37 protein-coding genes (1 of these 37 running past the window's edge) are annotated in these 57671 nt (G+C 41.8%); 5 read left to right on the top strand and 32 right to left on the bottom strand.

The features are described from left to right. From H509_RS0113370 to H509_RS0113290, 17 genes are all read right to left on the bottom strand, one after another. Positions 1 to 5480 carry the 5' portion of a non-ribosomal peptide synthetase gene (locus H509_RS0113370; RefSeq protein WP_028545533.1) on the bottom strand. The gene continues 4219 nt to the left of window position 1, outside the view, so only the first 5480 of its 9699 coding nucleotides appear in the window; it begins with the start codon at positions 5478 to 5480; its stop codon lies off the left edge, out of view. Further along, a complete protein-coding gene (locus H509_RS0113365) occupies positions 5471 to 12631 on the bottom strand; it encodes a type I polyketide synthase (RefSeq protein WP_028545532.1) in 7161 nt (2386 codons plus the stop codon). Before H509_RS0113365 ends, H509_RS0113370 begins: the two co-directional genes overlap by 10 nt. A gap of 26 nt (positions 12632 to 12657) precedes the next feature. Next, positions 12658 to 13908 carry an MFS transporter gene (locus tag H509_RS0113360; protein WP_028545531.1) on the bottom strand — a complete coding sequence of 417 codons (1251 nt, stop codon included), beginning with the start codon at positions 13906 to 13908 and terminating at the stop codon, positions 12658 to 12660. Between the two features lie 167 nt (positions 13909 to 14075). Continuing rightward, complete coding sequence (locus H509_RS0113355; RefSeq protein WP_028545530.1) at positions 14076 to 14951, bottom strand: 3-hydroxyacyl-CoA dehydrogenase family protein; 876 nt, start codon at positions 14949 to 14951, stop codon at positions 14076 to 14078. Between the two features lie 47 nt (positions 14952 to 14998). Further along, positions 14999 to 15247 (bottom strand): acyl carrier protein, encoded by a 249-nt coding sequence (locus tag H509_RS0113350; RefSeq protein WP_028545529.1) that lies wholly within the window; start codon positions 15245 to 15247, stop codon positions 14999 to 15001. A gap of 25 nt (positions 15248 to 15272) precedes the next feature. Continuing rightward, complete coding sequence (locus H509_RS0113345; RefSeq protein ID WP_051287073.1) at positions 15273 to 16226, bottom strand: ACP S-malonyltransferase; 954 nt, start codon at positions 16224 to 16226, stop codon at positions 15273 to 15275. An 11-nt stretch (positions 16227 to 16237) separates the two neighbouring features. Beyond that, complete coding sequence (locus tag H509_RS0113340; RefSeq protein ID WP_028545527.1) at positions 16238 to 16933, bottom strand: thioesterase II family protein; 696 nt, start codon at positions 16931 to 16933, stop codon at positions 16238 to 16240. Between the two features lie 45 nt (positions 16934 to 16978). After that, positions 16979 to 22807: a type I polyketide synthase gene (locus H509_RS0113335; protein ID WP_028545526.1), complete on the bottom strand. Its 5829-nt coding sequence runs from the start codon at positions 22805 to 22807 to the stop codon at positions 16979 to 16981. 119 nt (positions 22808 to 22926) lie between these two features. Beyond that, the gene (locus H509_RS0113330; RefSeq protein ID WP_028545525.1) at positions 22927 to 25251 is read right to left on the bottom strand and encodes an ABC transporter permease; all 2325 of its coding nucleotides are present in this window, start codon (positions 25249 to 25251) and stop codon (positions 22927 to 22929) included. A gap of 2 nt (positions 25252 to 25253) precedes the next feature. Further along, positions 25254 to 25958 carry an ABC transporter ATP-binding protein gene (locus H509_RS0113325; protein WP_028545524.1) on the bottom strand — a complete coding sequence of 235 codons (705 nt, stop codon included), beginning with the start codon at positions 25956 to 25958 and terminating at the stop codon, positions 25254 to 25256. Between the two features lie 355 nt (positions 25959 to 26313). Continuing rightward, the gene (locus tag H509_RS26805) at positions 26314 to 27366 is read right to left on the bottom strand and encodes a dihydrolipoamide acetyltransferase family protein (RefSeq protein ID WP_028545523.1); all 1053 of its coding nucleotides are present in this window, start codon (positions 27364 to 27366) and stop codon (positions 26314 to 26316) included. A 6-nt stretch (positions 27367 to 27372) separates the two neighbouring features. Beyond that, on the bottom strand, positions 27373 to 28365 hold the full coding sequence (locus tag H509_RS0113315; RefSeq protein ID WP_028545522.1) for an alpha-ketoacid dehydrogenase subunit beta: 993 nt from the start codon (positions 28363 to 28365) through the stop codon (positions 27373 to 27375). A 20-nt stretch (positions 28366 to 28385) separates the two neighbouring features. Continuing rightward, positions 28386 to 29447, bottom strand: coding sequence for a pyruvate dehydrogenase (acetyl-transferring) E1 component subunit alpha (gene pdhA / locus H509_RS25245; RefSeq protein WP_051287071.1), 1062 nt, complete (start codon positions 29445 to 29447; stop codon positions 28386 to 28388). A 22-nt stretch (positions 29448 to 29469) separates the two neighbouring features. Further along, positions 29470 to 30681 carry a class-II aminoacyl-tRNA synthetase family protein gene (locus H509_RS0113305; protein WP_028545521.1) on the bottom strand — a complete coding sequence of 404 codons (1212 nt, stop codon included), beginning with the start codon at positions 30679 to 30681 and terminating at the stop codon, positions 29470 to 29472. Positions 30682 to 30728: 47 nt separating this feature from the next. Continuing rightward, entirely contained in the window at positions 30729 to 31877 is a 1149-nt protein-coding gene (locus H509_RS0113300; protein ID WP_028545520.1) for an acyl-CoA dehydrogenase family protein, read from the bottom strand. Positions 31878 to 31926: 49 nt separating this feature from the next. Then, on the bottom strand, positions 31927 to 32556 hold the full coding sequence (loaP, locus tag H509_RS25240; protein WP_051287069.1) for an antiterminator LoaP: 630 nt from the start codon (positions 32554 to 32556) through the stop codon (positions 31927 to 31929). Between the two features lie 970 nt (positions 32557 to 33526). After that, on the bottom strand, positions 33527 to 34216 hold the full coding sequence (locus H509_RS0113290; protein WP_245596039.1) for a class I SAM-dependent methyltransferase: 690 nt from the start codon (positions 34214 to 34216) through the stop codon (positions 33527 to 33529). 190 nt (positions 34217 to 34406) lie between these two features. On the opposite strand from H509_RS0113290, the gene H509_RS0113285 reads away from it, so the two are divergent. Then, a complete protein-coding gene (locus H509_RS0113285; protein WP_028545518.1) occupies positions 34407 to 34961 on the top strand; it encodes an SMI1/KNR4 family protein in 555 nt (184 codons plus the stop codon). A gap of 132 nt (positions 34962 to 35093) precedes the next feature. Here the strand turns inward: H509_RS0113285 and H509_RS0113280 are convergent, their stop codons facing one another. From H509_RS0113280 to H509_RS0113255, 6 genes are all read right to left on the bottom strand, one after another. Then, complete coding sequence (locus tag H509_RS0113280; RefSeq protein ID WP_028545517.1) at positions 35094 to 36761, bottom strand: DUF6138 family protein; 1668 nt, start codon at positions 36759 to 36761, stop codon at positions 35094 to 35096. A gap of 42 nt (positions 36762 to 36803) precedes the next feature. After that, complete coding sequence (locus tag H509_RS0113275) at positions 36804 to 38096, bottom strand: YwqG family protein (RefSeq protein ID WP_028545516.1); 1293 nt, start codon at positions 38094 to 38096, stop codon at positions 36804 to 36806. 29 nt (positions 38097 to 38125) lie between these two features. Further along, the gene (locus tag H509_RS0113270; RefSeq protein ID WP_245596038.1) at positions 38126 to 38530 is read right to left on the bottom strand and encodes a hypothetical protein; all 405 of its coding nucleotides are present in this window, start codon (positions 38528 to 38530) and stop codon (positions 38126 to 38128) included. A 234-nt stretch (positions 38531 to 38764) separates the two neighbouring features. Continuing rightward, complete coding sequence (locus H509_RS0113265) at positions 38765 to 39562, bottom strand: hypothetical protein (protein ID WP_028545514.1); 798 nt, start codon at positions 39560 to 39562, stop codon at positions 38765 to 38767. Positions 39563 to 39642: 80 nt separating this feature from the next. Further along, on the bottom strand, positions 39643 to 40494 hold the full coding sequence (locus H509_RS0113260; protein WP_051287067.1) for a metallophosphoesterase family protein: 852 nt from the start codon (positions 40492 to 40494) through the stop codon (positions 39643 to 39645). Positions 40495 to 40749: 255 nt separating this feature from the next. After that, positions 40750 to 42066 (bottom strand): WD40 repeat domain-containing protein, encoded by a 1317-nt coding sequence (locus H509_RS0113255; protein WP_028545512.1) that lies wholly within the window; start codon positions 42064 to 42066, stop codon positions 40750 to 40752. Positions 42067 to 42618: 552 nt separating this feature from the next. Here H509_RS0113255 and H509_RS28590 point away from each other — a divergent pair. Continuing rightward, on the top strand, positions 42619 to 42750 hold the full coding sequence (locus tag H509_RS28590) for a hypothetical protein (RefSeq protein WP_281169734.1): 132 nt from the start codon (positions 42619 to 42621) through the stop codon (positions 42748 to 42750). Here the strand turns inward: H509_RS28590 and H509_RS0113245 are convergent. Then, positions 42742 to 43770 (bottom strand): AraC family transcriptional regulator, encoded by a 1029-nt coding sequence (locus tag H509_RS0113245; RefSeq protein ID WP_028545511.1) that lies wholly within the window; start codon positions 43768 to 43770, stop codon positions 42742 to 42744. The two genes, H509_RS28590 and H509_RS0113245, sit on opposite strands and share 9 nt — an antisense overlap. Before the next feature lie 148 nt (positions 43771 to 43918). Between H509_RS0113245 and H509_RS0113240 the strand changes: the two genes are divergently transcribed. Beyond that, the gene (locus H509_RS0113240; protein ID WP_028545510.1) at positions 43919 to 44500 is read left to right on the top strand and encodes an NAD(P)H-dependent oxidoreductase; all 582 of its coding nucleotides are present in this window, start codon (positions 43919 to 43921) and stop codon (positions 44498 to 44500) included. A 572-nt stretch (positions 44501 to 45072) separates the two neighbouring features. Continuing rightward, positions 45073 to 46080: an alpha/beta hydrolase family protein gene (locus tag H509_RS0113235; protein ID WP_028545509.1), complete on the top strand. Its 1008-nt coding sequence runs from the start codon at positions 45073 to 45075 to the stop codon at positions 46078 to 46080. A gap of 135 nt (positions 46081 to 46215) precedes the next feature. Here the strand turns inward: H509_RS0113235 and H509_RS0113230 are convergent, their stop codons facing one another. The 6 genes from H509_RS0113230 to H509_RS0113205 form a co-directional block, all read right to left on the bottom strand. After that, the gene (locus H509_RS0113230; protein ID WP_028545508.1) at positions 46216 to 48807 is read right to left on the bottom strand and encodes an ABC transporter permease; all 2592 of its coding nucleotides are present in this window, start codon (positions 48805 to 48807) and stop codon (positions 46216 to 46218) included. Continuing rightward, entirely contained in the window at positions 48804 to 49487 is a 684-nt protein-coding gene (locus H509_RS0113225; RefSeq protein WP_028545507.1) for an ABC transporter ATP-binding protein, read from the bottom strand. Before H509_RS0113225 ends, H509_RS0113230 begins: the two co-directional genes overlap by 4 nt. Before the next feature lie 94 nt (positions 49488 to 49581). After that, entirely contained in the window at positions 49582 to 50583 is a 1002-nt protein-coding gene (locus H509_RS0113220) for a sensor histidine kinase (RefSeq protein ID WP_028545506.1), read from the bottom strand. Further along, complete coding sequence (locus tag H509_RS0113215; RefSeq protein ID WP_028545505.1) at positions 50584 to 51267, bottom strand: response regulator transcription factor; 684 nt, start codon at positions 51265 to 51267, stop codon at positions 50584 to 50586. A gap of 141 nt (positions 51268 to 51408) precedes the next feature. Further along, the gene (locus tag H509_RS0113210; RefSeq protein WP_028545504.1) at positions 51409 to 52446 is read right to left on the bottom strand and encodes a YdcF family protein; all 1038 of its coding nucleotides are present in this window, start codon (positions 52444 to 52446) and stop codon (positions 51409 to 51411) included. A 67-nt stretch (positions 52447 to 52513) separates the two neighbouring features. Then, positions 52514 to 53641, bottom strand: a complete 1128-nt coding sequence (locus H509_RS0113205; protein ID WP_028545503.1) for an NAD(P)/FAD-dependent oxidoreductase — start codon at positions 53639 to 53641, stop codon at positions 52514 to 52516. A gap of 592 nt (positions 53642 to 54233) precedes the next feature. On the opposite strand from H509_RS0113205, the gene H509_RS0113200 reads away from it, so the two are divergent. After that, positions 54234 to 55574 (top strand): lytic polysaccharide monooxygenase, encoded by a 1341-nt coding sequence (locus H509_RS0113200; RefSeq protein WP_036697386.1) that lies wholly within the window; start codon positions 54234 to 54236, stop codon positions 55572 to 55574. A gap of 109 nt (positions 55575 to 55683) precedes the next feature. On the opposite strand, the gene H509_RS0113195 is transcribed toward H509_RS0113200, so the two are convergent. Next, on the bottom strand, positions 55684 to 56574 hold the full coding sequence (locus tag H509_RS0113195; protein WP_028545501.1) for a GNAT family N-acetyltransferase: 891 nt from the start codon (positions 56572 to 56574) through the stop codon (positions 55684 to 55686). A gap of 50 nt (positions 56575 to 56624) precedes the next feature. After that, a complete protein-coding gene (locus tag H509_RS0113190) occupies positions 56625 to 57143 on the bottom strand; it encodes a hypothetical protein (RefSeq protein WP_028545500.1) in 519 nt (172 codons plus the stop codon). Positions 57144 to 57671 lie beyond the last annotated feature (528 nt).

Below are 57671 nucleotides of genomic sequence, written 5' to 3'. Positions count from 1 at the left end.
ATTGATTTATAGACGATCTGCATATTTTCTTTAAAATGTTGGCTATCAAAAGTAGTTCTAAAAACATCATAACGGTCAATAAGGTCCTTGAAGCTTTGCCTGAATAATTCCTCGTTCAGATCTCCGATCACTCTAAGTTCCATATTCAAATGGTAAAACTCACCTTTATCGGCCAACGAATGGTATAGCAAACCCTCCTGCATCGGAGTTAACGGATAGATTCGTTTTATCGTATCAAGCTGTTTTAAATAGGGATCAAGTTCATCCCATGTGATGTCCTCATCGGTAATGTCCGAAGCTGTTATTACTACATGATCCTTAGATAGACAGTGATCGATAATTTGTTTAAGGTTATCGATATAACGTTGCAATAACCCGTCAATCGTTTCATCCTGATATTCTTCTCTGATGTAGCTGATCGTCAACGTAAATTGCTGCTGAAGTACGCTGGCTATAATATTTAGCGGGTACAGTCTGACACTATCTTGACTCACCTCTTCACCTGGTGAAATATCAGATAAAGAGAACCATTCACCTGAAATCAGCTCATCAAGCTGGCCCACATATTTAAAACAGACGTCCGGTTTACGTATAGACTTTAATTCAAAAGGAGATACATATTTCAACATTCCATAACCGATCCCATTACGAGGGACTCGACGTAATGTATCCTTCGTACTTATTATTAAGTCGGACACAGAAGCTTTGCTGTGCAGAGCGACAGGATACTGACTCGTGAACCAGCCAACTGTCCGCGAAATGTCGACATCATCTAGGAGCGGCTCTCTGCCGTTTGATTCCAATTGAACTTGGATTCGTTCGGCCTGGTTGAAGTTAGCCAGCGTGCAAGTTAAGGCTGATAGCAAGATCTCATGTAGTTCCGTACTATACGCCGTATTTACTTTCGTTAATAACGAATCCGTATACAACTTATCTAGTACAATTGACTTTTTGATAACTTTAGCGCCTAATACATTAGGAGAATGATAATCCTTGTTAAGCTCTTTTATGTCTAATTGGCTGAACCGATTCCAATAGTTCAGTTCATTTTTTAACTCCACTTTGCTCGCATAATGTGTTAGCTTGCTGGCCCATTCTTGGAAGGAGGTCGTCTTTAACGGTAATGATTGTTCTTTGCCCTCATAAAGCCGCTCGAAATCCGCCATAATAATTCGCCATGAGACCGTATCAACGACCATTTGATGAATCGTTACAAGTAAATGATCACCCTTGTCTGTTTTAAACAATCCTAATTTAACTAAAGGACCTTTTGTTAATTTCATGCTTGCTTGGAGTTCCGTGCACAAGTTTGTTATATACTCATTCGTAACTTCTTCTCCACGAAAATCATAAATCCGAAAATCGTACAGCTTGTTGCTCACTTGTTTATTGATCCATTTCTCGTCAACAAATACAGCTCTTAACACATCATGATGCTGCACAATTTGATCAAAGGCGCGACCGATCTTATCTTCTCTGAAGCCGTGCTTACTAAACAACATCAACGACTGATTAAAATGATCTGTGCATAAATGCTCTTGCTCCAAAAACCAGAGTTGAATGGGTGTTAGTTCCAACTCGCCTGATATTTCACGCTGATCGATCGTAAGTTTGGTCTGCTTCTGCTTTACATGTACGATCAAATCTTTAATGCGCGGGCTATTCAACAAATGCTTAATGTCAAACGAATATCCTTTTTTGTTCATTTGTGCGATTGCTTGAATCGCTTTAATGGAATCTCCGCCTAGTATAAAAAAGTCGTCATGAATGCCAACTTGCTTTACTCCTAGTATGTTTGCCCACACCTCAGCAATGGAACGCTCCATCTCATTACGTGGCGCCACAAATTCGATCCCCGTGTGGCGATCACCGTCGGGTACTGGCAGTGCCTTACGGTCTATTTTGCCGTTAGGGGTTAGCGGCAAGCGCTCCAGCTGTACGAAGTAAGCTGGAATCATGTAACTTGGCAGCGATGCAGCCATATACTCCCGCAATGCTGAAGCGGACTGCTCCGTTTTGCTGACAACATAGGCACACAAGTATGCCTGCCCGTCGTCTTCCGTTCGGGCTAGGACGACCGCATCTTGAATTTCCTCATGCAGCATTAATTGTAGAGCGATTTCATTTGGCTCTATGCGGAAGCCCCTAATTTTAACCTGCTCATCGATTCGTCCCAAATATTCGATATTCCCATCAGGCAGCCAGCGGGCCAAATCTCCTGTCTTATACATTCGTGTCCCTGGAACAAATGGGTTCGGCACAAACGTGGCGGCCGTTAATTCCTCGTTGTTCAAATAACCACGGGCTAGACCGTCACCGCCAACACATAATTCACCTGCCACTCCAATAGGCTGCAAATGGTTGTGCCGATCAACGATATATACGTTTGAATTGCTGATCGCTTGGCCAATCGGGATCGCACTGTTAAACACTTTCTCAATGACATAATAAGTCGAGAAAGTCGTATTTTCAGTCGGTCCATAACCATTAATTAACTTTAAGTTCGGATGAGCCCTTCTTGCTTGATTCGTATGTTCCCACGATAACGCGTCTCCGCCCACAATTAAGGTGTGCAGCCCTTCGAATATCATGACATCTTGTTGTACCAATTGGTTAAATAAAGGAGCTGTTAACCACATCGTTGTAATGTGGTGTTGCTTTATTTCTTGTCCGAGCCGCTCCGCGTGAAGGAGTGTGTGCTCATCCACTAGCACCAAGCTGATACCGTTCAGCAAAGCCCCCCACAGTTCAAATGTGGATGCATCAAATACGATTGCTCCTGTTTGTAATATGCGGTCACCTTCAGAGAAAGTAACGTAATTGGTATTTTTGACGAGTCTTACAACGCTTTGATGCTCAATCATCACTCCTTTTGGTTTTCCCGTAGAACCTGATGTATACATGACGTAGGCTAGATCAGAAGAGCTATTCCGCCACATCGGATTTTCGGCACTTTCCGACGCCAACTCCTCGGCGGCTAAGTCCATCAGGACGATATCGATCTGGCGATCAATGTGATGCTGTAACGCTTCTCGATGCGTGGATGAAGTGAGCAGCACTTCCGCCTTAGAATCTTCAAGCAGCCTATTTATACGTTCTGCCGGATATTTCGGATCAATCGGCAAATAAGCACCGCCAGCTTTGAGAATGCCCAAAATACCGATAACTGTAAGCGCCGAACGATCCCCCAATATACCTACACATGTATCGCTCCCTACACCTTTTTGTCTCAAGTGATGGGCTAGACGGTTAGCTCTCATGTTCAGTTCTTCATAAGTCATGTATACATCCTGATAGATGAGTGCTGTATGATGTGGTGCACGGTCTACTTGCTCCTCAAACAGCTGAACGATAGTCTTATCTTTCGGGTACTCGCTTTGTGTGCAATTAAACGTGTACAAAATCTGATGCTTGTCTTCATCATCAACGATATCAATATCAACCGTGCTTATATGTCGATTTTCAATAATCTGATCAACAATAGCACCGAAGCCTCCCATTATTTTGGATATCCCCGCTTCGGAGTAAGCATGTCCATTATAAATGAAATTGACCGCGATGCTGTCGTCTTGAGTCACAACGAGTGTTAAGTTGTAATTTGTTCCTTCAATAAGCTGTTGGGGTAATACAAAAACAGAATTAAGTATTTTCAAATCGTTGTTTTTCAAAATTTCTTCATTTAATTGCTTTTCATCAATCGGATAATTTTCAAATATAAGGAGGCTGCTAATTAAATCATTTTTGAGCTCGCTTAGATTTTGAATTTCCGCTAGACTTACGTAGTCATATTTGTTGTTTTGCAGCGTGAGGCTGCTGATGTGTTGTATTAAATCTGGATACAGCGTATGCTCTTGGAACATAACCCGCAGTGGGATCGTGTTAATAAACAGTCCTGGAATAACCTCTACACCTTCAATTTCAGCATTTCGGCCAGAGACGACATAGCCGTAAACGATATCATCCCTGTTGTTGTATTTGTGCAGCAGAATGGCCCAAATGCTTTGTATAATCGTATTCACCGTCACTTTGCTTTCCTGCGCCATCCGAATTAAGCTTGCTGTCTTCTCCTCGTCTATAACCAATACCATCTCTTTATTCACAAATTCATTCGATCTGTGTTCTTTTTCAAATGGAATTTGGGTCACTTCTTTGCATCCGTGCAAATAATGTTGCCAGTAGGCTTTTGCTTCATCTATGTCTTTGTTTTTCAGCCAATCGATATACGTCACATAAGGAACAACCTCATTCAAACTCGCTTGAATTCCATGCTTTAACTCATTATAAATTTTAAACAGCTCAATTAATATTAAGCTATTACACCATCCATCCATCAAAATATGATGGAGATGAAAAATTAAGCTATACGTATTCTCATTCATCCGCACAAGGACAATTCGCAGCAATTCATCTTTGTTTAAGTCAAAGCTTCTTTGGCGATATTGTTTAAGTAAATCCTCTAAATGAGCATTGTGATCAATAGTTTGATCTGAAAGGTCGATGTATGTGACCGCAGTGTTGCGGCTGCGATAAACCACCTGCATATTTTGTTTAAAGGATGTATAATCAAATATCGTTCTTAAAATATCATGTCTTTCGACAACGATATTAAGTGCTTGATTCAGCGCCTCTAAATCTATGTGCCCTTCGACCTGAAAACACGATAGCTTAATATACGTGTCCAATTCATCCGTCAAGGCATGATAAAGCATACCCTCTTGCATCGGAGCAAGAGGGTAGATGTGTTTAATATTGGGAAGCTCATCCTTGTAGGCTGACAATTGTTCCATCGATATATCTTCGAGTGTAATGTCAGTTACAGTCAGTTCGGCTTCATTTTTAGTTGTACAATGATCCATTAAACGTAACCAATGTTCTTGATAGGTGGCGAGAAGCTTTTCAATGGTACCCTGTTGCAAGTCTGCTTCCTGGTAAAACACCGAAATGGATAGCTGGTCTTTAGTCAGAATAGCCTCCATATGAAGTAAATGAGTAGTTACTTCATGTTCGGGGGCTTGAAGAAGGATACTTGGACTCGTCACGTCCATTACATGGTCCGTTGTATTCCAATCGGGCCTGCCTAAGTAATTAAAGCTAATTTCAGGTTCTACCTGATACATATTCTCGGCGGACATTGTCTTTACCATTTCATAAAATCTACCCTGATCCGGTATGCGTCGCATCATATCTTTGGTATGTTTAATCGTAGCCCCAAGATCATCATAAGCTTTTAAGCGAACGGGAAATTGTGTGCTGAAGCACCCCACGGTTCTGCTCATATCCATCGTGCTAATTTGTTGTTCCCTGCTATGGCTGAACAACGTGATGAGAGTCGTATCTTCTTTTGTCCAATCACGGATCGTTAAGGCTAAGGCAGATAACAACATATCAAGGATGTTGGTATGATAAACTTTATTGATTTGTTCCATTGCAGCTTGGGTAACTCGTTCATCAAGCACTAGAACTTTATTCTTTAACTCCATGCCAGCTTACCTCTCTCCCTTGGCAATTTTTTATTCGCTGTGTCATATAAGCCGTTCCAATAGTCCTTCTGTCGCTTTACACGATAAGAGTCCGCGAATCCATTCATTTTATGTGACCAATCCTTAAAGGAACTGGTTTTCTCAGCCCAAACGATTGGCAGTCCTTGTTCCGACTGCATGTAAGCATTCGAGAAATCTTCTAGCACAATTTTCCATGACTGCTCATCAATAACAAGACCATGAATGACGATAACTAACTGATCTCCTGTACTCATTTTAAACAAGCCCACTTTGACTAAAGGTCCTTTTTCGATATCCATGCTCCCTCGAAGCTCATCACATTTCGTGATGACATCTTGCGCTGATATATGCTCATACATATGAAAGTCATACAACTTCTCACTGTGACCACGATTAACTTGTATGACTTCGCCACTATCCATTTTATATACCATTCTTAACGCATCATGATACAGAACTAATTGATCTAATACTTTCTTTACGAGGTCAGCTCTAAAGCCCGTTTCCTTATACAACATGCGGGCTTGGCTCCAAGCAGAGTGATTCTGGGCTTCTTGCTCAAAGAACCGTTTCTGAAGAGGAGTTAATTTGATTTCACCCGCTAAGGTTCCTTGATCAGCTTTGCTAGGCTGCTCCTCTACAAGTGACACAAGCTGCTTTATCGTTGGATTTTTGTATAAATGATCAACTTCAAAGTGGTAGCCCTTTGCCCTCGCCCGCGAAATAAGCTGAATCGCTTTTATTGAGTCTCCGCCCATTTTAAAAAAATCATCGTTAATGCCGATTGGCTTTGTGCCCAACGTAGCTTCCCATACTTTAGCGATTACGTCTTCTACTTCATTACGTGGCGCCTCGTAACCAGCAGTTGCGCCAACATCTATAAGAACTGGTAATGCCTCACGATCTGGCTGTTCATGGGCAGAAAGAAGCTGATCTATTTCTTCAAAACCAATAGTTTCAAAATCCTTGAGCTTCAAAGTATCGTTATCATCATGATCGTGATGGGTAATAAACTCTAAAATACGCTTATAGTATTGTCCCCATCTTTCAATCGTGGCTTCTTTAAATAGACTTGTTTTGTAGGTCATGCCAATATGGAATAAGCCATTTTCCTCCAAAATTTCAATAACAAAGTCAAAGTCAGATAACTTGATTTTATAGTCATACAGGGTGAGCTCCAAGTTATCTATCGTAAGCACTCTTTCATCCGTTTTTTCATAAACAAACCGCACATTAAGCGAATTGGCTCTACTGCTTCTATCTTTTTTCAGAAGGTTGACGAGCAAATGAAACGGATAATACATATGGGAATATGCTTCCAAGCAATTTTGCTTGACTTCATTTAAAAACGTTAAAAACGTTTTATTCGCGGACAAATTATTTTGCAGGACCATCGTGTTTGTAAACATGCCAATACTTTCATTAAAAGATCCATCTGCCCGATTCGTCACTGGAGTACCTATACAAATTTCTTCCTTACCCGTTACCTGTTTCAGTAAAAGGTTAAATGCTGCTGCTAACAACATAAACAATGAACATTTATTACGCTTAGACACTAATTTCAAATCTTGTACCAATTCGGAACCTAGCTTCATATGGACTGTATTTGCCGCAAAATCTGATTCTGCCCCTACTGGAAAATCCGTTGGCAGCTTCAGCGCGTTCAAACCTCCCGCGAGCTTGTTCAGCCAATACTGCTCACTTTGTTTTTTCTCATTTGACATCATATACTGCGCTTCCCATTGAACGAACTCACGATACTGCTTCGTTACAGGCAAAAGACGCTCGTTTGCATACAGCTGCATAAATTCTTTCACAAATATGTTCATTGAAATTCCATCAGCTATCGTATGATGAAAGTTAAAAATGAGCGTACCTTCATGGTCTCCCTCCTCGATCAGGATGACCTTAAACAACGGAGTTTCCGATAGATTAAAAGGTGTCACTAATTTTTCAATGAGCGCATCTAATTCCTCTTGGAAGTCTCTTTGGATGACTTCGATCTTAAACGCCACATGCTCCACAATTTCCTGCTTAAATTCCCCATCTTCCACATACAGACGTGTTCTTAAACTTTCATGACGCATCACGATCTCATAAAAGACACGCTCAAATTTGTGACGATCCAGCTTTCCTTTCACCTTTAATACGTTCACCATATTGTAGGGATCATTTTTGCCGATCGCGCTTAGTGTATATAAGCGCTGCTGGATCAAGGACATAGGTATTACAGGCTGCTTGATTTCATTATCGCTAGAGCGAAATGGCTGATCTGCATGCTGAACAATTAGGGACTCGCCCATATAGCCAGCTTGACTCATCTCTTCAATGGTCTGTTTGATCGCGTTAAATATAAACTCGATATCGTCATCTGTATGTTCAGTAGAGAAGAAGCAATTTCTTCCTTCCCAAACATATACACCTTTCTCCAATAAACCGAAGAAGAAAATTTCAAAGTCACCCCGAAATACAAAGCGGAATAAGGAACCAAAATGCACTACTTTTATAGGCACATGATGAGCTTCGAAATAGTTGTTTACACGACGCACAAAATTAGCCGTTTTTTGATTCAGCTTGTCATAAAGCGTATCTTTATGCTCCGTTATATAAGTTAAGGACGCGTTAGCCGCAGCCATAGCTAGCGGGTGATGGGAAAAGGTTCCCGCAACAAATGTTCGCTTATCCTCACATGGTGGAACTGACGTGTCGCCAAAGCTCCACATACCTCCATCGATGCAATCCATAAACTCCGACTTTCCAGATACGACCCCGATCGGCATTCCACCACCAATAACTTTTCCATAGGTGACGATATCCGCCTTAATACCAAAATGCTGCTGGGCTCCTCCTGCACATATTCTAAAGCCCGTGATGATCTCATCGAATATAAGGGCAATGTGATTGGCTGCTGTAATTTCTCTTAATTTACTAAGGAACTCTTTTGGCTGTACATCCGGTTTTCTACTTTGAACCGTCTCCACTAATACACCCGCGATTTCATGTGCATGCTCACTTATATACGCTAGTGAAGACTCTTGATTATAATTAAGCACCACCAAGTCACTGACAGCACTCTCCATAATGCCTGGCGCTAGCGGGATCGTTGTCAGACTGCCATCATCTTCAAAGAAAGGTAAGCCAAGCACGCCATCAAAAGTACCATGATAGGAACCTGCAAACGAAACAATCTTTTTCTTACCCGTGCTTGCACGTGCGATACGTAAAGCCACCATATTAGCTTCTGTTCCAGAGTTATAGAAAGCAACCCTTTCTACGCCTGTTAGCTGACAAATTTGTTCTGCGACGGTACCCGCTAACCTGCCCATTGGGCCTAACGGCATTCCTCTGTCTAGTTCATCTCGTATTGCCTGCTGAATAAAGCTTGGGTTGTGGCCAAGTAAGTTAACACCAAAACCCATCGTTAAATCCACAATCGTATTTCCATCTATATCATACAGCTTCGCGCCCTGTCCGGCTTCAGCCACAATCTGATACACCATTTCCTTTAATACAGGTCTAAATCCCGCGACATTTCGATTGTTCGCATACACTTTCCGGTACTTTTGAATGTTCTCTTTCGATTTTTGGGAGAACTTTGTATACTTTTTTTCAATATTATGAATATAAGTTAGTTGCAGCTCATTAAAGTTTTCATTATCGATCAAATCCAGCTTTTTGTAGGGAACATAGTAGTTTTTAGCATCTGTGGGTATTGGCGCACGCTTCTTGCTGCTAATACTAGCCTGGTTAGGCGTTACAGTCGCAGGCTTGTCAGCTGTAGGAGCAGGTCTATGGTTAGGCTTGGTTAAATCTTTTAAAATGCCCAGTTGCTCTTCCATAATTTTCATCTGAGTCGAAAAAATATGCTGAATCGCACCGAGATCATGATTAACAACTCCCAAGGAACTTGGCTCCTGCCCTACTGCTGCAACAGTAGAAACGTGCTCTACTGCTGGTGTAGTATTCGTCAACTCCAGGGATATATGGTCTGAATTTGCTTCAAGTTCGTGTTCTTCAACCGACCAATCAACATGGTTGCTTATATGCTCGGTTATTTTTTCGACCGTATCCAGATGAATAAAAAATTCATTAAGTGTGATCGAAATGTTGAATTTGTTCGTAATTTGTTTATTGAGCTGGATTAGCACTAATGAATCAAAACCAAGCGTAAGCAGGTTAAGGTCATCCTCAATTTCTTCACTTTTTAGCCCCGTCAAAACCTGTATAATTTCGATTAGTTCTGATTTAATTTTCGCTTTACCGTTCGTTTTCACGTCATTTACACGAACTTGAGGTGTTATAGGAAGTGCGGTCTTTGATGAAGGCGACGTTTGAGGAACTTCTTTGATTTCCAGGACTGCTTCTGTTGCCTTCGCTTTCGCACCAGTAGTAAGCTCCATTCTTCTTACCTCTTTCCAAAGTTCCTTCTTTTGAAATGGATAATTTGGAAGCATAACTTTTCTTTTACTGTAGCCTTGATAGAAGGAATGCCAATCCATATCCATTCCGTTCTTATATAATTCAGCAACAGAATTAAAAAATTGTGTGTAGCATTCCGTTTCTCTTCTCATGGATGTAACAAACAAGGTGTCGCCGTCATCCCCGAGACATTGATTCGCTAAACCTCTTAAAGTTGCGTCTCCACCAATTTCGATAAAAATATTTACGCCAAGCTGCTTCGCTTCTAACACGGCACTCTGAAAATCAACCGTCTTGGATAAATGTTCAACCCAATATTTTCGATTTCCTAGCAGTTCCTCATGTTCCAATTTACCTGTAATACTAGAGATCATCGATAGCTGTAACTTTGAAAATGCAATGTCGCCAATACTATTTTCATACCTGCCTTCATAATTGTTCATGAGCGAGGAATGATAGGGATGCGGAATATTAAGCTTATTATAAAAAACTCTATGTTTCGCAAGCAAAGTTTCAATCACGAGATCCACTTCAGCGCTGCTGCCCGATATCGTCACATTGTCTGGGGCGTTTATAGCAGCAAGGGATACATGTTGACAACCGCTTTCCTCTATAGCTGCTTTGACGTCGTTCACATTGGTCAGCAAGACGACCATCTTGCCTTCGACGTCAATCGACTCCATCATTTTGCCACGTTCAGCGATCATCAAGATGACATCATCCAAACTGATTAAACCTGCATAACAGGCCGCAGCATATTCCCCTATACTGTGTCCTATTACAATACTTGGCCTAACACCTAACGCATCCCACAATTTAGTTAGTGCATACTCAATGGAAAAGATAGCCGCTTGTGAGTATATCGGTCTACTGAGCAGCGTTGGATCATTGCCGTAAATTCCTTCAAGGATGGACAAGCCAAGTATCGCTTCAAACTTTTCATTACATAAATTCATCGTTTCTCTGAACGTACGTGATGTAGTATAAAACTCTTTTGCAATACCTTCGTAAATCGAGCCTTGTCCAGTAAATAAAAACGCTATTTTTTTATTGCTGTTTTTACACTTTTGAATATGCAGCTCGTTGTTTGTATCAAGTAAGACTTGATCCATAGTGGCCAACAAATCCTCTTTGCTTTTGCCAACGGCTGAAAATCTGTAGTTCAAGTAGGAGCGGCTAATATTGGAGGTATACGTAATATCACTGATAGAACTGTTATTCTGTTGCAACAATTGCTTGATAGAGCTTACATATTCTTTTAACGCCTTTTCACTTTTTGCTGATAAGGTCAAGAGATGGGCCGGTAATTCGTCTACATGCAATTGTTCGTTTTTGTCTTGAGGTGCCTCTTCAAGAATGACATGCGCTAAAGTTCCACTAAACCCAAACGAGCTTAGACCTGCTCTTCTGACCCCGTTAGGTTTATGCCAGTCCATAAACTGGTCAGCAATTTTAATTTTATCCCAATCTATATGCTTATTTGGATTTTGGTGATACCTATTAGGTATCACTTTTCGATGTTCAAGCGAAGCAATAACTTTAATTAATCCGGCCATCCCCGCAGCAGCTTCCAAATGTCCAACATTAGGTTTTACAGATCCAATTAGTAGCGGTTCCTTTTTGTTTTTGAACACTTCGGAAAGAGATTGCACCTCGATCAGATCCCCTAATGACGTTCCCGTGCCATGTGTCTCAATGTAATCGATATCATCAACTGATAATTTAGCATGATGCAGTGCCTGCTTCACGACACTTTGCTGTGACAATCCATTCGGAGCAGTGAAGCCGTTTGATTTGCCGTCTTGTCCGATCGCGATACTTTTTATAAGTGCTGCAACTTCATTCCCTGCATGTTTAGCGTCCTGTAACTTTTGCAAAATAATGACACCGCAGCCCTCGCCTCTTCCAAAACCATCTGCCTCATCATCAAATGCCCTGCATCTGCCATCCTTAGACAACCCATTAAATTTAGAAAGTCCAATAAATGTTTCTGGTGTCAAAATCAGATTTGAACCCCCGACAATGGCTATGTCACACTGGTTGTTGCGCAAACTATCCACAGCCATATTTAAGGCAGCAATGGATGACGAGCATGCCGTATCACAAGTAACAGCAGGCCCTTTGAAATCATAAAAGTAAGATAATCTTCCAGCTGCCGAGCCAAGCGAAGCTCCCACCATCGAATACGGGGTTATATCCGTTGCATCGCCCGAATACAACTCTGCGTTCGCATATTCGCAAGAACTAATTCCTATAAATACACCTGTCTTGCTGCCTTTCAGCTGTTCAATATTAAGGGCGGCATTTTCCATAGCCTCCCAGCTCACTTCTAATAAAAGCCTATGCTGCGGATCAATTGAGGCCGCTTCAATAGCTGATAAACCAAAATGAATGTTATCAAATTCTTTTATATTATCACGCAAAAATGATGCGTTTTTAGTAATCATTTTTCCTTCTTCGTCAGGGTTCTCACTGTAATAAGGTCGATAATCAAATCGATCAGCTTTAATTTCAGTAACCGTTTCAGCACCCGTAGCCAACACATTCCAAAACCCTGTTGGATTGTGAGCATCGCCTGGAAAACGGCATGAATATCCGATGACTGCGATGTCTTCAGCACTGTGCTGATCTTTTAACATGGCAGAAAGCTCTTCTATTTTTACTGCTGCTTTTTTAAGAGCAGCTTTATACTTATCAATCTCCTGATCCATATGTCCACTCCCTTTTCCACTAGTCATTACAACCCTACTTTTTGGTGTTCGGGATTGTATTGAATAAACGTTTTAAACGATTTTAAGAAAAACAACGGAATAAACAACACAGATATTGCCAAGAAACCTGCATATACAATGTACTTGATCGGGAAAAATTCACCTAACAAGCCGCCAATAAACATCGCCAACGGTGCAAGCCCCATTGTGAGCGTTCCCTTAAGCGAGGATACTTTGCCCCTCATTTCCTGACTCACCGTCAGTTGTATCGTTGATTCGATCAGTACATTTACAATTGCATTAAAAGTGCCGCCGATAAATAACAACAAAGCCATAATGATAAAGTTGTTCATTAAAACAGCGGTTGAAAAAATAACTCCTGCTAACAGCCCTGAAACCGTAAGAACGATACTTTTGTGTTCAGGCTTAATCCGATATATGGACGTAAAAATCATACCTGCAAGCATGCCTAACGTAAAAATAGCCATCGCTATGCCGTATTTCACTTCTCCCAAATTGGGTGTATTTTTAAACATCGGCGCCAACAGCACAATACTGACCGTTGCAAAAAAATTTAAAAAGCCTGCCAAGACGATCAAGTCTCTTAGCCCTTTCATCCTCCATACGTAAGCAAATCCATCCTTCATATCCTGCCAAAAATTATATTTTTGGTCCTGGCTCATTGATTTTGGAATTTTCATAAAAAAGGAAAAAATAAATGAAATCATATAAGATATCCCGTTACATAAAAATAAGATGGGCGGGCCTACAAGATGATACAATACACCGCCAGATGATGGCCCAACAATTTGAGACACGGCACGTAACATACTTAAATTAGCACTAGCTTGGACAATTTGCGACGAAGGAACAATATCCGGAATTGTTGATGTAACTGCGGGATTAAAAAATGCAGCACATATGCCAAGAATAATACCTGCTACAAATGCCATCCAAATTTCAAGAAACCCAAAAATAGCTGCAATCCCTACAAAAATAATACATATGCCTCGAATAAAATCCATATATAAAATCATTTTTCTTCTGTCGGTTCGATCTACAATGACACCTGCAAAAGGAGAAATAAGCACTTTCGGAAGCATAGATGATGCTAATAGGGCACCCATCAACCCGGGTGAGCCTGTTTCATAAAGAATCCAAAACGTTAAGGCGATTTCATAGATGGAATCACCTAGAGTGGAAACTAGCTGTCCTTGCCAGAGCAAAAAGAAATTCATCGACCATAGCCGCTTTTTAGGTTCGCTTGTGTTCTCCATTTTTCCTCCTGTCGAGAGCAAAAACAAAAAGAATCGCGTTCAGTCTGGAGCGACGATTCCGCTCACTCACCGTTCACGATTCCTTTGTTTAAGTCCTATTCATTCCTGGGTTGCATGCAACACTGCGAATGGAACGTATTTCACAAACAATACATAGTCATCCTATATTACACTTGCACAACACTGCGCTCGTACGTCGGATAACAATAAAACCCTTGTCCGGTTTTCCTTCCGTGTGTGCCTGCTTCCACCATTTTCCGCAGCAGCGGACAGCAACGAAACTTCGTATCCTGATAACTTTCGTATAAAATATCAAGTGAATGCACAACTGTATCGAGACCGATCAAGTCCGCCGTTTCAAGCGGGCCCATTTTATGCCCAAAGCACTTTTTGAAAATATCATCTACATCTTTTGGTTCTGCAACTTGATCCTGTACGACAAATGCAGCCTCATTCATCATCAGATGAGAAATCCGATTGGATACAAACCCGGGCAGGTCGTTAACGACGATTGCTTCTTTTTTCAAAGTCGCAAGCAGACTAATCGTAGCTGCAATCGTTTCCTCCGATGTATGGTACCCTTTGATCACTTCGACCACCGGTTTCATAAATACCGGATTCATATAATGGGAGCCGATAACCTTGTCAGGTCTATTGGTGAGCGAAGCCACTTTTGTAATCGAAATACAAGAAGTGTTCACTGCAAAAATACAGTGCTCAGGACAAATGCGATCAAGTGTCAAATAGACGTCTCTTTTAATGTCCCATTTCTCGGGTACGTTTTCAATGACATAGTCTGCCTCTTTTAAAATTTCATAATTGACGGTGAAAGTTATTCGATTTAGAATCGTCTCCGGCTTTTCTACAATGTGATCTTTACTGTACAACCCTTGAAAACGGATGTTACTGGCAATTTGTTCTTTGGCCTTCGAAAGAATTTGTTCTGACAGGTCAACGAGAATTACGTCGTAACCGGCTAATGCAAATTGATGTGCAACACCAGTCCCCATCACGCCTGCACCAATGACTCCAATTACCTTCATGTTTTTGCTCCCCTTATCTCAGATTGGATTACTTCTCGTCCGTAATATTATTGGCTTACCGCAGCACGTTTGCTCGCTATGAGTGTAGCAATCGCTTGAATGGATCTGAAATTATTTAAGTCCAAATCATCGTTATCAATCTCAATTCCGAACTCCTTTTCAATAAACATAACCAACTGCATAGCAAAAAGAGAATTAACGTCCCCAATTGCAAAAATATCATCGTTATCTTTTAAAGGCTGACTTTTAATATAGTTACTTAAAAAAGCTCTTGTTTGATTTCTGATTTCTTCCATCGTTATACACCTCTATTTATTATTTTTATGATAGGACACGCCGAGCGCTTGTTTGACGTTTAAACTTTTTGTAAGTCATAAATTCGTACTCTAAATGAATCATTTTTGATATTTTCGTTAATGAATCGTCCAAGCTCACTTCAACAAAGTTTTCGATTCCCATTTTACCTAATGCCAGAATGGAGGCATTCCAGTTCATAGGACTTGCCATATTTTTAATTAGCTCTTGTTTTAAATGAGAAGCGTTTTGCAGCAAAGTTTGCGTAAAAACAGATAAAATGGGCACCTCCCCATCTGAAATCGAGGTTTCCTCAACCAGTTTTACAAACCTGTCAATTCCTCTTGCGGCAAAAGGCGAATGAAACGCATAGGGAGTGTTGATCGTTGAGGCCTTTATCGCTCCTTCTTGTTCAGCAATTGTTAACACCTGACTCACGCTGTTCTGAATACCTGAAATGACAAGACATGTATCATTATTTTCGCTTGCGATATACACGTCCTTCTCCGCTGCACACTGCGCAATAAGAGCACGGATCTCGTCATTTGTCTTGCCTACGATAACCCCCATACTATATGAAACAGCAGCACCTTTAGGATAATCGTAAATCACCCGAAGCATATGCAGTCCCGCAGCAAACGAAATGGACTTGCTGCACGCCATAGCCGTAATCAAACCCATACTATACCCCACCATAATGGCGGGTTTTATACCGGCATCGACATATTGCTGATACACGATATAATCACACGTATAAATGGCAATCCAATCACAAAACATCTTGTCGTATTCCATCTGATTCATTTCTGAAGCTGGAAATAGATGTGCAAGCAAATCTATTTCCAGTTCCTCCTTCACTGTGCAGCAGTAGTGTCTCAAAGTATTAAGCTGCGCTTCTTCAAACTTGTCCAAAAAATGCTGATAGTTTGCACCAACGCCCTGAAATAGAAACGCTAGCTGTTTATGGCTTAAATGATCCATGATCAACCTCATTATTCTGGCATTAATTCGCCTTCAATTAAATTTACGATCTTCTTGACATGATCATTAATAAAGAAGTGACTGCCTGTGAAATAATAGGATTTGCTTTTTTGTTCACATAAATAATCCCATGTGATTTCCTGCGTTGCATCAATTTTATCTTCTAGTCCATTCAACACCGTTATATTACAATTTAATTTTTCTGCTCTTTCCTTAAACTTATAGCTCTCCATGATTCGAATATCATTTTTGAAAATGGGCAAATAAAACTCCATTAATTCGGAACTTTGAGATATTTCCTCGGGAATACCTCCTAATGCAATAATTTTTTCAATAAATTCATCATCAGACATGTCGGTGCTAACATACATATTATTTTTGACAATAGGCGATTGTCGTCCTGAGAAAAAAAGATGCCGTGGCAGTTGATGTCCTTCTGTCTTGACTTTGTAATAAAGCTCATAGGCCAACAACGTCCCCATACTATGTCCGAACAGGGCATAAGGTTCCTCTTGAATTTTATTTTTGATCATCGCATAAATATCTTCTACAGCTTCTGTCATATCCGCATAGAAGCCCTGACCAAGTCGCTCCCCCCTTCCTTTAATCTCAATCGGTTCAATCTCAAGCGGACAATTGGTTAATTTGCTCCAATTCGCATACGCACGTTTCGAACCACCGGCAAACGGTAAACAAAACAAGATCATTGGTAAGTTCTCCTCCGCAGTAACAAATAAACGTACTCTTTGTAGCTAGTTTAGTAAGGAGTTGATTTCAGACAAAATATCATCTACTGATTGTCCATCACTCACAGCGCTCGCATTCTCTTCTGTATCTTCAAAGCTCATCGCCTCTGTTAATATATAGTCATTTAATTTTCTTAGAGACGGATAGTTAAAAAATATAGAAATATCAACTTGCAGCTGTAACAGCGCCTTGATTTCGTTTCTTAAAGAGAAGATCATTAATGAATCTACTCCTTGCTCAATAAAGGAACTATCAACCGATAGTTGGCTTACATCATTAAACCCAATAATTTTAGCAGCCGCTCCATGTAATAAGGTTAATAAATACTCAGCCCGCTCTGTCTTGTTTAAACTTTGCAGCTTGGCCACTACATCTTCCTTCACAGCTGTATATTCATTTTGTACCCCGAGCGTATTGCTGCTCGTTATGAAATTTGTCAAAAACGCAGTTACTTCGTCTACACCGGTTCTTTGACTAAACAATTCCCAATTCGCATCCACAACTACGATCGAAGCAACATCTTTTTGGAATACTCGGTCAATCATTTTGGTTCCCAGCTCTTTAGACATCCCGTAAATTCCTTTATTACCGATGTTTCTCAAAATATCGTTGTTGCTTGTTGCCATACCGGCTTCTTCCCAAGGTCCCCAGCATATCGACATCGCTGGTAATGCTAGACTTCTTCTGTAATCGGCCAGCACGTTCATAAAATAATTAGCTGCTGCGTAATTGGCCTGCCCCATATTCCCGACAACCGAAGATATAGATGACATCATTACAAAGAAATCAAGGGGCTCATCCTTTAAAGCCTCATGTAAGTAATAGCTGCCTCCAACTTTAGTTTTGAATACATTTTCAAAGCTGCTCCAGGATTGATCCTTAATCATCTTGTCTTCAATTATTCCGGCAGCATGAACGACACCTTTAATTTGCATATTGTTCTGTTTCAATCTTTGTACGACTGCGATTACGTCAGCCTCGTTACTTACATCTGCCTGTTCAACACTGATTTGGACGCCCTTTTCTGCCCACAATTTCACGGTTTCAAGCAACGAAGCGGAAGCCTTGCTTCTACTTAATAAAATAATATTTTTAGCACCTTGCTCGATCAAATATGCTGTATAAACTTGACCGATCGTTCCGGTCCCGCCCGTAATTATATAAGCGGCGTCAGCATCAAGCCTAATCGCAAGTTCCTCTTTACTAGCCAAGCTTTTAGAATGCCTGATCAGCCTCGGAATGTATCGTTTATGCCCATTTCTCAGCACAACCTGCTTATCTTCCCCTTGCAAAATTTCGTTCATAATTTCATCGAGATCGTGATGGAGCATATGAAGCTCCGAATCAATAATGCCATCCCACAGCGGCGTGTGCTCAAGCCGAATGACCTCGGAAAATCCCCAAATCGGAGCTTGATAGAGCGATACCTCTGCCCCATCTACTTGATGCACATTGTTTGTTATCACCTTGATTGCCATTTTATGCGTGTAATTTAGTTCAGTAATCGCTTGTACAAGGTATAATAAGCCACTGCACTGCTGTTCTACCGTCCCTAGCAATGTTTTGGCATCCAGTTGATCTAGTAAAGTCCGATTGGCTGTACTTAAATAAACAAGCTTGCATTTTTCTTTTTCAAATCGACTTGCGACACTTTCCAGAAGTTGTTTCACCTCGTGCTTATTCGTAAAAGACATAAAATATACGTCATGTTCATGCTCAACATATTTATCACCTTGTATAACCCTTATCGATGATATCCCACGTTGATTCAATTTTTCGTGGAAATGGTCTACGAGATCCGGATCATCGCCGAGTAATACGATGTTCTCAGCCTGCATCGTTTTTGACTCTTTGTTTACTCTTGCTGTTTCTAACCATTCCACGTTGTAAAGCAGACGATCACCATTACTGTTCAACTCTTTAAGTAAAGTGTCTCGCTCTGTTACTTTCGCCATGATGCGCTCAATTTCGAATACAATTTCTCCCTTTTCATTGTACACATCAATATCGCCCGCTGCCCCAGATTGTTGAAAATCGTTCACCTTAATATGGCACCAGTAGCTTTCGGCGGCTCTGTAATGATACGTTAATTTGCCTAACGAAATTGGAATCGTTGTTTTTAAAGCATATTCCTCACTTTGCGTGGCCATCCGTACACTTAATTCAGACACAAAAAATACAGATTGGAAGATAGAGTCGATAATACCCGGGTAAACGATATAGTCTTGTGCATCCGGAATATCCTTTTTAGGATCGATAAAGCAAACCCCTTCAGATTCACCCTTCCACACTCTCGAAATGCGAGTAAAACCATCGCCTAAATTAAAGCCAAACCTTTTCATAACTTCATACGTATCAAAGCTTACTTCTGGGAACTTTGCTTGTAATTCCTCAATCGATACACGCTTCTCCTGCACCTGCCCCTTCGCTTGGGACATAACGATGTTGCCTTGACAATGTTTCATCCAATGCTCCTGCTCCTGCTGCGCTTGCTTCTCTGTACTTATAAGCTCAAATTTCATTTGCTCTAAATGAGTATCCTCGATTACAAATTGAGCTACCCGCTTATCGTCTTGAATGGCCGTTAATGGGGCATGAAATTCGACATTAGATATCGTACAGTTGGATGCGGTGCGATAATCTTTAGCAATGGATAACAGCATCGACATATGTGCCGCTGCCGGCGCGATGGCCGTATCAAAAATGATATGCTCCTTCATAAAATAAGGATGCTCGGCGGTATAAGTGCTCTGATACAAGATGCCATTTTTAAAAAACGGGGTACTTATACGCTGTCCAATTAGCGGATGATAATCTGCACCGCCAATAGCTGGCGTACGATCTTCATGAGAGCAAACCAGATCCATCCAATACGATTCTTTATCAAATACGTACGTAGGCAGCGCTACACGATTGAAGTCGCGCGCAAAGCTTGTCTCAAGTCCGTCCCACTGAATGGAGATCCCATGACAATACAGTTGTCCCAAGCAATCCGTAATTTGCTCCCATGCATTTTTCTTCATCGCAAGCGAACTTAACAGCATTTGTTCTCCGCTAAGGATAAGCTTACCCAGTGTACATAACGTGTTGTTTGCTCCAATTTCGAGGAATATCGTATTTTTGACTTCTTTTAATTGAGATAATGCTTGATAAAAATCTACTTTGTCTTTGATATGATTGGTCCAGTAGTCGGCGTCTAGCAATTCATCATTTTGAATAGCTCGCCCAAGCGTAGCCGATATATAAGACAGCTTCGCAGGTTTGTACTCCACCTCGTGCTTGGCAACCTCTCTGAATGGCTCCAATATCGGAATCATAAGATGGGAATGGAAAGCATGGGATACACGCAGTCGAATTACATTAATGTTTCTATTTTCTGCTTCTTTACAAACTTGCTCCACAGCATCCCGTTCGCCAGATATAACCATACTTTCTTCCGCATTATGCAGTGCAATAGACAATTTGTCCTCGTAACCCTTTAGTATAGCTTCAATTGTTACTTTATTCGCATAAATAGCGGCCATCGCGCCTTCGCCTGGAGCTGAATCCATGAGTAGGCCGCGCATCGCAACTAGCTTAATCGCATGTTCAAGATTTAATATCCCCGCTGCAACTGCTGCCGCATATTCCCCGATACTATGACCAAGCACAGTATCTGGCGTAACGCCTACACTTTCCCAAAACGTTAACAATGCGTATTCAATTGAGAAAATTAACGGTTGAGCATAAACTGTTCTTTCAATATCCTTGCTCGTAAATTTATCGCTATAAATTAATTCAACTAGGGATTGATTTATATACGGCTCAAACAATTGATCACACGTGTCAAACGCCGCTCTAAACGAAGGATTATGATCGTATAATTCTTTTCCCATCCCCAAATATTGAGAACCTTGCCCTGTAAACAGAAATACCAGCTTTGTTTCCTGATACATATCCAGCTTTTCATGATGTCTCGTCGTGATCCCAACTTTGCTGTTCGTATCCAGATAGGCTTGTAATCTGTTCATCAATTCATCTCGATTTTTGCCCGTAGCAGTAAACCGGTATGCAAAGTCTGCCTTAGCTTGGTTATTGCTATAAGCATAATCTTTGAGCGTAACGTGAGGATTGCGCTTTAAATATTCAAGATTAGCTTTAATATTTTCGTGTAAGGACTTCTCACTTTTGGCAGCAATTTTTACGATTGAGATCGGGTCCGCATCTGTTGTCTGCACCTTCTTTTGCTTCGGCGGCTCCTCCAAAATGACATGGGCATTGGACCCTCCAAAACCAAATCCGTTAACACCCACTCTTCTTAATTTGCCATCGCTTTTCCACGCTGTATTTTGTGCAATAACGGATATCGGTGATTTATCCCACGGAATAAACGGATTAGGCTCGTTAAAGTTTAAGTTCGCAGGTATGAGTTCATTTTTGAACGCTAATAGTACCTTTATAATACTTGCCATCCCCGCTGCGGCTTCCAAATGTCCGATGTTAGATTTCACAGAGCCTACTTGCAGAGGATTATCGATAGCTCTATTTTTACCATATGTTTGAACAACTGCCTTTACCTCAATCGGATCACCTAGCTTCGTCCCTGTTCCATGCATTTCCATATAATCAATATCCGAATAATCCAAGCGAGCGTCGTTTAGTGCCTTCGTAATTACTTTTTCTTGGGCTAAGCCATTCGGTGCGGTTAAGCCGTTGCTTTTGCCATCCTGATTGATGGCACTGCCCTTAATAATTCCGAGTATATTATCGTTATTCTCAACAGCGTCGCGCAGGCGCTTTAATAACAACACGCCGCCACCTTCACCACGTCCATATCCATTTGCTGCCGCATCAAAGCTTTTGCTTTGCCCATCACTGGATATAGCCTCCAGCTTGGAGAAACATACATGAACTGCTGGTGACATCATCAAATTCACCGCACCCACAACTGCGGTATCTACCTCACCAGATTTAATGGCCCCACAGGCTAAATGAAGTGCCGTGAGCGAAGAAGAGCATGCAGTATCCACACAAAAAGAGGGTCCTTCAAACCCAAACGTATACGATATTCTGCCACAAGCTGTACTAAACGTTGTCCCTGTAAGCGAATAAGCGTCTACTTTACTTAAATCCCCTGATTTGTAATGGGCGAACGAGTATTCTTCGCCTGAAATCCCGATGTATACACCTGTGTTGCTTCCATAATGTTTGGCAATGTTGATGCCTCCATTTTCAAAAGCCTCCCATGTCAACTCAAGCAGCAAGCGCTGCTGTGGATCTAATGACTTGGCTTCTTTAGGTGATATATTAAAAAATTTCTGGTCAAAACGATCAATAGGCACATTCAAAAAACCGCCCTTCCTGGAATACATCTTCCCAGGTTCTTCTTTGTCATCACTGTAATAATGATCTACATCCCATCGATCCGCAGGCATTTCACAAATGCCGTTTACCCCTTTAATTAGAACATCCCAAAACTCCTCTGGACTGTTGGCACCTCCAGGAAAACGACAGCTAATTCCTACAATGGCCACGTCATCACGAGCAGGTTGATCCTCTTGGTCATTACCTGTATCCACGTTAGATTGTGCGTCTGGTTCAAATTTGTTTAACGTGTTATATACAAAGTTGGCATACATGTGTATATTGGAATGTTCAAATATCGATGCGACTTCGATATCAATTCCAAATTGTTTGGAGATTTTCTTCGTAAACAACGGTATATTTACCGATACTAAGCCTAAGTTAATAAATGGCTCATTATAATCCACAACTTGCTCATCCAAAATATCTTCCACTACTTCTGCTATAAAGTCGATAATTTCCTGCTTTGTGAACGTTATCTCTGCATTCATCTTTTCTCATCTCCTTAAAGTAACGATTCCTTATAATGCTGTTTCGTGTGTCATCCCTTGTTACTCTTTCATTTATAAAAACAACCTTAAGTTCAAAAGAACTTAAGGTTGTTTTTCCATTACTCTATGCTTTTCAAAGATTCAATCATATTAATTTGTGACACTTTTCTCCGAAGCAGTAAGTTAGAAAGGATCGTGAGTAAAAATGCAATCGCAACAGATAGCAGCATAACCGAAAAATTAATTTGATTCGGGATTTGCTGATGGGCACTTGCCATTGCCTTGCCCGCCACGGTAAACATATAAACACCAAGTGGTAACGCTACAATGACCGCAAATGTGGTCAATATAATATTTTCAAAAAAGATGAGCCGGTTTATTTTATTTTTCGGATAGCCTAATACTTTCAAAGTTGCCAGCTCACGGTTTCTTTCATAAATGTTAATGGACGAAATCGTGTAAATGGTACCAAAGGAAAGCACCACGGCACAAACGATAAACATAATAAACACAAAACTATTTTGCTTTAACGTGTATTCAGCTGATTTTTTTAAATCTTTTCTATCTTCAACCTTTTCTACTTGTTTGTCTTGTTCAAACATACTGCGAATGGTTGAAGCATCGTTTGTATTATCAACTTTCACTAATAGTGTTGAAGGTGTGTAATCAATGCCAAAGCTCTTTAGATATGTTGGTGTACTATAAAACAATGGGTTTGAATATTGGGTGGAAATGTGCAGTACTTTCATTTCGACCGTTTTATTAGCTAACACCGGATCGGTGAACTTGAGCGTAATGTTATCTCCTTCAACGATTTTATATTGGTCTGCATACGATTTAGGGACGAGCACACCATTGTCATCCAACGCAATTTGCTTCTCATTTTCATCCATAAACAAAATGAGATCATTGTCTTTCTCTGTCACGACTAACGATGCATTTTTGTTAGTGTCTCCTTTAATAAATTCCACCGGCAAGGTGGATAAATAATAACTGTTGCTAATGCCAGCAGGTAGTTGTGTGGCATCCGGTGCTGATCCTGCCTTATAGTCAACTTTTAAGTCGTAAGTGTTTACCTTCTCAATTTGCTCTGCTACTTGAACCAATCCCATTTGAGTACCAAAAGCGGTAATTAACAAAGCAGTGCTTAACACCACACCTACAGAGCTTGCTAGCGCTTTTGATTTATTTAAAAATATATTTTTCAAAATGATTTTGTAGCTGTAAGAAATACGACTCCAAAATCCAGGGATTCTCTCTAAAAGTAACTTCTTTATTTTTTTAGGTGGTTTAGGACGCATCGCCATAGCTGCACGTTCCTGTAAAATAGGTCTGGCACTTAAATAACAAGCTATGATGCCGAACACACTTGAGAAAAAGATGGATATTAACACAGAAGGTATAGATAGTGGGTAAGTAATGTCAGGTAACGAGGAGGATTTTGCACCCCGGGCAACGATCATTGGAATAAAGACACTAGCGGCTATAATGTAACCTAGAACAGAACCTGCAATGCCTGCTAGCACAGGGTATCCCATGTAATGAAACATGATACTTCTATTTTTGACACCTAATGCCTTCATGGTGCCTACTTGACTTCTTTGTGAATCAATGATGCGGGACATCGTTAGGAATAAAATAATGGCTTCGATTATAAAAAGAACGAGTGGAATAATCGTGCTCATCATTTTATTGTTGTAGATGGTTTGTTGCGTTTGGGAATAGCTAAATGAACGCTCCTTACTAACTTGGTTTAAATAGGAGAGTCCTTTCGATTGGGCTTCAACCGCTTGACCCACTTGGTCAATGTCATAACCATCTTTAGCATCAATCAAAATTTCATTGTAATACAGACCACCTACAATTTCAGGCAGTGCTGCTTCCAATATATAAGCAAATCCGGACGATTTATGGTTTTGAGTTACGTTCTTTTTGACATATTCCACGTTCATCGCCAAACCACGGATCACAAACGTCTTGTTTCTGTCATTTACAGTTAATTCGATTTGATCTCCAACTTTGAAGTTATGCTCTTGGGCATAATTAAAATCGAGCAGGATTTCATCTTTTTGAGTCGGAAGCTGACCTGCCATAATCGCTGGCGTATTAATTTGATTATTTTCAGGGATCGAATGTAGCTTTAAGGCAGCCTTCATGTCCGTAAAAATTTGCGTTGCATCCAAGGTATACCGTTCTTCGATTTTATTAATACCTTGGATCTGGCTTAGTTTAGCAACATCCTGCTTCGAAATTTGAGTGTAATACACATTCAGGTCACTCAAATTGTGTTCTTTATAATACGTTTTCGTATAAGCGCTAAGATTATCGCTTAACGTGATTAGCCCTGCGTAGAAAAATGCGCCTACTGCGATAACCAACACAAACGCGATAAATTGTCCGATCGATAGTTTAATATCTCTTAGCAACTTTAAAAATAACTTCATAATTACCACTCGATCCCTTCAACATTCTGTTTGTTATGGTTGATGGTCACACTTTCGATCACTCCGCTTTTCACCTTTATAACTTTATCAGCCATAAGCGCAATCGCAGTGTTGTGTGTGACCAACACAACGCATTTTTTCGTTTCCTTGTTCAAATCTTGAAGCAGCTTTAAGACGGCCTTCCCTGTTACATAATCTAACGCCCCCGTGGGCTCATCACATAGTAAAAGCAGCGGATTTTTGGCAACTGCTCTTGCGATCGCAACACGTTGCTGCTCACCACCAGACAGCTGGGAAGGGAAGTTTTTGATACGTTCCTTTAATCCAACCTTATACAAAATGTCTTTAGCGTCCAAATGATTTTTACAAACTTCTGTCGCAAACTCAACATTTTCGAGTGCATTTAAATTAGGAATCAAGTTGTAAAATTGAAATACAAAGCCGATCTTTTCGCCGCGATATTCGGTTAGCTTTTTTTCATTAAACTTTGTAATTTCTTGATCACCAACGATCACTTGCCCTGTACTAGCTGTATCCATACCACCAAGTATATTCAAAATCGTACTTTTACCAGCACCACTAGCACCCAATACGACGACAAATTCTCCTTCAGAAATGGAAAAATCAACTCCGGCAAGCGCTTTGATTGTCACTTCCCCTACTTTGTATTCTTTTGTTACGTTTTTAAATTCGATCAGCTTTTTCACTGCTTACATCTCCTCGTTGTGTATTATAAACTTGCGCTTCTTTCGATTCCTCTTATTAAACCTATCATTACATTCGAATCGAACTTGTACGCTTTTGTTTATGAAGTGCCAACTGCATCGTTGAACCCGCACAGCAACAATCCCTTTCCGGTCTCATGTGCGAAGGAGTAAGTCCGATAGGTTCAATTTATACAGTAGGTTGCTAGTATGATTCCAGAAGTTCGTAATATCAGGTAGGCTGCCCGAGGGAGGTACACCCTCAGGCTTTCTTAGAAGGGAAATGAATTCATCGTATTGTTATCTATCAATAATATTCACTTATCGAGGATTTAGACTTCAAGCTGTGATTGCGGCGTTAAGCAAAATATTGTTCATAATGAAGCTCCAGATTACTTTTAAACGTATTTATAAACCGTAACCCGTCCGCCCCATCAAAAAAACGATGATCAAAAGTTAACGTGATAGGCAGCATTTTTCTAATGACAAGCTCGTCGTGTTCCGTAACGACAACTTTCTTATCTGCACGATATAAGGCAACAATAGCAACTTGGGGATAAAAAATAATAGGTGTAGCAAAGCCTCCCCCAATGGCACCTACATTACTTATCGTAATGGTCCCCTCACGTGTATCGGTAAATAACAGTTTCTTTAATCTGGCTCTTTCGATAAGTTCGTTAATCTCATCTGCTAATTGATCAACCGTTTTCTCATTGACCTGTTTAACATTCGGAATAACGACACCATCGTTCGTATCGACTGCAATTCCGATATTATGAGAGGTGAATCGTTTTAAGGCGCCATTGAACTCATTGGAGTTAAATAACGGGTGCTCGTTCAGTGCCTGCGATAGTGCTTTAACAAAGATGGGTGTCAAGGTCACGTTTAAGCCCTGTTCCTGCTTTAATTGTGCCTTGTGCAGCAGTAAATTTGTGATGTCCGCTTCTGCATAAGCGGTGACATGAGGAATGGTTTGAAACGACTTTGTTACGATGTTTGCTATTTCTTTACGCATGGAGGTTAATGTTACAATCGTATCATCGTTATTATGGTCCGATTCTACACTCGGATAAGCACCGAGATTAATACCAAAATCATTCCATGAATGCTTCTTCTCTTTAGGCGTATCCAGATTCAGCCAGTCCTGATTCCACCCGTCTGATGCTTCCCCCTTCCCCTGATCAATGACGATGATCACATCGTTAATGGTGACGATATCCCCCGGACTATAAGGCAGTTTTCCAATTATCCCTGCTACCGGCGAAGGGAGCACAGTGGTTACCTTATCCGTCTGAACTTCGACAAGCGGTTGATCTTCAACTACATGCTCTCCTTCTTTGACCATATACGCAACGATAAACCCTTCAATTAATCCTTCACCAAGCTCAGGAAAAAAGAATTCATATTTCATATCCGCTCACCTCTTTATAGAAACTAACATTTGATTGATTTCGTGGATAATTCTGTCTGATGAAGGGAGGTAGTAATCTTCGATGGAAAATTGCGGAACGGGCACATCAAATCCCGTAATACGTTTTACAGGTGATTTTAATTCACCAAACATACGATCATGAATTACAGCAGCAAGTTCAGCGCCTACACCACCCGTTAATGGGGCCTCATGAACGATGACAGCCCGCTGCGTCTTACGAATCGATTCCTTGATTGTGTCCATATCAAACGGATACAGCGTACGCAAATCTATAATTTCCACAGAAATACCTTGAGTATTCTCCAACTGGTCAGCAGCTTTGATTACATTCCATACCATAGCGCCCCAGCAAATGATCGAAATATCTTTCCCTTCCTTGATCACGTTTGCCTTCCCAAGGGGAACCGTATACCGATGTTGTGGAACGGGGTGACGCATGCTGCGATAAATTCTCATAGGCTCCAGGAAAATGACAGGATCATGGCCCTCTGACGCCGCGATGAGCAAACCTTTAGCATCATAGGGGTTGCTAGGTATAACCACTTTCACCCCTGGGGATTGAAAAAACAAGGATTCAATACTTTCCGAATGCAGCTCAGGTGCACGAACACCAGCACCATAAGGGGCTCGTATAATTAACGGAACTTCATATTTGCCTTGTGTTCGCATACGTAGTCTGGACAGATGAGACAAAATTTGTTCTAGGGCTGGATAAATAAATCCAAAAAATTCGATTTCGACAATAGGTTTAAGTCCGTTCAACGCCAAGCCAATGGCACAACCTACAATACCTGCCTCAGACAAGGGCGTGTCCACTACTCGATGATCGCCAAACTTATTAAACAAGTTCTCGGTAACGCGGAACACCCCGCCATTTTTACCGATGTCCTGCCCCAATAAAAGAATCTTATCATCCTCAGTTAATAACAAATCCAAGGCTTCATTTAACGCCTGAACGACGGTTAAATCTCTTTGCATACCAAGCCCCTCCGTAACATCTATTGGTGATGATAACGTTCCATAAAGCTATTAAAGCTGCTCTCCTGTTCTTGAATGTTCCACGGTTTTTCAGAGAGCACATGCTTAAACATGATGCTGGGATCAGGCTTTGGAACATTAAGCGCATATTGAATGCCATCATTCACTAATCGATCTGCTTCTATATGAATCATTTCTTGCGTGTCCTGATCCAATACGTTTTGTTTGCGTAAATAAGCTTCTAACCGTAATAGAGGGTCTCGTAGTTTCCATGTTTCACTTTCCTCCGCACTCCGGTAGCGGCTTGGGTCATCAGCAGTTGTATGGGGCCCATAACGATAAGTTACCGCCTCAATTAAAGTCGGCCCTTTGCCGCTTCTGGCGGCTTCCAGAGCGTTTTTGGTCGTTACATAGACAGCAAACACATCATTGCCATCAACACGAACACAATTCATATTGTAAGCAATCGCCTTTTGAGCAACAGTCTCACTTGCCGTTTGGCGTGAAAACGGTACACTAATGGCATAACCATTATTTTGACAGAAAAATACTACGGGTGCCTTAAATACAGAGGCCATATTTAACCCCTCATGAAAATCCCCTTCAGAGGTAGCCCCGTCACCAAAGTAAGCGATGGAGCAAGCACCTTCATTCTTATATTTGCTAGCCCATGCCGCCCCTGCTGCTTGCGGAATTTGCGTAGCAATCGGCACGTAAGGAGGAAGAATGTTGCGGTTATTCGGTGGCATGCAGCCCTCGATTCTCCCCATCCAATACCATATAATTTTGACCATCTCATAACCAAACGTTAGCATCGCTGCATGATCCCGATAGGTAGGAAACATCCAATCCTGCGGCAAAAGCGCCATCGCACTTCCAACTTGACTGGCCTCCTGCCCCTCGAAGGAAGCATACGTACCAATTTGGCCTTTTCTTTGCATGTTCACTAGCTTACGATCAAAAACTCGATTTAACACAAGCAGCTTGTACATCTCCACGGCCAGCTTTTCGCTTATAACCATACTGTTATCACTTAAAGTACCGTCAAGTTCTAAAATTTGAAATAAGCGCTGTTGTTCCATCTAGTCCCCCATATTATTGGATTTAGTCCGCCAAAACGGCTTCTTTATATCCATTTGATAAAATGCTTGTCCATGTTTGTTCATCCAACCCATGCTGACTAATAAAGGCATACGCTAACCTTTCAATTCCAAAACCGACACACCCCGTTGACATCCAGTCAGATTCACCACGTCTTATATTAAATTGCTCACCAAAGAAGTGATCATGAAAATTAAAGGAAGCTGCTGCAATAGTTCTTTCGTCTGCCACCTTTAACCGAAGCTCGTATTTGAGCTCTTGCATTCTTTGATTAAATATTTTAGCCGCCGTATCCTCGCTGCAAAAAAACGGATCACTAGCAACTTCGCAATGCCCTTCCAATCCCAACTTTTGAAAAAGAGCAAAGGAGGCTTCCATAAATTTGTGACGACTATCAAGCACAAAATCTTTTGACCCCATAAACACAATTTCTCGAATAGAAAAGTCCCATAGTCTTTCCAGCGTGCGATAATATTTGGATTCATAACGAAATGATTTTCCTTTGGAGGTGATGACACGATTTTGTGTTTCCCCGTGTTGGGTATTTTGGAATTGATGGTAGGTGTGGTAGCACATGGTGGGAGGCAAGCAGTAGTCAACATTTTGACAGGAAGACAACAAATAAGAACCGATTCCGTTATTCGTTTTATAATCGTCCAGAAATTCACGGTACGTATCAATATCATTATGAAGCCTCGTCACAAACATTAAAAAGTGAGGGAACGATTTAAAATATCCACATTTCTCTAATGCCTTGGTAGAAATTAAGGTAGGATATCGATATTCCGTCGCTCCAAAATGGGTTATTGTCATCTCTTTGATGAACTGATCCAAGGTGTCCATTAAGAAAATTAGCTTGTCTCCAAAACAAATTTGGCCCTCGCCCATTTCAAACACCATTTCTTTTTCGAGCAGCTTATCAAAGAGATCCTCTTGATACGTTGTTTCATGTTCATCAGATTTCCAAATGACGCGTGGAGGTAACACCTTTTGCAGCGCAATCTCATTGTCGATTACCGTTGTTAGTTTCGTTTTAATTTCGAGAGGATCGGTTCCTGGTAATAGACTCACCTCTACTCCCTTAATGCTAGTGTCATCGGTTATTAATTTAAAATGATTTATGTTGGCCGATATAAAATAGATTCTTTTTTCGAGTTCCTCGGCATGTTTGATAGATAGTGGCTTATCAAGCACAATGTAATGATTAGCGTCCATAGTTATAAGCATCCTTTCGCTTCAGCAAAATGGGGAGTAAACACCGATCAATTTTGGTATAGGTTAAAGGCATCCTGCGCAATTAACATCTGTTGAATCTGTGTGCTGCCTTCTACAATTTCCATCACTTTGGCGTCTCTCATATGTCTTTCAACCGGGTATTCGCTGCTGCAACCGTTAGCGCCATGAATTTGAACGGCATCTTTTGCCGCTTTAAAAGCATGAACGGTAGAGAAATATTTTGCCAATGAAGTCGCAAACGTAGCATTCACTTCATTTTTGTCCCATAACTGGCCTGCACGGAAACATAATTGCCTCGCAGCGATTGTCTCGGTTACCATATTAGCAATCATCTGCTGGATTAATTGATGCTCTTTTAAACGATGGTCAAATTGCTTTCTTTCGTTCACATATTTTAAGCTGGCATTCAAGCATCCCTGTGCCAAACCTACGGCTCCCCAAGCTGTACTGTACCGTCCATGCGTCAAGCCGTGATTAGCGACGAGTGCTAGTCCGAAGCCGACTTTACCAATCAAATGATCGACCGGCACTTTGCATTCTTCAAAAATAAGCTCAGCTAACAACGACCCTTTAAAGCCCATTAAGCCCGTTATCGGACGAACGGTTAGACCTGGTGTATTTCGGTCTACTAACAAAGCTACAGCCTGACCCTCACATTGAGCAAACACCAAGAACACGTCCGCTTTTTGTGCAAACGTTATCCATTTTTTTTGACCATTAATGATGTACTCAGCACCTACTCGTTTCGCCTTCGTTTGCAAGTTTTTGATATCACTGCCAACTTGTGATTCCGTAATCGCAAAGGCTACCTTAAGTTCCCCCGAACTCATTCTTGGGAGCCATTGCTGCTTTTGGTCTTGTGATCCCCACCGCATAATAGACGACGTGACCATGCCTTGCACACCAATAATATTCCGTAAACTTGCACACCCACGACCAATTTCTTCATTCCACAAACCATAAGTAATGTAGTCCATATTAGCCCCGCCATATTTAGCAGGCAAAGCTGCTCCCCAGTTTCCTTGGTCAATAACTTTTTGCAGAACAGAATCGGGCATCATTTCTTCTTGATCAATCTGTCCTGCCACAGGGACGATTTCTGAATCAACAAAAGCTTTAAATTCCGCTTGCTGTTCGATTTGTTCGTTTGTCAGTTCAAGGTTATGAATAAACAAAAGTAGGACCTCTTTTCTTTTCGTAGATTTTAACGATTTAAGATTTAAGTTAACCCATCTTCTCATAAAACTGCATCATACCTTGGCTATCTGGCACAATTAATTCAATCCCTACATCAATTAATTTTTCTCCACCAAAAAAACTGACCGCAATCTGAGCTCTTCTCTTTCTTTTGTCAATTTTTTTGATCATTCCTTCCAACCCATATAAAGGCCCCGATTGAACACATACTTTCGAATTTTCAACAATAACATTTGAATACTCTATAATGTTTTTGTCATTTATAAGCTGTAAAATCTGTCTAATTTCTGCTTCTTCGATTTGATTAAAAAAATCATCGTAATTATAAAGCTCGCTTCCGTCTTCTTTCGTTGGATCAAGCAATGATTGCGGTTTTCGATTTATTTTGTCTAACATAAAAGCTGAATTACGAAGCAGACGATAGTATTTGGGTAATTTCTTTAGTTCATAATAGATGGACGGAGTCATCCTTGTGTTGATGAACAAATACCCTGGAAATAATGTTTTAACGACACTATAAAACTTCCCTCCTCTTTTTTCAGGAAGTAGTCGTTTCGGAACACAGGAATATACCTCTTTTGGGCAATATTGTAGCTTCAAACACTTCTGAACTATGTCTTCACTGCCTGTTTCAACAAAAAGTGCATACCAGCCCATACTACAGCTCCTTTAACCTGAAATAAGTTCAGCAGTTAGAACAGTAAAAAAGAGAAGGAACTGATTCATCATCCCTCCTCTTCCTTATGTAAAGGTTCCATATTGTGCTAAAAAGACAAAGCTTCGCCACTGCGCTATCTTCCTAAAAAAATAGCCCTGTTGTGAATGAGATATGTTCACCCAGAAAAATTAACGTGCCTAAACAACGATTAATTGTTACAAAGTGATTGAAAGTTAGAAGGGGCTGTCAAATAATGTGGTCATCCATTCATTCTGCGTGGTTTCTATAACCTAGATGTAACTCGTTCCATACCTTGCTCGGAGGAACGAAAGAGGAATAAATTCCGATAGTTGCCATGTCTGGCTTTCTTTAGCGATTATATCGTTATACCGACATGATGTAAATATCCTGCTGTCGAACGAAAGGAGATGCTAGTCGAATGAAAAGAGCATTTGTTGTCCTGAAAAAAACGCGTTCGCAACGACTATCTACCCTATACGATGCAGCTAATTCCATTGTTCTAGCCTTGATATGTTACGAGCACTCCATCTACCGGCCTTATTAGACAAGAAGAAATGATACTATTATTTCGTAAGCTCCTTAGCCCAGATGAGCGCATTCATTTGATTATTATGTAAATAGAAGGCATCTGCACGAAATTACGGGTATCACTTCCAATTTCCAAGTAAAGGAATGATACTATCATGGTAAATGTGCACGCGTTAATCGTCAAGTTCATTTTTTGTCAAGCTGCACAATTTCGTATTCCACAGCAGTAGAAAAGGCTTCTAGTCACCTTTGCAATAAATTTATGAAAGGATGGAATCTTTTCAACGTAACTTGTCGTATCGTCGTCTGTAATTGTCACTTGTAGAAACATAAAAGACCATCCTTCTCGGGACGGTCCTTGTTGAAGCTGCCTGACGTAATAAATTCACGTCTACTAATGAGGTTATAATTGTAAAACCTTCACTTTTGAGCATCAAGAATAAAAAGAGATGCATCTTGTCCCATAAACAGGTTATTTCCATTATAAAACGTGGACGAATGAATATGACGGTACCCTATTTTAGCCATCAAATCCGTTAGTTCTCCTTGATCAAATCCATGATGAACGAGGTCAGATACTACCTTTTCATTTTTATTAAAATCAACGATTAGTAAATGTCCCCCTTCATTCAGCACATGAAATAGTTTTGATAACACATCTTTAATATCGCTAATATGGAGCAAAACCTGAGCCATAAAAATATAGTCCACGCGTAAATCGATTACACTTTCCTGTTCAATATCGAAACATAACGTATCTGCATTGTTTAGATTAGAATTATAAATTTTTTGCCTCATTTGATTTATCATGTTTTGCGACGTATCCAGAAACAGGATCGAATTAAAATCATTTAACAAGTTCAATCCGACAAGACCAGTTCCACACCCGAAATCAATTGCATTTTTTTGATGGGCATTCACTACATTTTTACGAATGGCATCCGCTGATACGTTAGCGATTTGCATTCTTTCAGCCGTGTCATAGGTATGAGCGATCATTTCAAACTTGTCCGTATTTCCCATTAATAACGCTCCCATCTGTAGTGGCCACTCTATTTCCACAAGCCCATTTGTCGAGAAAAAAGCAATTGACAGCTGTTTGTGAGCCACCTATAATCCTATTATAGGATGCAATAACTTTGTCTAAATTACATATGTAAATACGTTAAGCGATTATATCATTATGTACATACAATAGTAAAGAACCTGATTGATCCACTTGGGTTCTTTTTTTGATTTCCGTCTATTATCATACATTCAAATATGCATATGAAGTAAGTTGTCAAGGAGGTTACGCGACATGAACTGGAAAACCGTGTTCGAAGTTTGTTATCAGGAATTTCCAGGCATTACGGAACAACAATTGGAAATGGTTCTGAACAGTTGGAACAAACCGTTGTCCAAGGAAGAAATAATGGACATTTCCAAAAGGCAATGCAACCCCTTCCCTAAATCTGATCCTATGTATCCATTATACAAACCCTTTGATCCGGCAAAATGGACCATTCCTACTAATCGTTTACCTGCTTCCTATCTCGATCTGCTTCGCTACTGCAATGGCGGCGAGTTTGCAACAGGCGAGCGTCATTTTCAGTTTTTTAGCGGCGATGAGCTAAGAGCTATGCTGCTGGCCTATGAGTTTCCACAATATATGCCAGGAGCCGTTCCCTTTGCTATGGATGGCTGCGGGCATCATTATGTATGGGACATGCGCAGCGACCAGAATCAGGCTGAATATCCGATTCTCGTGGCTCACTCCGGAAATCTAGGTTACGAGGATGCGCTGCCTATTGCGGGAACCTTGATCGAACTATGCAAGGGCACGATCTCAGTAGAAAATTTGCTTTATGAGTAAATACTTCAGGCAAATGAATGACGTCTTGTGAATGGACAAAGGAGCCCACGTTCGATGAACGCGGGCTCTTCTTTTTTGAAGCACAGGAAAAACTACTTCGCAGCAGCATACTGAACTTATTTGCCACACGTGTTAACCACGCGCGAGCGTCAGCAACTGCTCCCATTTTTGTTTTAGCGATGGCTCTGCTTTTCGTGCCACTCCCTCCAACTTCTGCACACTTCCAAAAATTCGACACACGACCATTTCACATTGATAATTGTCTTTATCTTGCAGCGCCTCGATAAGACCCTCAATGACCTCCGGGTGGTCGAGAGTCAAATTTCTCACCTTCGTTCCTTCGTCAATACCAGCTAGAAGCATAGAGACGATGACCGGCATATGCGCTTTCTTTACACCGTGCGCCTCAATAAATGCTTGCGGATAGCCGTCCTGCACGGACTGGTGCTCCGTATCAACCATCCCCATATAACGAGATACCAAAGGGAAATAATCCTCACTGAATAAGCCAAGACCGAGTACGGCGTAAGTGCCAGGCATAACCGATTTCTCGCTTGGCTCTACATCGCTGTACCATGCGAACTCCTCCATTGCTGTATCCGCATATTGTGCAACCTTGGGAAACAACGCCGGATAGCTAAGCGCATTAGCAAAAAAACGATGCAGCTTGGATTTTGCCAGTTTCTTATACGGCAGCAAATGCTTTTGGCTGCTCTTCAGCTTGAGGTTGTATTCTTTTGGAAAATCGTGCCGCAGCAAATCGATAATATAATCGAGTGCTTCTCCGTATGCTGCCTCCTCTTCTGAGAGGATCCGGATATCAATCGTTTTGGTCACGTCATTGTTGCGGGCCTCTACTTTCTCCCCCCGATAAGTGCTCACGAATTTACCGCTGCCTATTTTCAAATAATCTGCTGCCTGCTTTGATCCCAATTGTGCCGCAAGTCCCAGATACTTGAGCCGAGTATCCGGCTCGGTGAAGCCAATTTGTACGGCTGCGTAAAGAAAGAACTCCAATTGTTCAGCATCTACGGAAGTATGATTCGCTTCCTCCTTTAATACCCACTCGTTCCCATAATAACCGACCTGGTTAAAATGCTGCGGTAAAAAGTGATCCTCTCCCCACCGTTTGAAGGTGTATGTATATCGGCTGATCCACTCTTTTTTCCGTTTCGGGTTTCCCTTCAGCTTGTCCGAGAGCCGTTGGAGTAACGGCTCGATCTCTGCTACTTTCTGCTTCATGAGATCAGCGTTAACTAAATGGCTGGCAAAAAAGAAGCTATCGTCTTCTGATGGTAGCACTGGTGGATCAGATAACACCTTGGATTCAATAAATTGCTCCAATGCTTGTTTCAATTGATTCAACTTCGGTTCATTTATAAACTGTTGCTTAAGTAATAATTGTGACTTCTCCCATTCAAACTCCAATACGACTTCAAACTTGTAATCAAAGAAACGCTCTCCCAATTCCTCAGAGCGGAACAGTTGCTCTACACGTTCACACAAGGCAGGAAAAAATTCCTCCGTCAATAGTTCATCGGTTAACTCCGTTATGTAAGTACCCGCTTTTACTTTGTAAGAGCTGTCTCTCCAAAATGATTGCTTGTAGTCATCGATATGAATTTTGCCCTCTGCCCACGTAAACTTGCCTTTTCTCCATGCAACTCGAAGGTAATCCTTGACTCCAGCCTGTAACCTTCTTTGCTTCTTAAACTCATTGAGCCTGTTGCTTTCTTTTGCGTAAATCGCTGTGACTTCCGCCCACACATCGTTTAGAAAAGCTTCTACAGCGTGATTCAACGGTTTCTCCTCCTCATAAAAAAAGTATTAAGCTTGGATGGGTCAGCTTTGCTGATACAATGTCGCCGTCAACCTATCCTCTGTACAAATAAACATATAAAAAATGCCTTCACCGTACGGGTCGAAATCCGCCCAGTCCACTTGTCCAATAAACCGCATGTAGTTGTCGCAGCAAGGACACACCGGATAATCGGCATCCTGCACCCAACTTGGATGACCTCCGATCTGCGAATCCTGCTGAGTTAAAGTCCAAACGGCCGCATAATACGGTGATTGCGGCTTGGATGCGAGGGTAAGCTTAGCTTTGGTTTCTACAACGCCGTTACCCTCATCATCCCAAACAGGTAAATAATCGGGTTTGTGGTTAAATCGGCTCCAGACTGGCGTTCCCTGATCGTCAAGCTCCATGTAAATGGTGCCAAAGCCTCCGCACCGCTCGCAAGTTTCCACTTGCAGCCGCTCCATCGACAGGCCAAGATATGCAAGTGATGGATGAGCGGTGTCCACATCCATGAAGATGGTCAACTTCCCTTCGCACCACGGACAATTGGAGGCGCCCGTGTTCAGAAAATGGGCGGCAGCCGTGTCTGCTGCATCATGATGCTGTTCACCTGTTGGCCTAATCGCATAGGTTGCGTCATGGATCAAATTACGTCGTTCCCCGTTCTGTGTGAGCTCCCAGCCGCCCTCTAGGGCATATTCTTCTGGGGCTACGAATAACTGCACCGCCCAACTCGGGGGATGGAGTCGCCATTCAAGAAACTGGCTGACAACGACAGAATCACCAATCCAGCTTAATAGGAGCAGGAGATGATTACGGTTGTCATCGTCCCATTCCACTTGCTGCAGCAGGTGATCCCGGATCTCGGGCGGCCCATCCTTAAATAAGATCGAGGCATCATACATCTCACACTCTATCAGCTTGGGCAGGACTACTGATATATCATCATTTCGGTAACAAACAAGAGATAAGAGGACTTGTTCCGCTTCATCCTCATTGCCCGCGTCCAATAGCTCCACTGCATATTGCAGCATTTGGCCTGCCTCTTCAGCCGTTATCGATACATATACCTGCGCTTTACTTAATGGATAGGGAACATATTGAATCAACGGGTCATACTTTTGTGGCGCATGCATCATCTTCAAAATGTCCACTGGATTCGTCAAGTCCTTATACAAATTCACCGTTTTCCGATGCTGCTCTATATACGCTTGCTGTTTTTGCCGTTCCTGCTCCTGATGGCAGGGCATACAGAAGCCGCCTGTTTTCGCAGCCGTAGTTGGTAGAATCGTCGCGCCGCAGCCTTCCGTGTTGCATGGAATGCGTTCAGTCATAGCTGAGTTACCTCCGTCATATGGAGCGTTCATTTAGGAAAGGTGTTCGGAAATATGCCTTGAAGATAGGACTCCCATAAACCTTTAATAAAGTCACGATCATGACTGCTGTCAAAGGCCTTAGCAATAAGTCCAAGGTCATCCGACACATAACCAGCCAGCTCTGGATTTTGTGTGAGCCGAAACGTTTGCTTGAATGCAAACTCTCTTATATCTCGTATTATTTCATTCTCAAATGGGTCTAAATCATGTAATGTTTCATAGCTAGCTATCCATGCCTCATCGAATGCAACAGCTTCTCTAGCATCCAATTCTGCCTCCCAATCCACTTCCCTTTCGAACACACGCTCAAAAAAACCGGCAGCATGAATCATAGTGGAGATCTCATTTGCTGTTATCAACGCAGCCTCGCCTCTTTCAATTAGTTTAGTCACATGTTATAATCCATCAACATCACTCACGTTCACGATCCGATATACAGCTTGTCCTCTGAGAAGGTTGCACAATATCCTAGTCTATATCCAGAATTTCAATTGGTGCATCGTAATCCTTGTGCTCACTTACAACTTCAAACAGCGCCTCATAAACATCAGGATCGTGAGATTGACGGATCGTGTATAATTTCCCATGCGGCAGAAGTTGAATGATTAACTCATAAACGTAGAGAACTAGAGATATTCCCCGAAATAGAACTCAAGTTTCTCCGCTGAATAGCCATCCTCGCCTCTCCATGTTGCCATTGACATAAAGTCGGTTCCCCTGCCACGCTCTTTACGGTAATCGTTTTGGGATTGCAGCAGACCAGCGTAACCCCATATTTCCATCACGCGGTCTCGTTCATGCTGATTGGAAGGAAAAATATCCTTCCACCGCTTCTCCAATTGCCTCGCTGCATCCTTTTCTTTGCAGTCCTCTATGGTTTTAATCATTTGCTTCAGGATAGCTCTATCTTCGGCCTTGACTTCAAGCTCTTCTTCCTTGCTGAGGAGCTCCAGATCCAACAGGCAATAGATCAGCCAATTCAAGCGGACGCCCCCCCATTTGATCCGTTCAAAGTTAAACACGTTCAAATCCTCGTCGACATAGTGCTCCTTCGCCATGAGCTTCCTGTCATTGCAATTACCGCAAGCACAGTAGCTTATATGTATTGCCGGGCGCTGTGCGAACGCATGCAGCGGTAGATCATGCGTCAATGCAAAGCTGGATAAGGCGCTCCTTAAATATACCTTGCGCGTGGACAGACTGTGTAGAAAGGCGCGAACCACTTTTTCTTTAGTAATTTTTTGCTTGTGCAGCTCGCATAACTTCTGTACACATTCATCGTGTGACAGGGACATCGCGTCGTACATCAGCCCCTTGCACTTCGCATATTCAAAGTCTTCATCCGAGCAAAAGAAACCTCCCGCTCTCCAGCCACCGGAGCTCCAAAAAGCGTTCATCAAAATCTTCTTCGCTTTGGCATCCATCCTAATCCGCCTCCTGTTATATGAATAGAGTTTGTCTGTTAATCGGTCTTATCTTTAACCACTGCAAACCGTACGTTTACCTAGTCTATAGCGGCAGCGGTGAATACGAGCACTCGCCCATCTGCATTGATCACCTGAGTGCCGCTTTCTAACTCTGCAATTGCCTGCTCCCAATGTACGTGGCCGCAGCAGATTAGCAATGGAGGAACGGTTTCCACCCGCTGCCGCATACCTGCGTGACCGGGCAGTCCTTGACCAGGAAAATCGGGCCCCTGATGAAGCATGAGTACCTGAGGGCCACGGTGCAGCAGCTTTTGTAATGTGTCTAAATACTTCTCTTCTGGCATACGATTCGGCTTGTCTGCTCTTCCGATAACGCCACCCAGTCCGGCAACGGACATGCCACAAAATGTGGCTATTTTAGGCTCAGTATATAAATTCACGCCTGAAGTGGCCTTTAGCCAGGCTTCTCCCTCCGCCGTAAATAAATCGTGATTGCCTGCCACGCCAAGCACTGTACCGAAATGCTGATGGAAGGCCTCCCATACCGGAAGCGGATCCCCGCTCGATCCTCTTTTAGCTGGATCGCCAAATAAGTCTCCGCACAGCAACACAACGACTCGTTCAGGATCAAATTGAGGCAGGATACTTTCCATTAGCAATACCAACATTTCAGGCAGTTCCTCACCAATCAGACGAGGAGAACGATTCTCGTAAAGTCCGTGACCTGCTATTCCCTGAAGATCAGAAGTCACAATCATGGCATCTACCTCGTCCGGAAGTCCAACCATTTCTCCTAGGTATATCGGCAAATAGTCGTAAGATACTCCTTGGCTCCCTGATGAGGCGGTAGTATATGCAAGCTGTTCGATCGGCTCCTTGGCCACACAAATTACTTTTAAGGGCACTTGCCCTCCGCCACGTTTGTGCATGGTGTCACTCCTTATACCGTCTATATCCTTTGGCAGATCGTACAAATATCACATATTTTAACACCATCCATCTAGCTTTTGGACCAAGGCAGGCGCAGCTTTTGTGAATATTTCACTCTCATAACATTTTCATCGTTCAATGTAAAAGAATCGGCAAATAATGGAGTGAACACATTAAGTCGCCGATTCAACAAAAATATGGGGCTTGCTCTTCGTATCATCCATATATGCTTGCTAAATGTTATGCAAGTCAGCCTACCAACGCAGCGGCTCCTGATTCTGCCACAGCATCCAGCGGTCTGTTTCTAAAATTGGGGCTGTTCCGATACTGTACTCGCTCTTCTCATCGCTATCCAATCTCAGGAGATGGAGCATACCTCCGTACGTCCCAACCGCCAGCATCTTTTCGTCAGGGGATACCGTCATCCCGAAGATCGTACTGCCCAAAAAGTAACGCCAGATTTCCTGTCCTTCTCCATCGATAAACTTAAGATAGCCGTAAGCATCACCTAGAATATGCCCTTCTTTTAAGGCTGCAGCTGCATAAACCCGCATCTCCTCGTTCATTTCGGGCCATTCTTCCGCAGCGCCATCACTCAACCCCTCTTCAACCTTCTCCAACAGAACCTTAAACGTCCCACCATTATAAAGATGGCATGCGTTGTACCACACCTCCCCATTATCCTTAGAGAAGCGGGCAAAATGCGGATAGCTGGATATTGGTTCAAATGCATACACTTCACCATGTCGCATATCCTTCAGCAAGTGCTCGCTGCCCTGCGAGCCGAACGCCAACCACCGACCGTTAGGAGATACGTCGCCGTGAGGCATATCTATAATCGTATTCTCCATCTCGTACTCTTTCAACTCCGAGAGCGCAGGATGAAGCAGTTCGGCTTCTCCACCGACACCCAGCAAATAAATTCCATATCTGCTTACGAGCAGCAGCCTTCTTCCCTCATTAAAAGGAATAACTTCATCTATCACGCTCTCAGGATGCTCCTCATCGGCCAACGATTCTAGGTCTGGCATGGTATCTTTGAGCTTCCGTTGCACATCCTGCCAAGAGTAAGCGGTAACTTCATCACCTTCTGAGTCGGCGGTCATGTCGCTTACAACCCGAATTCCTTGCTCATTGACAAGTGCTACGTAAACACCGTCCGATGAACCTCCGGCAAAGCTCACTTCGGGAACAACGGTCAGCTTCTCACCGTTCGCCATATACATCGTGCTTCGTACACCTGAACCTCCAGCATGTACTAACAAACTACCGTCCTTCAAAAAGGCTAATGGCTTTACCGGCTGCAACTGGTCTTGAAACTCGGACGTAATCGGCCAGGATGCAGGTGGTACTTCCTCACGCAATATATTTGTTTCCCCAGCACGATTTGCCGCACGAATCATCTCGACAATTTCGAATGCGAAGCTACTGCGTTGATCCTCTTCCGGGGACTCTAAATTCTCCGACCAACCATGCTCCATGCCGTTACGCACGTATTCATTAATCTCAGAGGCATACCGTTTCCCTTCATTCCGCCAACGTTCTGCAATTTCCTTGTTCAACCAGCTCATTACGAACATTCTCCTTATGTAAGTTAATAGTCAAGCAGTGCCTAAGCTCGTATAGGTACTATCAAGTGCTTTCGATACAGACCTTTGATTATGGATAAAACTCGCCATTAGACCCATCGATATCTAAGTTGATAGCTGAGCTAATCCTATCTTTTCATAATACACTTGAAAGGTCTGGAAGCGACAGGTGTAAATTACCAAAAAGGCTAATGACCTCATGCTACTTTGATAGCCGACCCTATACGAAGGATCGGCTATTCAAGTACACAATTCCATTTTCAATCAAGCTGATTATATGTAAAGCACGAAATATAATAATTCCTTACCTTCATCCAGAGTTAACGCCAGGATTATGGACAGCAAAAGAGACAGCTTTTCTCCATCCCCCTTTAATAGAGTCATATTCTACGACGATAATATTCATTTTTGTTCCTCTTTCCTACAAACGGTAATAATAGATGGTGAATAAGTAGAAAACGGAGCTTTATCCCAGTCCGAATACTGGCTTTCAATACAAAATCCGTTGTTGGTTAACATAGCGTTCAGTGTTTCATGATCAGTAAACCGACAGGCAAGTTGTGCGGTTTTAGCTTATCCTTACGAGATCAGGGCTGCATTCAATCCGGCTGGGCCTCCACCAATAATGGCGCAATCGTAGATCATAAGCACAACGCGTTAAGTTAAACCCTTTTTATCAAATACACGCATTTGGGTTCGATACTGTCCTGGCGTTAAACCTGTCCACTTCTTAAAAGCACTTTGAAATGCACTTGGCTCCGAAAAATGCAGCAAATAGGCTATATCGCCGATGGAGTACTCTCTTTTTTGCAAATAACTTATGGCTAGTTCCTTGCGTACCTGCACAGATAATTCATTATAGGATGTTTGCTCCGCCTTTAATTTATTTTGGAGTGTTCTAATACTTATTTTGAAATAGTCGGCAGCTTGCTGTAAGGTTGGAAAAAAGGAAGGAACATTTTTTTTCATCCACTGAACTACCTGATCTGAAAACAGACTTGATTGGGTCAGCTCATCTTTGGTTTCCCGTGCCATTTTTTCAAAGACACCCAGCAGTTTTGCATCAGAATACAAAATCGGATAATTCAGCACATCCTTACTCATACGCAGAACATTATCTTTCCCTCCAAAACAGGGAACTTTTCCGAAAACTACTGTATAGGGTTGTAAATCTGCAGACGCCTCATGTACAAATCGAATTTCATGCAACAGGATGTGTTGGTTGCTAAGCTTGTTGATCAAATGATACAGCGAACTCGCCATCTCTTCTACGACATGACGCGATATATGATCGGGAAGCTGTAAAGAAAAGAAGATAAGGACATCGTCACCCTCCACTTGCCATTCCAAATTAAAAACACTGCATAGAATCACATTGTATCTCTGATATGCCAAGAGCGCATCAACTACTGTTTTCGAATGAAGGATCACATAACCGAGAATACCCATATCGGCAAGCTCTATGATTTGTCCTTGGTGCAAGCCAAAATGATTGTCCTGCGTGTAATTTGCGGCAGCAATCATCAAACGTTCCAATTCCTCTTCAGTAATGCGAGCCTCCGTATCCTCTAATAAACTACAGTCAAACGAAGAATAGCTGAAATACTCCTCTATATCAAATCCTTTATGAACAATCGACTTCATAATCGGATATATCGCTGTAATGGGAACTCCCGGGTTCTTCAATATCCACTCTCCCTTTGCGTAAATAAGCAAGATTATTGCGCTTTTGATTATACATTTATGTTTCGATTCGTACTATTCTAATTGAAGTCACGTACTATATTGTATCGCAAACCGTAAATAATTTCGCTACAACAGGAGGAAACTGGTTATGAAATCAAATATTCTCGTTATTAATGGGCATCCCGACCCACAGAGCTTCTGTGCGGCCTTGTCCGATGCCTATATGAAGGGGGCTGCGGCCAGCAATGCACAGGTTCGTTCTATAGAGTTGAGCAAGATCCAATTTGATCCGAACCTACAGTTTGGTTACCGAAAAAGAACGGAATTAGAGAAAGATCTGTTAGAAGCACAAGACCTCATTCGCTGGGCGGATCACCTAGTATTTGTTTATCCTACATGGTGGGGGGTAATGCCGGCCATCCTTAAAGGATTTATCGATCGGATTTTTCTCCCTGGCTTTGCTTACAAATATCGAGAAAATTCTTATTCAGTGGACAAGCTTTTAGCTGGTAAGTCTTCACGTTTGATCGTCACTGCTGATACTCCGTTCTGGTACAATAAGCTGGCATATCATAACGCAGAATACAATGTAATGAAACGCAACATCTTGAAATTTTGTGGAGTATCGCCTGTACGGGTTACTGAGCTTGGTCCGATCAGAGGATCATCAGATAAAGCACGAGCTGAGTGGCTGGCTAAAGTGAGTCAGCTTGGATCGCAATTAGCTTGAGGCGACAATAACCAGGTAGCTCCGTTAAATCGTCGGTTCAATCTCGTTCTTATTTTAACAATTTCAAATAAGGAAGCGATATTGCCATCGCTTCCTTATTCTCTCGTTCCTTCCCCTTTTACCACAATACAAGCGAATGAAAAACGCAAGAATCAATCTAAGAATCTCCTATATCATATGTCCTGCATTTTATGCAGTCATTTATTTTCCCAAATCGAAACTATAATCTACCCCTAATGAAATTCATTTCTATATCCCCATAAAATAATTATGAACTCAAACAATTATGAACTCAAACACTTGACCTTAGGTCTGGCCTAAGGTGTATCGTTGAAGTATTCAATGCTCAAGGGGTGAATGATGTACAGAGTAAAATTACCTATCTATTTAGTGCCATCCTATTGAACTAGCAAGTCAAAAAATGAGTGCCCAGCGGGATGGCTACGAGTTCCTCTCATCCAGACTCATTTGTATAAGAATAGCTTTGTGCGGCAACTTGTGTTCAATGAATCAAAATCGTATTACATGGGTTTGAAATTAATGTGATCAGCAAATTACGAAGGAGACATCATATGAAACGGAAACTTACCATAACTCTAATAATCATCTTCCTGTTGTTTGGCGGTGCAGGACTTTATATTTTGATGCAAAACAGCTTTAACATGGATGAGCAAGCGGTTGAAATCCAGACGCCTCAAGGCAAGTTGACCGGTACTTTTGTACTTCCTAATAACTACACAAACAAGCTAGGATTAGTATTGTTTATTCATGGTGACGGCCCCATTGACGACTCCCATGATGATGGCTATAAGCCGCTATGGGAACGGCTGGCTTCCCTTGGGTATGCATCTTTGTCTCTTAACAAAAGAGGCATTAAAGGTTCGGAAGGCAATTGGGAGCATCAAAGCATAGAAGACCGTGTGGAAGAAGCCCGTCAAGCGATTGCATGGGCAAAAGAGCAGCCAATGATTGATGAGAAGCAGATTGGGGTGTGGGGAGCGAGTCAAGCGGGCTGGGTCATACCAAAGCTTGCCAAGCAGGAGCCGCTCGCTTTTAGCCTTCTTCTATCCCCTGCGATCAACTGGATTAGTCAAGGTCAATACAATACACGCAGTGAAATGCTCGCTGAAGGAAAATCGGAAGCAGAAATTCAAGATAAACTGGCTTATAACCGACAAGTGCGACAATTGTTAATGAAACATGCCTCCTATGAAGAGTATGTCAAAATCGCACGTGAAAATAGCTTGATGTCGAGAGACAGATGGATATTCGCTGGCAAAAATTTAATGGCGGATGCTACCGATGATCTTCGTAATTTCAACACACCTGTACTACTGATTCTAGGTGAAGAAGATTTACAGGTCGATGTGAAGGATACGGAACGGGTATACCGCGATATCGTTAAACCAGATCTGCTGACCGTAGTTGTCTTCCCTGATGCCGATCATTCCATGTTAAGCAAGCAAACAGCGAATTCGAATTTGCGGGCAACACTCATTAGTCTTTTTGCTCCAAGACAAATTACGATACCTGGTTATATGGATGCGATCGAGCAATTTTTAGGGAAACTTTCTGAGTAGATGCCTAGATACATGATATTGTGATCTTCATCTCTCAGCATGCATCCGTTTAAACCATTTCGTACATGGAACTAAAAATAACCAGCCGTCGATTTGTGGTCGACGACTGGTTGCACAAGTTTGTGAGCCTCCAATTTATATACTCTCCTGCTTTAGTGCATCAATAATGTTTTCCTTTTTTACTTTTGCACTAGAGTATAACATGGCTGAACCAACAATGATAAATACGGCAGCAATGACCACAATCATGCTTATCCATGGAAAAACAAATCCGTAGCTAAATTTGTTTGCCAACGCCTTGTAGATCAAATACATGACGACAAAGCTGATGGGGAGCCCAAACAACAGCGACTTCACCCCATAAACCATACTTTCGTAATTTATCATCTTCGCAAAGCCTTTAGGCGTCATGCCAACTGATTTCAGCATCGCAAATTCCCGCTTTCGAAGCAATATGCTCGTTGAAATCGTATTAAAAATATTGGCGATAGAGATAGCAGAAATTAACACGATAAATCCATACGAGAAAACAGACATAATCAAAATCCGCTGCTCTTCCATTTGTCTGGACTGATATTCATTCAAAACGAACAGATTAGACGCACTGAATTGTTCTATTTCCTGCTCTGTTTTTAAAGGATTTTTGCTTTTTAAAAACATTTGAGCTCCAACAAATGCTGTACGGTTCTCGTTCATGAGCTGCTCCATGACCCGTTTAGATACGATAATATTTACCGTCCCTAATTGTTGTGAGTGCATTCCCATAGGTAATTGATCCGTCATCGCAGCAATCGTTACTTGGTTTAATTGTGTTTCTTTATTATTCTCATCATTTGTATAGCTCAAATGCAAGTGTTCACCACTTTTAGCATAAATAGCTTTCGTTTTCACAAACTTATGATCCGCCTCGTCCTTATACTGAATCGTATCCACAACGATCGCGGCAGGCTGATCTGGATTTAGCAGTTGTTCGTAATCGGTTCCGATCGCTTTGGCATACATTTGCAAGCTCGAATCGTTCATCGCATTAATCGTAACGTCATACCGGTACTTTCCTTCCTTCAGTAAGCTCCTGTCCCCCTTCACAGCCTCCTGCAACTTATCCGCAATTGCCGCCTCGTCGACCCAGGCGTTCACCTGACTCCATTCCAATACGTTATATTCGCTCACATCGCTGAGGTTCGCTATCGATTGAATCGTCAACTCGTCCAATTTTTTCCAATTACTATGCCAGATTTGAATATCATAATTCACACCTTCCTGTGAGAGCGCTAGCGACTGCTTCAAATTGGCAGTAAAAAAAGAGACGGTTAAAAACAAAACGATACTAATAACAAGTGAAAAAACGGTGGTATAGTATCTTCGCTTGTTTCGTTTCATGTTTTTTAATCCGAGCTCCGCCTCAATGCCAAACAGCTTACGTATAAGCGTTGACGTTTTTACAGCTTTTGTGGTCAGCATCACATCGCCAGTTTGGCGAATGGCATCAATTGCAGAAATTCGGGAAGCTTTTAACGCCGGAATCCAAGTCGAAATGAAAATCGTCACCATTGACACTACAGAAGCTATCAGGAGCGACATAGGTGTGATTATAAGAGTTAAGTGTTCCGTTGTCCCTAGTGCTACTTGGATGATCGGATTAACAACCAAGAGCGTAATGCCGATGCCGGCAAGCCCACAAACAATTCCAATGGGAATGCTGATTAACCCGATAACTACACCTTCAAAAAACACTGAATTACGCTTTTGCCGCTTAGTCGCGCCAACACTAGCAAGCATTCCTAGATGACGAGAACGTTCCGAGACAGATATCGCAAATGCATTGTAAATTAACGAAATCGAGCCCACCATGATGACCACCATAATAATAAGCGCTAACAAAAGAAGCGTGCTGCTAGAAGCTTTGCTTTTGGACAAGCCATAATAGTGAAGCAACTCGTGATTATATTCAACTGTACCAATGTTGTTTAATTGGGCCAGTTGTTCTGCATGGCTGAACAAGGATCGATTTATGTTTTTTAGGGCAACTGCTGCATGAACGCGGTCGGTTGCCTTCATACTGCTACCATCGACATAACTTATAATCGTATAACCAGGGGCCCACGCTGGTTCCATGACGGGACGTTTAATAAAACCTACTACAGATAGTTCTTTGTTCGTCATCTGCTGTAACGATTCCGTCAGTTTCCCATCTTCACGACGCAATAGCTCAAATTGATCCAGTTGCTTTGTGTTGCCTTTCTCAAAACGTTTACCAATGGAGAGCGTCAACCGGTCTCCGATGTTATATTTCACCTTTCCATGTTTGAAGATGTCTTCCGAAATGACGACTTCCTTGTCCGTTTGAGGTAACCGCCCCTCGCTCAATTGTATAGGAAATTGCTGAAAACCTTCCGCATTGTAAGCCTGAACAAATAAATAAGGCTTAACCGATTCGTCTGCCCCTACTAACGGGGCATAACCAAGATCTTGCACGATCGAGACAACTTTGCTTGCATCGTCTTGTTGAATGGCGCTCAGTTGTGCCTTGTTCACCTCTTTATAAAGGACATGCCATTCTCCGCCTGCTGCGATGGTCTGTCTTTGCATCAAATCCAAAAAAGAAAAGCCGAGCGTGGCCACAGACGTCACCATCGCAACTGAGATGATGACCCCTATAATCGTAACTAACGTGCGCCGCTTATTTTGCATCAGATGTCTAATCGTCAGTTTGTTAACGATATTCACGGACGGATCACCTCGTCCCTAGCAATTCTTCCGTCTTCAATGGAAATCACTCTATCGGCCTGTAGCGCAATACGTTCATCGTGTGTAATTACAAGTAGCGTCTGCTGGTAGGTCTTATTTAACATTTGTAATAAATCAACAATCTCCTTGCTATTTTTACTGTCCAAATTACCGGTTGGTTCATCTGCAAGCATAATCGCAGGATTACTAATAAGTGCTCTTCCAATCGAGACTCTTTGCTGCTGACCGCCAGATAGCTGATTAGGCAGATGGTTTAGACGGTGTTGTAAATTTAAAGTTTGCACGAGTACGTCCAATTGCTTCGGGTCAACCTTTTGTTTATCCAGTAACAGCGGCAGCGTCATATTTTCTTCTACTGTCAGGACGGGAATAAGATTAAAGAACTGATAAATCAGCCCGATTTGTCTGCGTCGAAAGATGGCCAACTGCGTCTCGTCCAAGGTATACATGTCCGTACCCTCTACATATACGTTCCCGCTAGTCGGTCGATCTACACCCCCTAGCATATGCAAAAGCGTCGATTTACCCGATCCTGATGGACCGATTATGGCAACGAACTCCCCTTTTTGGACGGAAAAAGAAATATCGTCAAGCGCTTTTACAGCCGATTCACCTTGACCGTATTGTTTAGACAGATGTTCAATTCGTAAAATTTCCATAGTATAACCTCCATAGCATTGCTGATGGATATCATTTTATCTGTCCAACATGACTTTTAAGTGACTTGGAAAGTGACGATTTAGTCACTTCCGGTTAAATCACTTGTTTATAAAATTTAATCCGAAACTCGGTGCCATCTACGCTGTTGCTCCTGACGTCAATGACACCGTTCTGATTAGCCACAATGCTGTGCGTCATTGCAAGACCGATGCCGATGCTCCCCTCAGCAGCATACTTCCCCTTATAAAACCGCTTAAATACGTAGGGTAAATCTTCTTTTGGTATGCCTGTTCCGTTATCCCCAATAATAATTTCAGTGAATAGCGTGTTTTCGGTAAATGTAATGGAGATGGCTCCGCCTTCTTGTGTGTGCTCGACACCATTTTTTAAAATGTTAATGACTGCTTCTACCGTCCAATTAAAGTCACCGATAAAGGAGACGCTATCTTCCCCTTTGATGGAAACAGTTTGATTCTTTATATCGATCGGTATCCAGACAGGCTCTAACGCCTTCTCGATAAGTTCGCAAACACGTATGTGATCGCGTTTAAATTGGATCGTCTTAGCGTCGATTTTCGATAACTTTAATAACGAAGACACAAGCCAATCCATACGCTCTAATTGGACCCGAATATGGTGCGTAAATTCCATCCTTTTGACTGGCGGCAGGTCTTGGCTGCTTAACAAATCTGCCATTACAGTCATGGAGGTGAGCGGTGTTTTGAGCTGATGCGAAATGTCGGAAATAGCATCCGTTAGCTGCCTCTTGTCTCGCTGCAAAAGGGAACGCTGTTCAGATAACATCACCGTCACTTTATAAATGTCATTTTTTAAGATGCTAAGTTCGCCTTCTTGATTATCACGAACGTCTAGCTTGTCATTCCCATTGCTTATTTGGCGTAAATAGACGGATAGCTGCTCCAACTCGCGGTATCTCCAACTCGTAAATACATAGCCGCTTCCGATAAGCAACAGTGCTACAATAAGCACAAGTACCACCGCAGCAGTGGATATAAAAGCAGCAGCAACGAGTCCTGTTAAGCTAATTAAGCTCATAACGAGTAAAATGAGTTGAATCTCACGATTACGCAGCATCTAATCACCAACCTTATATCCAAGACCACGGACCGTTTTAATTATCGTTGGGTGCTGCGGATCCTGCTCCAATTTTACTCGCAGTCTTTTAATATACACGGTTAACGTATTGTCGTTCACAAAATCGCCTGCCACATCCCAAATCTGTTCCAAAAGCTGATTTCTTGTCAGAACTTGACCTATATGGTTGCCGAAAATAAGCAATAAGCGATACTCTAAAGCAGTCAATGGAATTTCAATACCATCTTTATACACCTTTCCTTCCAATGTATGGATGCGAACATTACCAATGTCAACGAATGATTTAGACGGGGACGGCTTGTGGTACCTTCGCATGACAGATTTGATTCGCGAGAGCAGCTCTCGTATCCGAAAAGGCTTCGTAATATAATCATCGGCCCCCATGTCCAATCCCATCACAACATTCACTTCATCGTCAATGACGGTTAGAAAAATAACTGGTATATCCCTCCGCTCCTTTACAAGCTTGCACAGCTCATACCCACTTCCATCTGGAAGCGATAAATCAAACAGACATAGTGTGATTTGCTCGATGCTTTCAAGGATCGTCTTTTTAGCCGCTGTAACATCATGGCAAAGGATCGTTGAAAAGCCATCTTGCTGCAACGAGTATTCCAGACCAGCCGCAATCGTTTTGTCGTCCTCTACGACTAATATGTTCATCAATGAAATCATTCCTACTCTTTAATAAAATTATATTTCATTCCTAAAACTATTCTAGCAAGGTGAGCCTTGGCGATTATTCACGTGCGGTCAAAAAAGGATGAGTGATGTGCTGAACACACATTTCCCCATCCCCACTTGCTACTTGGCCATATATAGTAACGTCATACCTAGCAGCGACAAAGCCAATATTAGGCCAACGACGATACCATGACGCTTTTTATTCATCACTACGACCGCAATATATTCACGAATCATCGCGTTAGGCCAATAGTAGAGAGCTGTCTTCGCCCCGATGCCTTGGCTGGACAATCCTGCTGCTCGTGCAAACAAGCCAGCTCGAAACAAATGGAAATTATTCGTTGTGAAAATGCTGTTGTATCGATCTGCACCCCATTCATCCATAATTTGCTTGGAAAACAGCATGTTCTCTAATGTGTTTGTCGAACGATTTTCTTGTATCGTATGCTCAAGCGGAATCCCTTTGCTTACCGCATAAGCTTGCATAGCTTCCGCTTCCGACACCAGCTCATCTGACCCCTTTCCACCAGATAAAATGAGAATCGGCGGTGTTGTTACTTTTTCCTGCTTGCGGTAAAAGGCAATTGCGGTATCAATACGACTGGCGAGCAATGGGGGAACCTTGTCACCCAAAAGACCACTTCCGAGAACGATCACGAAATCTTGATTTAATTTTGGCTTGTTAAACTGATACAAGAAGTATGCAGATAAAAAGCTAAATAAATGAACAAGGAAATAGAGCAATACGAGCATAAACCCCATATAAAGCAGTTGTAATTCCATTGGTAAGTATTCAACAGGTTTAAAAAAGGAGAGCACAATAAAAACGAATAAACATATCCCTAACAATAATGTAAGATAATTCGAAAATTTTCTTCCTTCTTTACGAATCAATATTTTGGCATTAAGTAAAAGTACAATGACTAGTGCATAGCCCCCAAAGCTTAACAGGAGGATAAACAAAATAATTGGCACAATCGCAAGTAGGATGAGTAAAGAATGTCCTGACAAAAATGCAGCAGCAATACATAACACACCCGTCGAACACACAAACAGGTTAAATAAAAAACCATTAATCGTTCTTCTTGGATCTTTAACGTAGAACCATAGGAAAAGAACAAGTAAGATGAGCGGAACGAACCACATGGTAGCAAACATTCTCTTCTGAACACTCCATCCATACCTTTATTTATAGACAAGCACGACTTTTTATATTTAGAATAGATCAACGTTTATCTATTGCTTTCCGAATATCGTAATCATGTAAATCGATATCCAATTTCATTTCAAGTGCCAGTTTTGCAAGCTGGCTGCCTAGGAAGGGACCTACTGTCAGCCCTGATGATCCTAGCCCATTGGCTGCTAACAAGCCCGACCAACCTGGAAACGCACCGATTACGGGTAAAAATCCTGGTGTAAACGGCCGAAAGCCGACCCTCATTTCCTGTAACGCGCTGTCCGCCAATTGCGGCGCAATTTGGAGTCCCTTATTCAAAATTTCTTGTGCTCCCCCTGCTGTTACTCTTGTATCGTAGCCTTGGACGTCATTTTCATGAGTTGCTCCGATCACGATCTTTTGATCATCAAAAGTTAGCAAATACTGATCCGTTGGCGGGATAATTAAAGGCCATGATCCCGTATTTTCCTGATTTGAAACCTGTAGATGCATAATTTGTGCTTTCTGATAACTCACCTGAAAGGAGATACCCAATGGCTGAAACAGTGTGTTTGCCCATGCTCCCGCACAAACGATAACAACATCAGCGGCAAAACTTGTCGTACCGATACTTACTCCTGTCACTCGGTTAGACTCAAATTGAAGCGAAGCATCTCCATTGATCAGCTTGGCTCCATGTCGTTGTGCGGACCGCAGCAGCGCATTACGAAGTGCACGTCCGTCCACGCGTGCAGCACCGCTAATATGTACAGCACGATAACCTTTCGCTAGAAGCGGAAATTGTGCTCTTGTTTCCTCTTCATCAAGCACGGTAATCTCGCCTATTTCTGGCGCATCCGCTTTGCGTGTATGTGCTCGTTCCTCTATCTTGCCAAGTTTCTCTATATCGTTATGTATGCAAAGGGCTCCTACTTGCGCATACCCTGTCTCTGTCTCTCCCTCCATACATAAATCTTGAATCAACTGCGGATAAAAATGTGCCCCTGCCTTTGCTAGCTTGTACCAAGCTTGATTGCGTCGTTGGGATAACCAAGGACAAATAATACCAGCAGCGGCATCCGTAGCTTGACCGTGATCTTTCCGATCAACTATAAGGACCTCGACTCCTAATTTAGCTAAATGGTAGGCCGTTGAGGCTCCCACAATCCCTGCGCCCACGATGATCATTTTCTTCATGATGACATTCCTTTCTACGCTCATTGTGTCCATTATAACGAAGATCGTATAAAAGCATACTATGAACTCCGTATTTTACACGTTTATCGAATGTAGTCCCACTTCATTTCTACAAAATTTACAATTTAACATGATCAAAACTAGTTGCTACTGAAAACGTATAATGATATATTTTTATTGCACCGTCATATGATCGGTGTTGATCTATTCCTTCACAAGAACTCCTCACCTCTGCGATCATGTATCCGTTTACACAAACGTGTTCCTTATTAGTGAACAAGCTCATCTTTTAACTGCACTCGCTCAAAGTTCAATTTGATGACAACAGTCCTCAGGATGACGACCCTACCCTATCAATGATATTTCTATAGCTACAGCTAGTTGTGCGCCGCAATTCAACACTGACGATTCGACAATTCCTACATACATATTTTCATTAGTTGTCTAATGATCCATCTGTTTGACCTTGATCATAACGGTTATAAGCTCTTATTGAGTTTATATATACATTTATTGGATACAGGAGGTGTTATTTGAACCGTATTTCATAAAGGTTAACCACTATAATCGAATGAGATGGAGGAAATTGATGATGTTTAATTTAGGTTTATCAGATGCCAAGAGACTAAAATTTCTAATTACAGGCGGTTCCATGCTTGCTCTGCTGTTTGTGCTGTCCCTCACTATGGCGGATACGGCTTCTGCCCACGGGAACGTAACCAACAGCCGCGCAGGACTGTGTGCTGACGGTGTGAATAAGAACTGTGGACTCATTATTTATGAACCGTATAGTTTAGAGGCATTAAAAGGATTCCCTGCAGGCGGACCTGCAGATGGAAAAATCGCTAGTGCAAATGGCGCATTTGCACCGCTTGACCAGCAATCAGCGACTCGTTGGTCCAAAGTAAACATTAGCGCTGGTCCAACTACTTTTAATTGGAAGATTAAAGTACCACATGCAACTGCGAGCTGGAAATATTACATCACCAAGCAGAATTGGAATCCAGACGCCCCTCTTACGCGTGACTCCTTCGATCTTACACCATTTTGTAATGTACCTTACAACGGTAAAATGCCTGGCAACACCTACTCCGATACGTGTAACGTGCCAAGCCGGACAGGATACCAAATTATTCTTGCCGTGTGGGAAATTTCGGACACTTTAAATGCTTTTTATAATGTAATCGATGTTAATTTTGGGGGCGATGTTGATAATGTAGCTCCTACTGCCCCAACAGGAGCAGCCGTATCCAATATTGGAACGACAAATGCCACCATTTCTTGGAGCGCGTCTACGGACAACGTTGGTGTAACGGGCTACCGGATCTTTAATGGTGCTAATCAAATTGGCGCAACAAATGGACCATTAACGTCAAATCTGACGGGTCTCACTTCCAACACGTTGTATAATATTACGGTAAAAGCGATTGATGCTGCTGGTAACCTATCCGCAGCAAGCAATACGGTAAGCTTCACCACACTTCCTGTTACTGGACCAGATACAACAGCACCGACAGCACCAAGCAGTTTACATGTGATGGGCACTACAACTTCTACAACAGTACCTTTAATGTGGAATGCTGCTACAGATAACGTTGGTGTCACAGGATACCAAATATTTAAAGGCACAACGCTGATCGCGACAGTCTCTGGATCAACGATCGAATACCTTGTAACCGGATTAACGGCTAATACACTTTATACGTTTAGCGTGAAAGCGATTGATGCTGCTGGCAACGTATCACCTGCGAGCAATGCTCTGAACGTCACTACGCCATCCACTCCGACGACATATCCTGCTTGGAGTGCATCGGCAGTGTATGTCGCTGGTAACAAAGTTACACATAATGGCGTAAATTACGAAGCAAAATGGTGGACACAAGGTGAAACACCAGGTTCCTCAGGAGCCGATGTGTGGAAAGTCATTTCCTAGACACAAGGATTCATCGTTAACTATAACATGGGCGACAGCATCACATAGTGGATGCCGTCGCCCATGTTTAGTTGCCAATATAGAAACGCTGTATAAGAAGCCAGCTCCCTTATGAATGTGAGGTGAGCGGGATAATGAAATGTTTTTCCCCAAAGTCAAAAAACGGACGAACAAACAAAGTATCTTCTGCCTCTGTAATATATGATTGTTGCAGCTGTTCATACGCACAGTCAGGCGTAAAATAAAAATGAATGACCTCTGTATTAGCCGTAATGATGTACGGTAATAACATATCGTAATTCACCTTTTGTTTGCTGATGATATCGTAAATATGGAGCTGCCGCTCCTCTTCCTTAAACAGAACAATGACGTCCAACTCTTCAATGTAATAAATCATATCCTGAAGTGCGACGACAAAATAAAACATTAATAAGTGTTCATTGTCTTTCACACCTAATTTGGGAGATACAGGTATTCTTTCCGCAGCAAACTTCTCCATCAAGCGGAAATCGTCGATGTCGCTTGTTTCTAACTTGCGCGGCGAAGATGAAGCTGCTGGTTGTAGTGCCAGTCCTGACATATTCAACGAAAAACTACTTTCTTGCAAACGAGAAAACCCATATTTAGAATAAAAGTCTAAAACCGATTCATTGGCAAACAAGTAAATAAAATCATACTCTTGTTCATACTTCTCAATAATATGGGTTATCAATTTCCCTGATAACCCTTGGTTACGATAGTCAGGGTGTGTCATCACTGTACCAATTTGTATAGCGTTATACTCTGTACCATTGCATACAAATGTCATTTTGTTTATGGATGCATTTGCAATTACTTTATTTCTGTCAAGGTATGAATAACATATATAGTGGTCGTTCCAGCATCCGTTTTCATACCAGCTTTTGAAATCAAGCTTAAATACGGTTTGAGCTAATTCATTAAAGCTCTCCTTATATGTATCGATATCCCTGTAGTCACTTATAAGCTCGTAATTAGTCATATCGTCAATGTATACCTTTCTATTCAGAAATATTTCCTATAATTACTACATTAAGGTGATGCGTCGTTTATACTAGAATATACTATGTTTTCTTGATGATCCAGCCCTCGAATAACTGGAGAATGTATGAGATCTGTAACGGTCAAATATATTTTGCGCCCATCATCCATGTTTAAGATCGTGATATTGTCTTGATTAATAGCATCTATTGTAACTTTACTTATGGTTTCATCCTGTATTTCACCTGTAATAACGGAGTACATTCGATTTCTGGAGATATGCCAGGTCATTTTTTGATTGGTCGGTGTGGGGATAATAAAAGAGGATAGAATGGTATGCTTGTAAAGGGCAAAGCCATAAATATTAGTAGATTGTCGCTTGTGGCAGAAAGCCAACGTGTGAGCATTTATTTCGACTAGTTTTAAGGTGTCCTCCAAACAGTTACGATCATAGTCCATGACATTTCTAACAGTGGAGGTTTGGGCATAAAAGTTATACATCAACAGTACAACGAGAACGGATGCACATATAACATACAATGGAACGGTTTTGTTTTTGAATCCCCTCATCTGGAGTCCCCTTTCTAAATTTTACTTTTCCATATTTAGAAACGCATTTTGTTAAAATATGTATGTATTAACTTGATTGTTCATTACTTTCCAATAAGGATATCATTACAAAGAGATGCATACATGGGACTGGGTGCTCATAATGTGGGAGCCATACTGATTTTGATTCGGCGCTGCTCAGCACGGAAAAGGCTGTTTGGTAGGTGTGTTAGTGTAATTGTATAAAAAAAGAGGTTTTGGAATTGTATTCTGCGATTTGATAAGCGATAATTAGGGAAACAAAATATGGATTTACCGTCGATTTAGCTGGGTGCGGATGTGAGGTGCACATGAAATCCCTGGGAGAGTCGCACCACATATTTTCTATTTTATGCGACATGATACATTTATTGTAAGTATGGATCGGCATAATTTGATTGTTTTGTTCATTATTTCGCTATTTTCACGCATCATCGTTGTGATTCAGGCTCTTTTTGATCAGATTTGGCAGTCGCACTCTACGTGAGTGCGTGGATAGAAACTTCGATC

This window comes from Paenibacillus taiwanensis DSM 18679 (assembly GCF_000425125.1).
GTDB lineage: Bacteria > Bacillota > Bacilli > Paenibacillales > Paenibacillaceae > Paenibacillus_B > Paenibacillus_B taiwanensis.
This window is presented reverse-complemented; position numbering and strand designations above follow the sequence as displayed.

Excerpts from the sequence above, each read along its gene's own strand:
- H509_RS0113365 (WP_028545532.1), bottom strand. The coding sequence starts at position 12,631 with ATGGATCAGGAGATTGATAAGTATAAAGCTGCTCTTAAAAAAGCAGCA.
- H509_RS0113360 (WP_028545531.1), bottom strand. The coding sequence starts at position 13,908 with ATGGAGAACACAAGCGAACCTAAAAAGCGGCTATGGTCGATGAATTTC.
- H509_RS0113355 (WP_028545530.1), bottom strand. The coding sequence starts at position 14,951 with ATGAAGGTAATTGGAGTCATTGGTGCAGGCGTGATGGGGACTGGTGTT.
- H509_RS0113350 (WP_028545529.1), bottom strand. The coding sequence starts at position 15,247 with ATGGAAGAAATCAGAAATCAAACAAGAGCTTTTTTAAGTAACTATATT.
- H509_RS0113345 (WP_051287073.1), bottom strand. The coding sequence starts at position 16,226 with ATGGATCATTTAAGCCATAAACAGCTAGCGTTTCTATTTCAGGGCGTT.
- H509_RS0113340 (WP_028545527.1), bottom strand. The coding sequence starts at position 16,933 with ATGATCTTGTTTTGTTTACCGTTTGCCGGTGGTTCGAAACGTGCGTAT.
- H509_RS0113335 (WP_028545526.1), bottom strand. The coding sequence starts at position 22,807 with ATGAATGCAGAGATAACGTTCACAAAGCAGGAAATTATCGACTTTATA.
- H509_RS0113330 (WP_028545525.1), bottom strand. The coding sequence starts at position 25,251 with ATGAAGTTATTTTTAAAGTTGCTAAGAGATATTAAACTATCGATCGGA.
- H509_RS26805 (WP_028545523.1), bottom strand. The coding sequence starts at position 27,366 with ATGAAATATGAATTCTTTTTTCCTGAGCTTGGTGAAGGATTAATTGAA.
- H509_RS0113315 (WP_028545522.1), bottom strand. The coding sequence starts at position 28,365 with ATGCAAAGAGATTTAACCGTCGTTCAGGCGTTAAATGAAGCCTTGGAT.
- pdhA (WP_051287071.1), bottom strand. The coding sequence starts at position 29,447 with ATGGAACAACAGCGCTTATTTCAAATTTTAGAACTTGACGGTACTTTA.
- H509_RS0113305 (WP_028545521.1), bottom strand. The coding sequence starts at position 30,681 with ATGGACGCTAATCATTACATTGTGCTTGATAAGCCACTATCTATCAAA.
- loaP (WP_051287069.1), bottom strand. The coding sequence starts at position 32,556 with ATGGGCTGGTATGCACTTTTTGTTGAAACAGGCAGTGAAGACATAGTT.
- H509_RS0113285 (WP_028545518.1), top strand. The coding sequence starts at position 34,407 with ATGAACTGGAAAACCGTGTTCGAAGTTTGTTATCAGGAATTTCCAGGC.
- H509_RS0113275 (WP_028545516.1), bottom strand. The coding sequence starts at position 38,096 with ATGACTGAACGCATTCCATGCAACACGGAAGGCTGCGGCGCGACGATT.
- H509_RS0113265 (WP_028545514.1), bottom strand. The coding sequence starts at position 39,562 with ATGGATGCCAAAGCGAAGAAGATTTTGATGAACGCTTTTTGGAGCTCC.
- H509_RS0113260 (WP_051287067.1), bottom strand. The coding sequence starts at position 40,494 with ATGCACAAACGTGGCGGAGGGCAAGTGCCCTTAAAAGTAATTTGTGTG.
- H509_RS0113255 (WP_028545512.1), bottom strand. The coding sequence starts at position 42,066 with ATGAGCTGGTTGAACAAGGAAATTGCAGAACGTTGGCGGAATGAAGGG.
- H509_RS28590 (WP_281169734.1), top strand. The coding sequence starts at position 42,619 with ATGATCAGTAAACCGACAGGCAAGTTGTGCGGTTTTAGCTTATCCTTA.
- H509_RS0113240 (WP_028545510.1), top strand. The coding sequence starts at position 43,919 with ATGAAATCAAATATTCTCGTTATTAATGGGCATCCCGACCCACAGAGC.
- H509_RS0113235 (WP_028545509.1), top strand. The coding sequence starts at position 45,073 with ATGAAACGGAAACTTACCATAACTCTAATAATCATCTTCCTGTTGTTT.
- H509_RS0113225 (WP_028545507.1), bottom strand. The coding sequence starts at position 49,487 with ATGGAAATTTTACGAATTGAACATCTGTCTAAACAATACGGTCAAGGT.
- H509_RS0113220 (WP_028545506.1), bottom strand. The coding sequence starts at position 50,583 with ATGCTGCGTAATCGTGAGATTCAACTCATTTTACTCGTTATGAGCTTA.
- H509_RS0113215 (WP_028545505.1), bottom strand. The coding sequence starts at position 51,267 with ATGAACATATTAGTCGTAGAGGACGACAAAACGATTGCGGCTGGTCTG.
- H509_RS0113210 (WP_028545504.1), bottom strand. The coding sequence starts at position 52,446 with ATGTTTGCTACCATGTGGTTCGTTCCGCTCATCTTACTTGTTCTTTTC.
- H509_RS0113205 (WP_028545503.1), bottom strand. The coding sequence starts at position 53,641 with ATGAAGAAAATGATCATCGTGGGCGCAGGGATTGTGGGAGCCTCAACG.
- H509_RS0113200 (WP_036697386.1), top strand. The coding sequence starts at position 54,234 with ATGTTTAATTTAGGTTTATCAGATGCCAAGAGACTAAAATTTCTAATT.
- H509_RS0113195 (WP_028545501.1), bottom strand. The coding sequence starts at position 56,574 with ATGACTAATTACGAGCTTATAAGTGACTACAGGGATATCGATACATAT.
- H509_RS0113190 (WP_028545500.1), bottom strand. The coding sequence starts at position 57,143 with ATGAGGGGATTCAAAAACAAAACCGTTCCATTGTATGTTATATGTGCA.